General features: G+C 33.3%; 45 protein-coding genes (1 of these 45 running past the window's edge). 19 read left to right on the plus strand and 26 right to left on the minus strand.

Annotation, left to right across the window (positions count from 1 at the left end):
- The 3 genes from ABN217_RS04395 to ABN217_RS04405 form a co-directional block, all read left to right on the plus strand.
- Positions 1 to 283, plus strand: the end of a protein-coding gene (locus ABN217_RS04395; RefSeq protein WP_115349619.1) for a metal ABC transporter permease. It extends 629 nt beyond the left edge of the window; the window shows 283 of its 912 coding nt (coding positions 630–912); its start codon lies beyond the left edge, outside the window; it ends in the stop codon at positions 281 to 283.
- A complete protein-coding gene (locus ABN217_RS04400) occupies positions 280 to 1,137 on the plus strand; it encodes a metal ABC transporter permease (RefSeq protein ID WP_036937443.1) in 858 nt (285 codons plus the stop codon). Before ABN217_RS04395 ends, ABN217_RS04400 begins: the two co-directional genes overlap by 4 nt.
- A 154-nt stretch (positions 1,138 to 1,291) precedes the next feature.
- Complete coding sequence (locus tag ABN217_RS04405) at positions 1,292 to 2,164, plus strand: fructosamine kinase family protein (protein WP_196553181.1); 873 nt, start codon at positions 1,292 to 1,294, stop codon at positions 2,162 to 2,164.
- A gap of 137 nt (positions 2,165 to 2,301) precedes the next feature.
- Here ABN217_RS04405 and ABN217_RS04410 read toward each other — a convergent pair whose 3' ends face one another.
- Complete coding sequence (locus tag ABN217_RS04410) at positions 2,302 to 2,841, minus strand: YniB family protein (protein ID WP_115349618.1); 540 nt, start codon at positions 2,839 to 2,841, stop codon at positions 2,302 to 2,304.
- Positions 2,842 to 3,040: 199 nt separating this feature from the next.
- On the opposite strand from ABN217_RS04410, the gene hxpB reads away from it, so the two are divergent.
- The 4 genes from hxpB (at position 3,041) to ABN217_RS04430 (ending at position 7,219) form a co-directional block, all read left to right on the plus strand.
- Positions 3,041 to 3,709 (plus strand): hexitol phosphatase HxpB, encoded by a 669-nt coding sequence (gene hxpB, locus ABN217_RS04415; protein ID WP_072070393.1) that lies wholly within the window; start codon positions 3,041 to 3,043, stop codon positions 3,707 to 3,709.
- A gap of 308 nt (positions 3,710 to 4,017) precedes the next feature.
- Complete coding sequence (locus ABN217_RS04420) at positions 4,018 to 4,584, plus strand: metal-dependent hydrolase (protein ID WP_072070395.1); 567 nt, start codon at positions 4,018 to 4,020, stop codon at positions 4,582 to 4,584.
- A gap of 242 nt (positions 4,585 to 4,826) precedes the next feature.
- Positions 4,827 to 6,218 carry an L-cystine transporter gene (locus ABN217_RS04425; RefSeq protein ID WP_072070396.1) on the plus strand — a complete coding sequence of 464 codons (1,392 nt, stop codon included), beginning with the start codon at positions 4,827 to 4,829 and terminating at the stop codon, positions 6,216 to 6,218.
- A gap of 137 nt (positions 6,219 to 6,355) precedes the next feature.
- A complete protein-coding gene (locus ABN217_RS04430; RefSeq protein WP_349459098.1) occupies positions 6,356 to 7,219 on the plus strand; it encodes a hypothetical protein in 864 nt (287 codons plus the stop codon).
- A gap of 85 nt (positions 7,220 to 7,304) precedes the next feature.
- On the opposite strand, the gene htpX is transcribed toward ABN217_RS04430, so the two are convergent.
- From htpX to msrC, 5 genes are all read right to left on the minus strand, one after another.
- Positions 7,305 to 8,183, minus strand: a complete 879-nt coding sequence (htpX, locus tag ABN217_RS04435) for a protease HtpX (RefSeq protein WP_109408646.1) — start codon at positions 8,181 to 8,183, stop codon at positions 7,305 to 7,307.
- A 417-nt stretch (positions 8,184 to 8,600) separates the two neighbouring features.
- Positions 8,601 to 9,953 (minus strand): OprD family outer membrane porin, encoded by a 1,353-nt coding sequence (locus tag ABN217_RS04440; protein WP_164526195.1) that lies wholly within the window; start codon positions 9,951 to 9,953, stop codon positions 8,601 to 8,603.
- 887 nt (positions 9,954 to 10,840) lie between these two features.
- Positions 10,841 to 12,901 (minus strand): carboxy terminal-processing peptidase, encoded by a 2,061-nt coding sequence (gene prc / locus ABN217_RS04445; RefSeq protein WP_196553184.1) that lies wholly within the window; start codon positions 12,899 to 12,901, stop codon positions 10,841 to 10,843.
- 19 nt (positions 12,902 to 12,920) lie between these two features.
- Entirely contained in the window at positions 12,921 to 13,613 is a 693-nt protein-coding gene (gene proQ / locus ABN217_RS04450; protein WP_196553185.1) for an RNA chaperone ProQ, read from the minus strand.
- Positions 13,614 to 13,708: 95 nt separating this feature from the next.
- On the minus strand, positions 13,709 to 14,206 hold the full coding sequence (msrC, locus tag ABN217_RS04455; protein WP_349459099.1) for a free L-methionine (R)-S-oxide reductase MsrC: 498 nt from the start codon (positions 14,204 to 14,206) through the stop codon (positions 13,709 to 13,711).
- A 266-nt stretch (positions 14,207 to 14,472) separates the two neighbouring features.
- Here msrC and yebS point away from each other — a divergent pair, with 266 nt between their 5' ends.
- From yebS to ABN217_RS04470, 3 genes are all read left to right on the plus strand, one after another.
- Complete coding sequence (yebS, locus tag ABN217_RS04460; RefSeq protein ID WP_349459100.1) at positions 14,473 to 15,741, plus strand: membrane integrity lipid transport subunit YebS; 1,269 nt, start codon at positions 14,473 to 14,475, stop codon at positions 15,739 to 15,741.
- Complete coding sequence (locus ABN217_RS04465) at positions 15,683 to 18,001, plus strand: PqiB family protein (RefSeq protein WP_349459101.1); 2,319 nt, start codon at positions 15,683 to 15,685, stop codon at positions 17,999 to 18,001. Before yebS ends, ABN217_RS04465 begins: the two co-directional genes overlap by 59 nt.
- 210 nt (positions 18,002 to 18,211) lie before the next feature.
- Complete coding sequence (locus ABN217_RS04470) at positions 18,212 to 18,454, plus strand: DUF1480 family protein (protein WP_072070409.1); 243 nt, start codon at positions 18,212 to 18,214, stop codon at positions 18,452 to 18,454.
- Between the two features lie 300 nt (positions 18,455 to 18,754).
- Here the strand turns inward: ABN217_RS04470 and ABN217_RS04475 are convergent, their stop codons facing one another.
- The 4 genes from ABN217_RS04475 to ftnA form a co-directional block, all read right to left on the minus strand.
- Entirely contained in the window at positions 18,755 to 19,096 is a 342-nt protein-coding gene (locus ABN217_RS04475; RefSeq protein ID WP_196553188.1) for a YebY family protein, read from the minus strand.
- Positions 19,097 to 19,143: 47 nt separating this feature from the next.
- Positions 19,144 to 20,040, minus strand: a complete 897-nt coding sequence (gene copD, locus ABN217_RS04480) for a copper homeostasis membrane protein CopD (RefSeq protein ID WP_349440226.1) — start codon at positions 20,038 to 20,040, stop codon at positions 19,144 to 19,146.
- Positions 20,040 to 20,432, minus strand: coding sequence for a copper homeostasis periplasmic binding protein CopC (gene copC / locus ABN217_RS04485; RefSeq protein WP_109408636.1), 393 nt, complete (start codon positions 20,430 to 20,432; stop codon positions 20,040 to 20,042). The genes copD and copC overlap by 1 nt, the downstream gene beginning before the upstream one ends.
- Positions 20,433 to 20,861: 429 nt before the next feature.
- On the minus strand, positions 20,862 to 21,365 hold the full coding sequence (ftnA, locus tag ABN217_RS04490) for a non-heme ferritin (protein WP_072070414.1): 504 nt from the start codon (positions 21,363 to 21,365) through the stop codon (positions 20,862 to 20,864).
- Positions 21,366 to 22,048: 683 nt separating this feature from the next.
- On the opposite strand from ftnA, the gene ABN217_RS04495 reads away from it, so the two are divergent.
- From ABN217_RS04495 to ABN217_RS04515, 5 genes are all read left to right on the plus strand, one after another.
- Positions 22,049 to 22,483: a universal stress protein gene (locus tag ABN217_RS04495; RefSeq protein ID WP_072070415.1), complete on the plus strand. Its 435-nt coding sequence runs from the start codon at positions 22,049 to 22,051 to the stop codon at positions 22,481 to 22,483.
- Positions 22,484 to 22,800: 317 nt separating this feature from the next.
- A complete protein-coding gene (locus ABN217_RS04500) occupies positions 22,801 to 23,181 on the plus strand; it encodes a DUF2628 domain-containing protein (protein WP_196553190.1) in 381 nt (126 codons plus the stop codon).
- Between the two features lie 177 nt (positions 23,182 to 23,358).
- Positions 23,359 to 23,925 (plus strand): class IV adenylate cyclase, encoded by a 567-nt coding sequence (gene cyaB, locus ABN217_RS04505; RefSeq protein ID WP_196553191.1) that lies wholly within the window; start codon positions 23,359 to 23,361, stop codon positions 23,923 to 23,925.
- A 314-nt stretch (positions 23,926 to 24,239) separates the two neighbouring features.
- Positions 24,240 to 24,839, plus strand: coding sequence for an NADH:ubiquinone reductase (Na(+)-transporting) subunit E (nqrE, locus tag ABN217_RS04510; protein WP_196553192.1), 600 nt, complete (start codon positions 24,240 to 24,242; stop codon positions 24,837 to 24,839).
- Positions 24,840 to 25,533: 694 nt separating this feature from the next.
- A complete protein-coding gene (locus ABN217_RS04515) occupies positions 25,534 to 27,132 on the plus strand; it encodes a methyl-accepting chemotaxis protein (RefSeq protein ID WP_197269325.1) in 1,599 nt (532 codons plus the stop codon).
- A 66-nt stretch (positions 27,133 to 27,198) separates the two neighbouring features.
- On the opposite strand, the gene ABN217_RS04520 is transcribed toward ABN217_RS04515, so the two are convergent.
- Complete coding sequence (locus ABN217_RS04520) at positions 27,199 to 27,936, minus strand: phosphatase (protein WP_072070420.1); 738 nt, start codon at positions 27,934 to 27,936, stop codon at positions 27,199 to 27,201.
- A 301-nt stretch (positions 27,937 to 28,237) separates the two neighbouring features.
- Here ABN217_RS04520 and ABN217_RS04525 point away from each other — a divergent pair, with 301 nt between their 5' ends.
- Positions 28,238 to 28,672, plus strand: a complete 435-nt coding sequence (locus ABN217_RS04525; RefSeq protein ID WP_196553194.1) for a type II toxin-antitoxin system HicB family antitoxin — start codon at positions 28,238 to 28,240, stop codon at positions 28,670 to 28,672.
- Between the two features lie 86 nt (positions 28,673 to 28,758).
- Here ABN217_RS04525 and ABN217_RS04530 read toward each other — a convergent pair whose 3' ends face one another.
- The 4 genes from ABN217_RS04530 to ABN217_RS04545 form a co-directional block, all read right to left on the minus strand.
- Entirely contained in the window at positions 28,759 to 29,622 is an 864-nt protein-coding gene (locus ABN217_RS04530) for a lipase family alpha/beta hydrolase (protein WP_196553195.1), read from the minus strand.
- A 186-nt stretch (positions 29,623 to 29,808) separates the two neighbouring features.
- Positions 29,809 to 30,153 carry an antiterminator Q family protein gene (locus ABN217_RS04535; RefSeq protein ID WP_072070423.1) on the minus strand — a complete coding sequence of 115 codons (345 nt, stop codon included), beginning with the start codon at positions 30,151 to 30,153 and terminating at the stop codon, positions 29,809 to 29,811.
- Positions 30,154 to 30,429: 276 nt separating this feature from the next.
- Complete coding sequence (gene map, locus ABN217_RS04540; RefSeq protein WP_349459102.1) at positions 30,430 to 31,206, minus strand: type I methionyl aminopeptidase; 777 nt, start codon at positions 31,204 to 31,206, stop codon at positions 30,430 to 30,432.
- A 12-nt stretch (positions 31,207 to 31,218) separates the two neighbouring features.
- A complete protein-coding gene (locus ABN217_RS04545) occupies positions 31,219 to 31,416 on the minus strand; it encodes a ParD-like family protein (protein ID WP_072070424.1) in 198 nt (65 codons plus the stop codon).
- Between the two features lie 530 nt (positions 31,417 to 31,946).
- Here ABN217_RS04545 and ABN217_RS04550 point away from each other — a divergent pair.
- Positions 31,947 to 32,486 (plus strand): AAA family ATPase, encoded by a 540-nt coding sequence (locus ABN217_RS04550; protein WP_349459103.1) that lies wholly within the window; start codon positions 31,947 to 31,949, stop codon positions 32,484 to 32,486.
- A gap of 43 nt (positions 32,487 to 32,529) precedes the next feature.
- On the opposite strand, the gene ABN217_RS04555 is transcribed toward ABN217_RS04550, so the two are convergent.
- The 4 genes from ABN217_RS04555 to ABN217_RS04570 all read right to left on the minus strand — a co-directional run bounded on the left by ABN217_RS04555 (position 32,530) and on the right by ABN217_RS04570 (position 34,538).
- Positions 32,530 to 32,775 (minus strand): hypothetical protein, encoded by a 246-nt coding sequence (locus ABN217_RS04555; protein ID WP_072070426.1) that lies wholly within the window; start codon positions 32,773 to 32,775, stop codon positions 32,530 to 32,532.
- Between the two features lie 42 nt (positions 32,776 to 32,817).
- Entirely contained in the window at positions 32,818 to 33,075 is a 258-nt protein-coding gene (locus tag ABN217_RS04560) for a hypothetical protein (RefSeq protein WP_349459104.1), read from the minus strand.
- A 446-nt stretch (positions 33,076 to 33,521) separates the two neighbouring features.
- Positions 33,522 to 34,052 carry a dihydrofolate reductase family protein gene (locus ABN217_RS04565; protein WP_196553198.1) on the minus strand — a complete coding sequence of 177 codons (531 nt, stop codon included), beginning with the start codon at positions 34,050 to 34,052 and terminating at the stop codon, positions 33,522 to 33,524.
- Between the two features lie 204 nt (positions 34,053 to 34,256).
- A complete protein-coding gene (locus ABN217_RS04570) occupies positions 34,257 to 34,538 on the minus strand; it encodes a DUF5339 family protein (RefSeq protein ID WP_349459105.1) in 282 nt (93 codons plus the stop codon).
- A gap of 955 nt (positions 34,539 to 35,493) precedes the next feature.
- Between ABN217_RS04570 and yedE the strand changes: the two genes are divergently transcribed.
- Together yedE and ABN217_RS04580 are read left to right on the plus strand one after the other, a co-directional pair.
- Entirely contained in the window at positions 35,494 to 36,579 is a 1,086-nt protein-coding gene (yedE, locus tag ABN217_RS04575) for a YedE family putative selenium transporter (protein ID WP_196553199.1), read from the plus strand.
- Entirely contained in the window at positions 36,569 to 36,820 is a 252-nt protein-coding gene (locus ABN217_RS04580; RefSeq protein ID WP_196553200.1) for a putative Se/S carrier-like protein, read from the plus strand. Before yedE ends, ABN217_RS04580 begins: the two co-directional genes overlap by 11 nt.
- Before the next feature lie 183 nt (positions 36,821 to 37,003).
- On the opposite strand, the gene ABN217_RS04585 is transcribed toward ABN217_RS04580, so the two are convergent.
- The 7 genes from ABN217_RS04585 to ABN217_RS04610 form a co-directional block, all read right to left on the minus strand.
- Positions 37,004 to 37,225, minus strand: a complete 222-nt coding sequence (locus ABN217_RS04585; RefSeq protein ID WP_072070432.1) for an HP1242/YdcH family protein — start codon at positions 37,223 to 37,225, stop codon at positions 37,004 to 37,006.
- A gap of 253 nt (positions 37,226 to 37,478) precedes the next feature.
- Complete coding sequence (locus ABN217_RS04590) at positions 37,479 to 37,823, minus strand: immunity protein Imm33 domain-containing protein (protein WP_349459106.1); 345 nt, start codon at positions 37,821 to 37,823, stop codon at positions 37,479 to 37,481.
- A 574-nt stretch (positions 37,824 to 38,397) separates the two neighbouring features.
- A complete protein-coding gene (locus ABN217_RS04595) occupies positions 38,398 to 38,553 on the minus strand; it encodes a hypothetical protein (protein ID WP_164526189.1) in 156 nt (51 codons plus the stop codon).
- A gap of 149 nt (positions 38,554 to 38,702) precedes the next feature.
- The gene (locus ABN217_RS04600) at positions 38,703 to 39,161 is read right to left on the minus strand and encodes an anti-virulence regulator CigR family protein (protein WP_072070434.1); all 459 of its coding nucleotides are present in this window, start codon (positions 39,159 to 39,161) and stop codon (positions 38,703 to 38,705) included.
- Positions 39,162 to 39,339: 178 nt separating this feature from the next.
- Positions 39,340 to 39,414 carry a hypothetical protein gene (locus tag ABN217_RS20630; protein ID WP_196553484.1) on the minus strand — a complete coding sequence of 25 codons (75 nt, stop codon included), beginning with the start codon at positions 39,412 to 39,414 and terminating at the stop codon, positions 39,340 to 39,342.
- Positions 39,415 to 39,633: 219 nt separating this feature from the next.
- The gene (locus ABN217_RS04605; protein WP_072070435.1) at positions 39,634 to 39,969 is read right to left on the minus strand and encodes a c-type lysozyme inhibitor; all 336 of its coding nucleotides are present in this window, start codon (positions 39,967 to 39,969) and stop codon (positions 39,634 to 39,636) included.
- 650 nt (positions 39,970 to 40,619) lie between these two features.
- Positions 40,620 to 40,859, minus strand: a 240-nt coding sequence (locus tag ABN217_RS04610; protein ID WP_349459107.1) for an Hsp20 family protein, incomplete at its 5' end; no start/stop codon positions are given.

Consider the following 40,859-nt stretch of genomic DNA (forward strand, 5'->3'; position numbering starts at 1 on the left):
AGCTTATCTACTCACCGATCAATTTAAACGACTTGCTATTATTGCTATCTGCATTGGTACGATAACCAGTGCTGTAGGTGCCTATCTTAGCTATTTCTTTAATGGTGCAACGGGTGGCGTCATTGTCACAATGCAAACTGCACTTTTTTTATTGGCATTCTTATTTGCGCCTAAACACGGCATGTTAGCTGCACGTCGCCGTGCTCGCCAAAGCTCACAACAGTTAATCTCACAATCTCATCAGCACCAAGAAGTCCCAAAACAAGACGAGGTGAAACTATGAATGAGCTAATTGAATTTTTCATTGAACCATTTCAATATCCCTTTATGCAACGGGCTATTATTGCCGCTATCATTATCGGGATCGCCTGCGCTATTTTATCTTGTTATATGGTTTTAAAAGGCTGGTCTTTAATGGGAGATGCTATCTCTCACGCAGTGTTACCCGGTGTAGTACTTGCTTATGTCACTGCAATTCCATTAACGGTAGGCGCCTTTCTTTCTGGCTTGTTTTGTTCGTTTGCCACTGGCTATTTAAAAGAGCACAGTCGTATTAAAGAAGATACTGTGATGGGAATTGTATTCTCAGGTATGTTTGCCGTAGGCTTGGTGATTTTTGCTAGTGTCGATACAGACCAACATTTAATGCATATTCTATTTGGTAATATTTTGGGTATAACGCCAGATGTATTAACTCAAATTAGTATTATTTGTTTAATTACCATCACTATCATGCTAGTTAAGCAAAAAGACTTTATGCTTTATTGTTTCGATCCTAATCAAGCAAGGATCGTCGGTTTACCTGTTACCTTATTGCACTATGGCTTACTGTCTATTTTGGCATTAACTATCGTTGCTTCAATGCAGGCCGTCGGGATTATTTTAGTTGTCGCCATGCTTATTTCTCCGGGGATCACTGCGTATTTATTAACACGTAGTTTCTCTCGTATGATAATGCTAGCTATTATATTTTCTGTCGCATCCAGTGTGATTGGTACATTTATTAGTTTCCATATTGATGGTGCAACAGGTCCATGTATTGTGCTAACTCAAGCTATATTCTTTATTATTGCGTTATTCTGTAATCAGATTAAATTAGCAAAAATAAAGCGACAAACAAAACCCGCGAACGCCTGATAATCTCCTTTATCTTCGCAAAAACGGGATAATCATCCCGTTTTTTAGCTTTATACTTTATTGATTTAATTAAAGTGTTATTGTCATAAGATAAACATCGCTCGTTATTATTTTATTTGGGTCTACTAAGTAAACAACTTTGCGAGGTGTAAGTATGTGGCAGAATATAGGTCGTTTACTGGAATCAAACTTAGGATTTTCAGCAAAGATAAACGAAAAAACTCACCTTTCTAGTGGCGATATTCACCATACATGGAAAATTTATTATGGTGATACCCCCGTCTTTGTAAAATCCAACTTACGTGAGTTTCTGCCTAATTTTAAAAATGAAGCAGAACAACTTGAAATGTTGGCAAAAAGCCAAACAATTCGTACTCCTCGCGTTCTTGGCATTGGTAATAGTAAAGATGCCAGCTTCTTACTCCTCGAGTTCTTACCTGTGCAACCTTTTACACCTCACAGTGCTTATTGCTTTGGTCAACAATTAGCAAGACTACATCAATGGGAAGATCAACCTAGTTATGGTTTTGATTTTGATACTCAAATCGATACAACTCCCCAACTAAATGGCTGGGAAAAACGCTGGAACCACTTTTATTCTGAAAAACGTGTTGGCTTCCAACTGCAACTGGCGTCAGAAAAAGGGATGGTCTTTGGTGATATCGATGAGATCACCCAAATTATTCATCATCGTCTAGCTGATCATAACCCACAACCGTCTTTGCTTCATGGCAACTTATGGCCTAAAAACTGCGCTGCAATTGGTCAATCTGAAGGTACAGTTTTTGATCCTGCTTGTTATTGGGGAGATAGAGAATGTGATATAGCGATGCTGCCACTTTGTACTGCAGTACCCGCTAATATTTTTGATGGTTATCAGAGTGTCTGGCCGTTATCTGAAAAATTTTTATTACGTCAGCCCATTTATCAACTCTATTTTTTCCTCAACCGCTGTAATCTATTTGGTGGTGAAAAAGATTACCTAGAAGCCCGAAAAATTATTGATGATTTATTAGCCACCCCCTGAAAAAAGATAAAAAAAACAGTTTAAAACAAGTAATAAGCTAAAAATATAACCTCGCCAGCTCACCAGCTCACATTGTGCGAGGTTTATTTTCCCTTCAGTTAGATAAATGAACTATCCTCGTTCATTGTAAAGGGTTATTACCATCCTAAAAATTTCAGCAAGAAATACCCAATTGCCATAACAATAATGGGGGATAGATAAAGCACCATAATTTGAGTGAAAATAGTATGCCGTGGTAATTTGATATTCTGTTGTAACTCTTCGGCAGTGATACCACTCTTCATCGCTCGTTCAATAATAAGCTGATCTTGTATATTTTCTTTTAAATACTTAACTTGGCGATAAATTCGTAATCCCGATGCGCTAAACGCCAATCCAACAAACATAAAAAGAAAAATAACAAAAAAAGTGATATTTTCCTGACTCAATCCCATTTGTGTATTGGGGATAGGTGAATTTCGCCAGAAGAAGCCTAAAAAAGGTGTATTAAATTGTACCATTTCCGCTAACACACGAAAAAAATCATTGATCACGGCATTTACACCATCACCACTTGGACGTTGGATTGCAGCCAATCCTATCAACGACACTGTTGTAGAAATAAAGGCAGGAATAAAAATAAGCCAGCCAAGAACTCGCTTTGAAATGGCATATAATCCTGCATATTGATAACTCATCACATCCTCACTAGTAGAATTCGTCAATATTTATCTGTTTATCGTAGTCTAATTAACGGCTAATACGACAATATATTAATAGTAGCCATTCTCTCTATTTATTTTACTAAATAAATAAGAAACTGATTAAAAAGATTTTCTTTGTAACTCTTGCTACAATCGCCATTCGACAACATAGACCTTATTTATGGAGAGTAACATGTCTTTTAAATTCCCTATTGAAGCTGCTATTTTTGATATGGATGGTTTATTAATCGACTCTGAACCATTTTGGCAGCAAGCAGAACATGAGGTCTTTGCTGAATTAGGCGTCGATTTATCCCTTTCATCGGCAATGCCCGATATGGTTGGATTAAGAATAAACGAAGTCATTGATTTATGGTATAAAGCCTCACCATGGCAAGGCGTTTCAAAACAAGAAGCAAAACAAAAAATGGTTTCTCGTGTTGTCAAATTGGTTGAAGAAACCAAGCCACTATTACCTGGTGTCGAACATGCTCTAGATCTTTGTAAATCATCAGGATTGAAAATTGCATTAGCATCAGCTTCTCCTGATTTTATGCTTGAGCGTGTGCTTGAGTTGTTTAATATTCGTCATTATTTCTCAGCTGTCGTGTCTGCTGATGAATTACCGCACAGTAAGCCACATCCAGAAGTTTATCTAAATGCAGCTAAAGCACTTAATCTTGATCCTATCCACTGTGTTTCATTAGAGGATTCTCGTAATGGCATGATTGCCTGTAAAGGTGCAAGAATGCGCTCTATCGTTGTACCAGCAGCAACACAATTTAATGATAAGCAATGGGGTTTAGCTGATGTGAAAATTGCCTCTCTTAATGAGTTAACACAACTACATTTATTAGGTTAGTTTCCATCAATAAAAGGGGTATTTTGCTTTATTAGATATCCCTTTTGTTCTGCTTCTAACACTTAATTCATTAATGCTACTTTTTTTACTCTTAGCATTTTCTCACTCATTTGTCTTACTACCACCAGCCCCCATTCTATCTTTTAGGTTTTTATCCTAAATTCGATCGTTTTTAAATCAATCAAATAAAATATTTCTGTTATTGCTTAATATTTAAGACAATTTTTATCTTTTTTGTCTGTTAGTTATCATCAAAACCTTTTATACTTTATCACTGTATAAATGAACAGCAAACGAACAGACTTGGAATGACCGCAGAAGGACATTTACTTTTTTCTGTTGCAACACTTGTGTTAGCACAGAAACTTGAAATAACGCCAGCTCTTGCTCATGGTGATTGGTTTCACATGATCCCTGCTGTCTTATTAGGCTCACTTTTACCAGACTTAGATCATCCAGGCTCTATACTTGGACGATTGTTCCGTATTATTTCTCTGCCCTTATCAAAACTTTGTGGTCACCGAGGTTTCACTCATAGCCTACTCGCATTTTGTGGTTTAGCCATTTTATGGGAAACCCAAGTTTCACCACGCTGGGAAATTTCAGCAGATATTTTTCATGCACTTTTACTTGGTTATCTTAGCCATCTCATTGCCGATATGTTAACCCCAGCAGGAGTTCCTTTCCTATGGCCTTTAAAAATGCGCTTTGCGCTACCTATTTTAGGTAAAAAAAATAATAAAAAAGGGGAGCGTTTTATCTCCGTTCTTATTCTTGTAGGCGCACTTTTCTTACCTCCACACCTTACTGTTACATTGCCTTCGCAAGTCAATAATTGGTTACAGATGTACCACGACAAGCGCACTAATTTTTAACACCCTCTGACAAAACCCTACGTTTCTCTATTTATTTATAAATTCTTACATCTTTTTATGCCTATTTCCTTGTCTTTATAACCAAACGATTATATAAAAGAATAATTAATTATAAAAAGTTATTAACAATCCTGTTACCCTATAACGAGTTGATGCTGTTATATCCTTTCTTACTATCTAAGAACTCATATCGCATACAATCGTCGAAATTATATAAATAAAAATCTCGTTGGAGAGTTAAGATGAATTTTCCGTTAATCATTAACGTACTCGTCTTTGTTGTGTTATTACTCGTCTTGGCTAAATTAAGTCAACGTCAGTGGAGCCTTTCAAAGAAAGTTCTTGTTGGTTTAGTTTTTGGTGTTGCTTTTGGGTTAGCGCTACACGCATTCTATGACTCACACGATCCTATTATTAAAGAATCTATTCTTTGGTTTAATATCGTGGGTAATGGCTATGTTCAGCTATTACAGATGATCATTATGCCATTAGTATTTGCCTCTATTCTTAGTGCTGTTGCTCGTTTGCATCAAGCATCATCGTTAGGGAAAATCAGTGGGTTAACTATTGGTACTTTATTATTTACTACTGCCATTTCTGCATTAATTGGTATTGTGATCGCCAATTTATTTGGTTTAACCGCAGAAGGCTTAGTGCAAGGCGAACAAGAAGCACAACGCTTAATTGCACTTGAGCAAAATTACATGGGTAAAGTTTCTGACTTAACCATGCCTCAGCTTATTTTGTCATTTATTCCTAAAAATCCATTTGCTGACTTAACAGGTGCAAGCTCAACATCGATTATTAGCGTTGTTATCTTTGCTACATTCTTAGGTATGGCTGCGCTGAAATTACTCAAAGAAGATCAGCCTCGCGGCGAAAAAGTCTTAGTTGCGATTGATTGCTTACAATCATGGATCATGAAGCTAGTTCGTATTGTCATGATGTTAACCCCTTATGGTGTTATGGCGCTGATGACTAAAGTTGTAGCCAGCTCAAATATGCACGACATCATTCAATTAGGAAGCTTTGTTGTTGCCTCTTATGTTGCTATTGGCTTAATGTTTGTGGTTCATGGATTACTCGTTAGTTTTACAGGCTTAAACCCTGTTAAATTCTTCAAAAAAGCGGGTCCATTATTAGCATTTGCATTTACTAGCCGTTCAAGTGCAGCAAGTATCCCGTTAAATATTGAAACACAAATCAAACGTGTAGGTGTACCAGAATCTATCGCGAGTTTCTCATCATCTTTTGGTACAACGATTGGCCAAAATGGCTGTGCAGGTATCTACCCTGCAATGCTCGCTGTTATGGTTGCACCAACCGTGGGTATTAACCCCTTAGATCCAATGTGGATAGCCACTTTAGTTGCTATCGTAACCGTCAGCTCTGCGGGTGTTGCGGGTGTTGGTGGCGGTGCTACATTTGCAGCTCTTATCGTTCTGCCTGCAATGGGTTTACCTGTGACATTAGTTGCCCTATTAATCTCTGTAGAACCATTAATTGATATGGGACGTACCGCATTAAACGTCAGTGGCTCAATGACCGCTGGTACAATCACCAGCCAAATCATGGGGCAAACGGATAAAGCGGTCTTCAATCAAGATGAAGAAACAGAACTTACAGTAAAATAAACTTTATCTACCTCTATTGAGAGAGCCAGTTCATTTTGAACTGGCTTTTTTTTATATCTATATTAAGTTACATATCTTCTATCTATGCCATTCACCAATATCAATAAAAATACCTATAAATATAACAAGGTAAAATCGTGAAAAAAATTATGCGAGTTTTGCGAAAACTCTATAAGTATGAAAACAGCCAATATGATCCTGAACGCCAAGTTTCTCTTTATCATCTTGATGTTCTTTCCGAAAAGGAAAAAAACATATTATTAGCAGCCAATTGGCGACCGAATATTATTGAAAAATTTGCGGATCATTCAGATATTATTAATCAATTACATAGTTTAAAAAACAATCCGTTACTCACTCAAAAACGTTGTTTAGATGCATTTGTGGCTGGTGTTGGTGGTAGCTATCTTAGAGGACGCTCTGTTTTAGGCGCTTTCCATAAATTACAAAATTTGCCACTACATAATTATGACGAAAAACCTCAATATGCCTGTTGTTGGATTTGTAGTGATAGCAACCACCAAAAGCATATTAATGATAGTTATTTTCAATATTGCCTCTATTACGGTAATTCTTATACTGGCAATCCCTCTTATGCTTATCTGAATTTAAAGCACTTGCTAACAATTCCTCCCGTTAGTCCAACGCAGGCAGACAAAGAAACTTTTAAGCAATTACTTCATTTATTACGTAGCGCCCATGAAGATGAAACTCCGGGTAAGTTTGAAAAACGGTTAAATGAAGCTAAATTAATTTCTGGTGATAAATACACCAAGCGAGGTATCTTGCACTCACTTGCTTTAGTGGGTGTTATTCCCAACGCCTTTATTCCATTATCTTTAAATAGCTGGGCCAATTTCGGTGATATTACCATTGTAGAAAATCAGCTTAATAACACCAAAGGGCGTTCCGATATGGAAATGCCGTGGGCAGGATGGAACGGTAATCTCAAGATTGATGAAGAAAAAGCCATGGCTTATTTTGGGGAATACTTAGATTAAATATCAATATTTTCCATAAAAAACGCCCAATACTGATCATATTGAGCGTTTAAACATTGGCGTTAATTTATAGCCTTTAATATTTTTATTTTAGATACTCACCATTGCGTAGTGCTTCAATACGCTTGTCTAATGGTGGGTGAGATAAAAATAATTCACTAAATGACTTATTACGGCCATTAATGCAGAAAGCCATCATACTGCTCTCTTCTTGTGGCTCATAACTCGTTTTTAAACGTTGTAATGCTGCAATCATCTTCTCGCGACCAACAAGTTTTGCCGATCCCGCATCTGCATGGAATTCACGGTAACGAGAGAACCACATGGTAATAATGCTTGCCAAAATACCAAATACAATTTCCAGTACCATTGAAACCCCCATATAAACCCATGGGTTACCATTGCTATTTTCACTCTCTTCATCACTCGAAATAAAGTTAGCAACGAATTGTGCAATGATACGCGAAATAAAGATAACGAAGGTATTCACAACCCCCTGAAGCAAGGTCATGGTTATCATATCACCATTAGCAACGTGGCTAATTTCGTGAGCAATAACCGCTTCTGCCTCATCACGACTCATACTGGCTAACAATCCTGTACTTACAGCCACCAGCGAAGCATCACGACGAGCGCCTGTCGCGAAAGCATTAATATCAGGTGCATCATAAATAGCCACTTGTGGCATTTTAATACCGACTTGTTCAGATTGGCGTCTTACCGTATCTAATAACCAACGCTCTACTTCTGAAGTTGGGTTTTCGATAACTTGACCACCCACTGAACGTAATGCCATCCATTTTGACATTAACAGTGAAATAAATGCACCACCAAAACCAAACAAACCCGCCATGATCATCAAACCTTGAACACTGCGACCTTGTATACCGGTTAAAGATAAGATGATCCCAAAAACAAACATTACAGCTAAGTTTGTTAAAAGGAATAACGCAATTCTCATCATATTGATACTGTTCCTATTTTATCTAATTATCACATTGCAAAAACTATCTTATAAATAAGGCTTTTTTGAATTTTATCAAGTCTTTTAACGTATTTAATACTAAAAACAGTATAACTTTACATTTTGATAAAAAAATAGGATTTAATTACCTACTTATTGGGCATTATTTAAAACTGAAAAAAGATGGGTGATCTAAAATAGGCGGGACAACTTTTCGTATTATTTAGCTAAAGAGAAGGCTTTATAACCTTATACCTATCAATAATAAGCTCATCATAAAAAGTGAAATAGATTAGCATATAAATGGGACACTATTATCGTCGAGCTAACTATCGCTATGCTCTTTGTGCACGACTTGTAAATAATACAAATCGTGCACATGAAACAAGCAATAGCGTAATTAACGCTATAAACTAATTACATTTTAAAACGATATGTGGTTGTCATTGAGCCTGATAATGAATGTGCTCGTTGTGAATGACCATCATACAATTTTGGTGTGGTGTAATCGTTTTCTTGCTGGTGGTGCCAACCGATACCACCACTTAAAGAAACAGAAAGATTTTTTGTTGGTTTCCAATAGCTAAATAAACCAAACTGTCCTTGTTTTAATCTTTCACCTGAATAACTGAATTCACTATAGTTAGTGCGTGCACCAATTGACAGCTCTTTACTAATTCTGTATTCAGCTTCCAATGCCCCCATAACTTCACCATCACGTACATAGTCAATATCAGCGTAAGCTGGTGAGTTAAAGCGTCCACGAGTATTACCTATTGGGTTACGTGCAAATTGACCAACACCATTTGCTTTCTCAGCATCGGTATAAGTCACACCTGTACGCAATGTCCATGGTGACTCAGGAATGCGCCATTCCATCGTACCTGCAAAGTGCCATGCATCATTATCAAAGTTACGCTTACCTTTATTAGCATCACTTAATGTACGCTTACCTTCACTACCATAATCGTGATAATAAACAACACCACCAACAGTCACGTCTGAGGTTAGTTTATATTTTGCTTCTAAGCCTTGTTGACGGAACACATCATCCGCCTGACCATAGAAATAAAATACTTTTAACGGTTTAGAGTTATAGTTAATTCCACCAGTTAACACATGATCGATATTGTGTCTGACACCATTACCATCACTGAAATACATTCTGTCGATATTTGGGCTATCACGACGCATTACTTTACCATCAAGAAACAGTAAATCTAAGCTCCAATCACCCATTGCAGTGTTGGTAGCATAACCATTATAACTGTTTAATGATAAGCGCTGTGAGTTAGTAAAAATACCCGTATTTTTCAGCGTAAACCAACCTGCTTTACCGTTAATTAAAACAGGATCTAAATCAAATTTAACTTTTGCGAAACGTTGACCAATTTTGTTATAGCCTTTTGCATCACCATCATCATTATATAAAATTGCACGAGAGGCGAAGTCTTTACTTGCACCTAATTTGATACCACCATAATAAGAGACATCAAATCCGAGAATGCCACCTAAATAACCAGATCTGAAATCTGCTTGAAAGTTTTGTCCCCAAGCATTGGCAACTTGTTTTCTATAACGTTGCTCTTCTTTATCAAAACGGTTTTCAGTTTTTAAGTATTTCCACATATTAATAGTAGAAAGTTCTAACTCAGAATCTGAGATCAATGAGTTTTCTTTAATTGAGTCTTCCCAATTTCCAGCATTCGCAGCACTCACAGCCAAAAAACAAGGGGATAACATAAGCAACGCAATTCTTTTTACTTTCATTTTAATAAAACCTGGTTAATAAATATTTTTAATTAATTTATATTGACTTATATTCCATAAGCTCAACAAAGTACCATTTTTATATTTAGCTAAAAAGTTACCCTTGTTTAAATTATTGTTGCAGTAATTTTAAACACTAAGTCATTTTTTGGCATAAAAAATTCAATATGACTATTTCGCCACATTGGTATTTACTTATTTTCTCTTAATAGAAGTTTTTTAAACAAACTATAGTTTATTGGACGTTTAGATATTATCCCTTACGTAGAAAGCCTGAGTTTGAAAATATAATATTTAAATCACTAATTGCTACTCTAATAACGTATTCTCAATGTATCAACAATGATAATTCACTATTTAGACAATAATTTTTAGCTACTGTGATGGCGAGCCAAAGTGACACAAAAAGTTCATAAACTGTATGCTATAGTAATTTTATGTCAGTTTACGCGACCATTGTCACAACATGTTACATTTATTGCAATAAACAAATCATTAAATGTGAATTAAGTCACAATAAATAATCAAGCTATTCTTTTTATATCTCGTAATACTTATTTAAACTTTATTTTGAATTAAAAATTAAGTGACGTAAAAAAATTTAAATTTTTATGTATTATAAAATGCTAGTGACATTAATAATTACTAATGTTACTGGTAACTTAATAGAGGGGGTCATTAAAGTGTATTGAGAAACAACATTAAGATTATCGCTAGAAAATACATAATCTATTTTATTAAAAATGCTTTTAATAACTCACCAGATGCACATTGATTGATAATAGCAGTCCTTAAATCTTGGCTGTATTAAGATATAAAAAAGCCCCCAGTAATTGATTATCCAATTATTGGGGGCTGCAATAAATACCGACTTTAAAACGAATACTTTAATTTAATAGTTTTTTCGGCTTAAGTACTTTTGAAAGATCAACTGCGATTTTTGCAGTCTCATCTAAATAAGGATCTGGCCCTTCATAATCCTTAGGTAAATCATCAAGTGACTTTAACAAAGGCTTACCTTCTAATTTAAAACGCTCATTAATACGATTTAATTTAATAGTTTCTAGCTCTTTGTTTTCTTTCTCTCTTTCAGCAAAATTCAGGATAACAAATTTATCTTCACCTTTTGCTTTAGCATCATTGTAACGTTGAATATCATCAAAAATATATGAGAATTCTCTGTCGCTTGCTATACGTTTAGTGTGCTGCTCCGTTAATGGCGCTAATGCTGTTTTCAATTTATCTGAGTATTCAGATAACTGATAACTAGCTGGAGAAATACTATCCCAAGGTAATGCGTTATCTTCAAAGCTCTCGCCCATTTCAGCACTATCAAAACTTGGTAATAATAAATCAGGTGTTACCCCTTTAAGCTGAGTACTACCACCATTAATTCGATAGAATTTTTGGATAGTGTATTGTACTGAACCTAAACCTGGCCAATCAGGGCTAAGCATTTGATCGTAAACTCGCGTTAGAGGGCGATATTGCTGAACCGTTCCTTTACCAAATGTCTGTTCACCAACAATCAAAGCACGCCCATAATCTTGCATAGCAGCCGCAAAAATTTCAGAAGCTGAAGCACTAAAACGGTTTACAATAACAACTAATGGACCTTTGTAATAAACAACATCGTCCCTATCAAAATCTTGTCTTACACGACCATTATTATCTCTAACTTGTACCACAGGGCCACTTGGAATAAATAATCCTGACAGTGAAATGGCTTCAGTTAAAGCACCACCACCGTTACCACGTAAATCAATAACTAATGACGATACATTATCTTTTGCTACTTTTTGCAATTGAGTTTTAACATCATTAGTTAAACCAACATAGAAGCTTGGAATATCTAAAATAGCGACTTTATCGCCATTAATAACTTTTTCTGTCAATTTAACCGCTCGGTCTTCTAAACGGATCTGTTCTCTCACTATCGTGATTGTTCTTGGTTTAGCGCCTTTCTCATCAGAGATAACTTCCAACTTAACTTGACTACCTTTCGGGCCTTTAATCAAGGCAACAATATCATCAAGTCGCCAACCGACAACGTCTACCATCGGTTTATTTTGTTGGCCTACGGCGATAATTTTATCACCGACTTTCAACTCTTTACTTTTTGCAGCCGGTCCTCCGGTCACCATCGAGTTGATCATCGGATAATCATCATCCATTTGTAATACAGCACCAATGCCTTCTAATGAAAGGCTCATTTCAGAATCGAATGCTTCTGTATTTCTTGGTGATAAATAACTGGTATGAGGATCGATTTCGCGGGCAAATGCCGACATAATAATTTGAAAAACGTCTTCACTTTGGCTTTGTGTTTGACGACGCAAAGCGGCTTTATAGCGCTTAGTCAACGTTTCTTTAATTTCACTGTCTGTTTTTTCAGATAATTTCAGTGTTAACCAATCATATTTAACTTTTTCATCCCAAAGCTTATCTAATTCAGCTTGAGTTTGAGGCCATGGCGCTTTCGTTCTATCTAACTCAAACTTATCCTGACCGGTTAAATCTATTGGCTTATTGATACGATCTAACGCATATTTAAAACGTTCAAAACGTCTTTTTTGCGCTAAATTGAAGAGATCATAAAGGGGTTGAAGATCGCCTTTTTTCAGGTATTCACCCACTTTGGTTTTTTCTTTATCAAATTGGGCGATATCAGACGCAAGCAATACATTGTGGCTATAGTCTAATAAATTAAGATAGCGATTAAATATTTTTTCAGAAAAGCTCGCATCTAGAGAAAACTGGCGATAATGAGAGCGTTCAAAACGAGAGGTTACTCGCTCGCTTACAGTAGAGTGTTGTGGCTCTTGCTTTAATTCGGGTAACTGATCAATAGTTGCCATTGCTGGAGTGGCTGGTTTCTCAGCCATCACAACAGAAGTACCTGTTAATGTTAATCCGATTGCAAAAGCCACATTTAAAAGTTTGTTCATGCTCTGGTTGGCCTCCGTATCAGAACTTTAAATGTTCCGTGCGTACATTCATTGCCAAACCGTTAGGCAATTGTACACGTACACCCTCTTTTGCTATCTCTAGCACTGTCGCATTCATCACGCTACTACCGACGTTAACTTTCAGCGATTGACCAACAGTAAGAACTGATGTGTCTGTTACTGGAATTAACTTTTCAGTATTTTGGCGTGGTGCTTTACGAGGAGCTTGAGCCGCTTTTTGAGGACGAGGCTGCCGTTTTTCACCGTCTTTAGGTGGCTGACGACGCGTATTATTTGGCTTTTTCGCTGCCGGACGCTTACTGGTCTCCTTATCACCTTCAGCTTCGCGCTTTTTAGCACGTTGTTCAGCTCTTTGAGCTTGAACGCGCGCCTTGGCTTCTGCTAATTGTGTACGAGCATGTTCAATATGCTCAGCTTCCAGTTCGCCGCAGTCATTACCATCCAAATCGACACGTTTTGCCCCTTCTTTAACTCCATAAAGGTAGCGCCAACTTGAGGTATATAAGCGTAATGCAGAACGTAACTGTGTTTTGCTTAATTCAGCTTCATCTTTTAGAGCTTCAACAAGATCTTGAAAAATGCCAACTTTCAAAGGGCGAGCTTCGCCCTCAGCAATAAAACACTTAGGGAAACGTTCAGCTAAAAAAGCGATGATTTCTTTACTACTATTCAACTTAGGTTGATTTTCCATGAAATTTCCTGATTACAACGGTTTTGCCAACCAGCGCAGGCATGAACAAGCGACATTATAATAGTGTTGCCAACAATTTCTATGGCAAACGCCTGTTAACTTACACAAAATTCACAATATTTTGCTGTATGACAAGTTTCTAAATGCTCGCAGAGCACGTCACACAACGCTTTAAGCCCATTTTCATCTTTTTTATCAAAACGATTAAAAATAGGGCTATCAATATCGAGAACGCCGATAATTTGTCCATTTACCTCTAGAGGTAGAACAATTTCAGACTGACTTGCACTGTCACAAGCAATATGTCCACTAAATTGATGAACGTCATCCACTCTTAAAATTCTGTTTTCGGAGTATGCAGTTCCGCAAACTCCTTTTCCAAAACCTATCCTGACACAAGCAATTTTACCTTGGAATGGACCAAGAACTAATGAGTCACCATCATTAAGATAAAACCCAACCCAATTTATCGTATCTAACTTTTCGAAAAGAAGTGCGCTGGTATTAGCAAGTGATGCGATAAGATCATTTTCACCAGACAACAAGGCTGACAAATTATCAGTGAGTTCCTGATAAAAAAGCGAATTTGGCATCATTAAACCCTATTTACATAACTAAAATAGATAACATACTCGTAATTTAGCCTATTTTATCTTGAGGTTGAATACTCCATTTTCAAGAATTGGGTAAAAAAACGATAAAACTCTCTTAACATCTACAAAAAAATTCAGACTCTTATTATTGTAAAATGAAAGGCATAAATATAATAAAAATGATAACTTGTGAACCATTGAGTATAGGTACTTTTTTTTAGCTTAATCAAACGATAACTCTTAAGAAAGCTAACTTAGGCGAATTAATGAGCAACACTGAGAACAATATCGCAATTAACGAAATAAAATCAATACGCTGTCAAGAATGTGACCATCTTGTGGCACTCCCTCTTGCGCTTAAGCGTGGAGAAGATGCGTACTGTCCTCGTTGCCAAGCTAAGCTTGCCTCTTATCGAGATTGGTCACTTACTCGCTTACTCATTTTGTCGATTACAATGCTAATCTTGGCATCTATTGCATTTACCCAACCATTAATCAAAATTCATTTATTGGGCACAATGATAACAACCAATGTGCTTGATGGTATTCGCATGATGTCAGAGCAAGGCGCTCCTCTTACTGCAACTATGGTTCTCTTTTGTGCTGTCGCCGCCCCTCTCAGCCTTCCTATTGCTATTTTATATCTTCATTTAGGTTCGCGTTTACGTTTAAATTTGCGTCCAGTACTTTTAATGCTTGGCAAATTAAAAGAGTGGGTAATGTTAGATGTTTATTTGATTGGGCTGGGTGTTGCAACAATAAAATTAGATGATTACGCCACAGTTTATATTGGCAATGGATTAATTGCTTTTGTTTCTTTAATGCTACTAAGCTTATTGATGTTAATTAACATTAATATGGACCAACTTTGGCAACAATTTTATCCACAAAAAGAGATCCAGCGCAGTCCTGCAACATGTCATGCTTGCCATTATCATTTTAAAAAAATGCCTTTGACACATTGTCCACGTTGTAAATCTTGCTACACCCCAAGACAGCCAATGAGTTTGCAGAAAACATGGGCAGCATTAATTGCAGCAATTATTTTATTATTACCTGCAAATTTATTGCCTATTTCTATTTTTTATTTAAATGGTCAACGCACCGAAGATACCATTTTTTCTGGCGTCATTGCCTTGGTAAATTCAGGTAATACCCCTATTGCTATTATCGTTTTTATTGCCAGTATTTTCGTGCCTTTTTTCAAAGTTATTATTATGTTGGGTCTATTGTTGAGTATTCATTTTAATTCTAACATTCACCCTCTATTTCGTATGAAATTATACCGTTTTGTCTCTTGGATAGGACGATGGTCAATGCTTGATCTCTTTGTGATCGCACTGATGATGTCATTAATTAATCGAGATCAACTGATGACGTTTACAATGGGTCCAGCAGCTTTTTATTTTGGTACTGCGGTTATTCTTACTATCCTTGCCGTTGAATGGTTGGATAGTCGTTTACTATGGGATACTTATGCAACACGAAGAAAACGACGCTCAGGAAACACAAGCCCAAATACGCCGCAAGCGTAGAATTTCGACATTTTGGCTACTCCCTGTTATCGCCATTTTTATTGCAAGTTGGTTGCTATTCCAACATTGGCAAGATAAAGGCGTACAAATTACGATTGATTTTCAATCTGCTTCAGGGATTGTCTCTGGTAGAACACCAATCCGTTATCAAGGCGTTGACGTAGGGATCGTTAAAGATGTCACCCTAAGTGATGACTTACGCAGAGTTATTGTTACAGCTGATGTACGAAAAAGCCTTGCCACCGCATTACGGAAAAATACGCAATTTTGGCTTGTTACACCTAAAGCAAGCCTATCAGGTGTATCTGGGCTGGATGCCTTAGTGGGTGGTAACTACATCAGTATGCTACCCGGTGATGGTGAAAAGCAGTTTAAATTTATTGCTCAAGAAGTGCGTCCTCAAGCAAATATTGATAAAAATCAGCAATTAATTACCTTAACAGCGGATAAGCTGGGATCACTTAATGTTGATTCTCAAGTTTATTACCGCCAAGTTCCTGTAGGGAAAGTTTATAGCTACACAATTCGTCCTGACAACCAAGGTGTTTTTATTGAATTAAGTATTGATAAACAATACGCACACTTAATTCGTCAAGACAGTCATTTTTGGAATGTCTCAGGATTCCAAGGCAATTTTAATTTAAAAAGTGGCGTATCCATTAAAATGGAAAGCGTTTCTGCTTTTATTAATGGTGCGATAGCCTTTGACTCTCCAGAAAATAGTCAACCTGCACAAGAGAACCAACAGTTTGTTTTACAATCAGCTACCTCTGTTGAGGCGGGTAAAGCAATATATGGTGAAGATGGGCTAATTCTTTCTCTAACTAGTGAAGAAAGTTGGGGGGTCGATGCAGGACAGCCTATTCTCTTTAGAGGCATTACAATTGGCCAAGTTATACAACGTAATATAAGTGATGATGGTGTTATCTTCGATGCTATTATCGCCCCTGAATATAAACATTATATTTATGAGAACAGTAAGTTTGTTGCCAATAGCCGAATAAACGTCAATATGGGCTTGAATGGCATTGATATTCAAGGTGCTTCTCCTCAAGAATGGCTTGAGGGCGGTATTCATCTTATCCAAGGTAACAAAGGTACTCCTAAAGAACAGTACCGTCTGTATCGCAATGATTTTTTTGCTAAAGCAAGCATCAATGGTAATGAATTACCAGTGACATTAACGCTAAAAGCCTCCAGCCTTCCGGGCATTCAAAAAGGCTCTGTCGTGCTTTACCATCAATTTCAAGTTGGTGAAATCACTGATGTCAGGCCATTAATTAATGAGTTTGATATTGACGTTTATATTTCTAAACAATATCGCCACCTTCTTACTGAAAAAAGTGTTTTCTGGACTGAAGGTGCGGCAAAAGTTTCCGTCAATGGTTCAGGATTGACCGTTGAAGCGACACCATTAAATCGCGCCTTAAAAGGCGCTATTAGCTTCGATAACTTTGAAAATATCAACAATAACGCCTCACGTTACAAACTCTATTCGTCAGAAACTAGTGCTAGGGCTATTGGTGCTCAAATCACTTTAAAAACTTACGATGCTAGTAAGCTTTCTGAAGGCATGCCTATTCGTTATTTAGGCATTGATATTGGTCAGGTTGAATCACTGCTCCTCTCGCCAGATAGAAAAGCCGTGACGGTTTCAGCAGTACTCTACCCTGATTACGTAAAAACATTCGCAAGATCAGGTAGTCGCTTTGCGGTTGTCACACCAGAGCTAACTGCGTCAGGATTAGATAATCTAGACTCTCTGATTCAGCCATATATTAAAGCGGAACCTGGTAATGGTGGCGTTTATCGTCAATTTGAACTTCAAACATCTAACATTACAGACTCTCGCTATCTTGATGGATTAAATCTTGTTTTAAATGCCACAGAAGCCGGCTCAGTACAAATTGGTACGCCGATTTACTATCGAGGTCTTGAAGTTGGTGCTGTGACAGGGCTTGAGTTAGGGAACATGTCTGATAGAGTTTTAATTCACATTCGAATTAGTAAAAAATATCAATATCTTGTTAGAAATAATACCGAATTCTGGCTCTCTTCTGGATATAACTTCTCCTTTGGTTTAACGGGTGGCGTTATACGAAGCGGAACATTTAAACAATTTATACGTGGAGGTATTACATTTGCAACGCCACCTTCCACGCCACTACAGTCAAAAGCGAAACAGGAACAGAATTTCATTTTAAATGCAAAAGAGCCTAAAGATTGGGATGAATGGGGAACTGCGATACCAAAGCCATAAAATAAGATAATTCTCCCTTATTTACTTCCAGTTATTTAAAGCGGATCACAAAAAATGATCCGTTTTTTTTATTTATGAAATAAATTTTGGAAATAGATTCCATTTATACTATGCTTGATTTTGTTTGGTCGAAAAGCATTATTCATAATAAATGCCACCAATGAAACATAGCGGAACACAACAAAACATCGCCTAAACTGGAGTTATAATATGAAGAAAACAACGTTGAAAATTGCTTGCTATGAAATTGAAGATATTACTTTGAAACACTCTTCCGATAATCAATTAACTTACATTCATATTCCATGTGATTATGATACAGAGTTTTGCATGCAACTAGATGGATGGGATGAAAACACGAGCATTCCAGCTCAATTGAAAGATAAAAATATTCTGCTTTATCGTCATGCTTATGACAAAGAAAACCACCACTGGATCTTAAAAGTGGCATAAGAGATGCTAAAACAACATAAAAAAAGCCAGATAAATCATTTATCTGGCTTAGGGAAAAGGCTCATTGCGAGCCGTGCGCTAAAAAGTAATTACTGATTACTGCGTAAAAAAAATCTAGGACTAACTCAGACCTTTCTATTTCACAACCTACTGTTAAATATTAGCTAACAATATGTAAATATCCAGTAAACGACTCAATAACACACTCTTTTCTATTCAAAAAATAATCTCAAGTAAAATTTATTTATTAAATCAATAAAATAGAAATAAAATCCTCACCTCCAGTTATTAATCATTTGATTAATTACTTTCGCAAAGTGCTTTAAATGCACCTTGAATAGCTTCTACTGATTTTTTCTTTTCAGGAGAATTAGGGTCTGGAAGTAAAATAATATCAATTAGTTGTGCCTTAACTTTTCCACTTTCCATCTGTTTCATAGCAATTTCATTAAGTGGATACTGAACTAATGTTGCTGGATTGATCACAAACCAAGCGCCATCAGTACGACAATTAAGCATCACCTCTTCTCGTGTAAATGGCCAATCGTCACCAAATTGAAGCTTACTCACTGTGGAAATTGGAGCAGAAAATGCTTGAAAAGAGAAAAGCATTAACATTACCGCTAACACAAAACGTTTCATGTTTATATCTCACTTAATAAATTAGATTTTTACGATTATATAACAATCTATACAGGTGAGTTAATCGCAAAGATGGCAACAGTAAAAATAACCATAGTTCCAAGTAATAGTTCAAACCAGCTATTAATTAGCAACCACTGAAAATTATTTTTCTTACGAATATGAGGCACCAAAACATAACGATTAATTACAGCTAAACCTAGCATTAGCACAACTAAGCTGATTTTAAGCCATAACATGCTTTGATATTCTGATGATAAGTGTATTACAGGCCACCCTGGAATGAGCATAACAGCACTAATAATACCTGTGATGGTAACCAATAAAACAGCAACATGACCAAATAGTGAAAATCTCTTCATTGTGCCAATAATTGGCTTGATCATCCCTTCTGCAAGTTCATCTTTATTACGCAAAAATTGTAAACAAGCAACAAATGGCCATAAACCGCCAAACCAATACGCAGCACTAATAAGATGAATACTTTGATTAACTTTATAAAGAGTTGCTTCTGATCCTGTAAACATGGCGCCATGTCCGATAGACGCATGTAGGATCAACATAATTGACGCAATTATTAATAAAGAGAAATTACGAATATAACGTTGGTGTATAAATAATACAGCTAAAGCAAGAGTTGCTAATATCAACTGCCATTGCCAAATCTGTCCAAATGAAGTACCTAATACCGCTTTCCATATTTCAAATGACCAAGCATCCTCCCATCCATCACCCATAATGCCAGATTGCATAGCCATCCATAGATAAGTCGTAATAAAGACTGTAATAGTGCTGATGGCTAATGCAGGGCGTAAACGAACCTGAATAAGAGGTATAAACTTATCTTTTGCAAGAATGGCGGCCGAGAAGCTCAGTCCGAACATAAACATGACGGCCACAAAATGAAAGAAACGGCATAAAATATAAACGTCTTCAGGTGTCATTATTTTACACTAAATTGATAAGAACCTTTTGTCTTGTGTCCATCAACAGAAACCACATTCCAATCAACTAAATAATTACCTTCAGCCAGATCACTTTCTAAAGGTAATAATAATTTAGTGTTGTTAACAGGATCTAAACTCAGTTTTCCTACTGTGATTTCTTTACCTTCAGCATTTGTTACTTTAATTTTACTAAAAGCAAGTTCTATGCCTTCAGAAAAATCTAGCGTGATAACTTTAGGTGCTTGTGACTGTTCAATAGCCGCGCCTTCAGCAGGTAACTGTGATTTTAAATGTGCGTGAGCTAATGCTTGTTGATATGACATACCTAAGAATAAAACCGCAATGGCTGATAATTTACCCCAAGATGTCTTAAGTGTATTTAATGACATAATAACCTCTTAAATTACAGGTGATTTTTTTATTTATGGAAATATTTTATAGCAAATTTGCGTCAAGATCTCCGCTTCTTCATATTAGAAATAAAAGGTTGTGAACTAGCACTCAAAATATATGTTATTTAGAGCAGTTTCTGTTTCAAATATCACCCATTTTTACACTTCAAAAAAATATAATACCCACATTGACAGTCTAAACAGTTCAATACATAACCAAATTAAGTTAAACGTAAAATAAACATCCTGTATAAATAACATCCAAAAACACATTCAGGATAAAAAACAGTGTAAGTAAAGAAAGAGATAAAAGATAAAAATAGAAAAGGAGCTAATACAGAAGAATAAATAACGCCCTGCTATTCACTCATAGCAGGGCGTAATAATTCATTTATTAACTTAGGCTATCTGAAGCTTTATTAATAATTAGACATGTGCAGATGTTGATAATGTATTCAGATCTTTATCTAACAAGAATAAAGCTTTACCACTGTCACCAACCATTGCTAATTTATCTAAGATTGACTTAAATAATTTTTCTTCTTCATGCTGCTCTGCAACATACCATTGTAAGAAGTTAAAGGTTGAATAATCTTGAGTAGTCATCGCTACATGAGCTAATTTATTAATTTCAGCTGTAATATGTTTTTCATGCTCGTAAGTTTTATCGAACAATTCAGAGAGTGATGAAAATTCTGATGGAGGCGCTTCAATTGCACCAAGTAAAGGCATCGCACCTGTATCACTTAAATAATCAAATAAGCGATGCATATGCTCCATTTCTTCACGAGAATGTGCTTTTAAAAACTTAGCTGCACCATCAAATCCTTTATCGTCGCACCAAGCACTCATTTGTAAATAAAGATTTGCTGAATAAAACTCTAAATTTAGCTGTTCATTCAATTTATTAATCATATCTTGATGTAACATATTTTACGTCCTTTACTAGGAAAATTAACATTACGGATATTATGCACACTTAAAAATAAAAATATAGCTATTTAAATAGAGTTTATTTATTTTTTTAATTACTCAATACGTAACAAAAATAAAAACCAATCTCATTTACAATATGATTTTATTATTTCAACAAAAGTTAAATGCTAATTATTAGCATTAATGGTAAAAAAATAAAAAATCGTAACTCATTGTAATAAATAGTCATTATTTTAAATTGAATGATAATATTAATTTAATTATTTTAGCTTATAGAAGTGTTTAACTTTTATAAAATAAGAATAAAGTGGTAAAATTCAATTGTTATTTTCTATTTTCAATTCCTCACTCTATTTATACCTCTATTTAAATCCCCTCTTCTTTTATATATATTCATTTTAATTTGGATATAAAAAAAACTAATTATCACCTGTAAATTAATCTATTTTATTAACACTTATTTCTAGTTTTCTCCATTGCGCCCCATCCTCTTAAATTACTGCGATTTTTCATTTTTTGCATGTAAAAAAACACACAACTCTCAAAAAATAAAAATATTTCTAATTTTTATACAGTTTTTGGTTTTGGCTGATAAGATTAGTAGGTAACTCAAAGTTGTATGTGCAAAAATTTAGTATTAAAGCCCTAATCATAATAAAGGTTAATTAGGAGCCACTATGACAAAAACAGTGTTAGTACCCGTTGATTTTACAGAGCTTGGTTTATTGGACAAGGTTGTTTCTCATCTAAAAGCATTGTCTGTCGCTGACAAACTGAATATTCATTTTTTATCTGTGATCCCAAGTTATGAGTCTTTTGTTGGATTTGCATTTGCAGGCCAAGACAGGCTAGCAAGTGACAAACAACGTATTGAAATTGCGTTATCTACGCTAAAAGAAAACTTATCGCATGTTGATATTTCCAACAGTACCTCTCAATTTTATGTTTCCATTGGTAATCCTCGCGATAAAATTTTAGAAACAGCGAAAAAAATTCAAGCCGAATTAATTGTCATCGGTTCTCGTAACCCTGGCATGAAAACTTATCTCCTCGGTTCTACCGCATCATCTGTTGTTAGCTATGCTGAATCATCAGTATTAGTTGTCCGTTAATTACTTTATTCTCTTATAAGAAATCTGGTATAAGCCATAAACCAGATTTCTTATTCTTTATTCCGCAAAATTAACTCAAAATAATATTTTATTTTATTATTCTTATTTTTAAGAGTAATTATTAACAATATATCTTTAAACAATAAGATTATTATTAAAAAACAAGAAGAAAAAAGAGTGTATTAACAGTTACTATACAAACATATATATTAATAATTTATTAATACTTTTATATTGTTCATCATGTGAATTTATGTAAAGATACTTTTCCTACTATAAAAAACCAAGTGTAATCAATATCGGTAAAAGGAATTAACATGAATAAAGAGTATTCTGAAAAATGGCAAGAGCGTTTTTCATTTTTTGATAAATATGGCTCACCTAAAACCCCTGAATTTAAAGCTGCTTATAAAGAACTATCCTTTGGTAAACGCATTCTCATTGGAATGAATATCTGGGCCTTTTTCTTTGGTTTTATTTATTTTCTTATTTTAGGTTTGTGGCGTAAAGCATTAACATTATTTGCCATTAACATTGCTATTTTTACTATTATCGGTTTCTTACCTGTAAATAATGGTGTAATCAATGCCATTGGTATTGCCATTAATATTTTGTGGGCAATGACAGCTAACTATGCTTATTATTTAAAAGAAACTAAGAATGATCAAAGCTGGAACCCTTTTGAAGGTGTTCTATAATAATTTTTCTATAGTAATATCAAAGGGGTAATTTACCCCTTTAGTTTTTATATTCCTCTAATCCTTTTTACTACAACACTACAATACCTTCTATTTCCTTCATAAAAATTCATTTTCCTAATCAGAGAAATTCTAGTCAATGCTATAATACGTTAACTAGAAATCAGGGAAAAAATTATGTCGAATCATTTTCAAGGTAAATTTGAAGCAGAACTAAAATATCACCTTCAAAATCCAGAAAAATTTATTGCAGTGTTAGAAAAAGCAGGTGCAACCTTATTTACGCCTAATAACCAAGAAACAGATTGGTATATGGAACATTCCGATCTCAAATTCCCGACATCAAACATAAGTTTATGTATAAGAAAAATGTTACCTTCGGGTATAAACCTTCTTATCGTTAAAGGTCCTGATTTATCACAATGTGAAGCAGTACGGATAGAAGATGCAGAAAAAACAGTCTCCATGTTTACCACGCTAGGCTACCACTGTATTCTCAATTATACCAAATCAAGAGAAATCTATTTTTTAGACGATTTTCATATCACTATTGATAAATTAGACAATCTAGGGTCATTTGCGGAATTCGCTATTATGACTGACGATCAAAGTAAACTCCCTCTCTATACAAAACAATTACAAAATTTAGCGACAAAGTTTGGATTTACAGAAAAACATCTTGAAAAAAATAACTATAAAAAACTGATGTTGGATAGCTTAAAGAGACAACTTAATTCAATTTAAAGATATTCTTTCTATCACTTATTCAAACACCGACATTATAACCACATCCTAAATATCGGTGTTTTATCTTGCCTAAGATTATTTACCTCACGTAGTAAAAAAATAGAAAAAACCTTTCTTGATACAAATTTAAATTGAATGCCTTTTTTATGGAGATTTTCTTAAACTTTTTCTTTATTTTCTCTTTAATAACGTTCAGCTTTAGGCTAAAAATGCCATTCAGATCCAATTTAAAAGATATTTTTGTAATACCACTTATATTAATGTCATGTTTTTATTACAATTAATAAAAAAATACACTAATAGGAGGGATTATGCTTGAAAATTACCTTAACATCTTCATTAAGGCAACTTTTATTGAAAATATGGCATTAAGTTTTTTTTTAGGAATGTGTACTTTCCTTGCTGTTTCAAAAGAAGTAAAAACATCATTAAAACTAGGACTCACAGTTACAGCTTTACTTGTTATTGCCACTCCAATCAATAACTTAATTTATAATTTTATCTTAAAAAAAGATATTTTAGTGGAAGGTATCGATCTTAGTTTTCTAAGATATATTACTTTCATTGGTGTTTTAGCCGCATTAGTTCAAATATTAGAAATGTTTTTAGATAAGTTTATCCCTTCACTTTACCATTCATTAGGGATCTTTTTGCCTTTATTAACTATTCATTGCGCTATTTTTGGTGCCACCATTTTTATGGTTGAGCGTGATTATACATTTTCAGAATCAGTTATATACGGTGCAGGTTGTGGCGTAGGCTGGTTACTAGCAATCGTCTCCCTATCTGGCCTACGAGAAAAAATGAAGTATTCAGATATTCCTAAAGGGCTAAGAGGATTAGGTATCACCTTTATCACTGTAGGGTTAATGTCATTAGGTTTTATGTCATTTTCCGGCATTTCACTTTAAAAAAACATTGAATATCATTTAATTCAAATTTTCATACATCACAAATTTTATTGAAAAAATGACATAAACTATAAACGGAAAGCTTACATTTTCCGTTTATAGTATTTTTATCTATTTTCTTTCTAATCCCCAATTTCTTCTTACCTATTTTAATTCGCACAATCACATAAACACTTCTTATTTATGCTTATAATAATAGAAAAATTAATCTTATTTATTGCTCTTTACATCATAAGTGTTTTTTTATTTTACAAATAGAAGTATTTACATTATTAAAATCTTATTGTTTAAATCACAAACCATTAACTCACATTAAATCAATAATAAATCAACAGGTTATCAATAAGTTATTAAAGATAAAAATTTTTATACTATCTCTTTATTTTTTCAAATTTTAACTCTTAAATTAAATTTAATGAAAATCAATACGTTACATCTCTCAATCATTCATTTGAAAAATTTATTAATAAGAACAATAAATAACCATAAAGAATATTTATAAAATGCCGATACTCTTTTTTAGTATTTGAAAAAATCAAAAGGATATATGGCATTAAATCAAAGAGTGCTCTAAAAACATAACTTTACTCGTTTTTAGCCATTTTTTGTCTATACCAATTACAGGAAGTAAAAATAAAACTTAAAAATCAATAAATTGTACATTTATATTTTTATAAAAAGGAAATAACTATTCATGTTTAAGAACTTCAAACAACGTTATTTACCAAACGTCTCTTTTAGTATGTCGAATTTAAAAACAACCACCTTAGTTTGGCTTATAACGGGCTCCTTAATTTTACTTCTTGGTTTAGCCTCTGTTTTATTTCTTTCATCCGTAAATGATTACAAAAGAAACTTAAACACACTAAATAATATCTATAATGAACAATTACTACTAACTAACACCTGGGAAAATTTGCTACAAACTCGTAATACCTTAAACAGAGCAAGTTCCCGTCATTTATTAATTATTAATAAAATGGCCACTGCAAATACTGATATTTCATCTTTATTGCAACAAACTAAAGAAAAGCTTCAAAGTGTTGAAACCGCTTGGAGTCGTTTTAAAAATATTCCTCATAACATTAAGGATGATAGCTATATTCAACAATTAGAACAAAAATATACTGAACTTAATGCTGCATTAATTGAATTTTTAGCCTTCTTAGAACAAGGAAAAACATACGAATATTTAAATCAACCAACACAAACCTACCAAGATAATTTTGAGCAAGCATACATCAGCTATCATCAACAACTACAAAGTCATTACACTGCATCATTAAATGAAGGTGAGTTACTGTATGATAGAATCATTTATAGTTTAATTGTAATTACAATCCTTATTGTTATTTTTTCTTTTTTAGTCCAGATCGTATTACGAAAAAACTTTATTTCACCTTTAAATGCCATAATGAAGAATATTGAAGATATTAGTAATGGTGAGTTAGCAACTAATGTCTCGACAAAAGGCCTATTTGAAATAAACATCCTCACTAAAAATATTGAAAAAATGCGAGATCAAATAAAGCAGATAGTTAATAACATTAATAGCAGTTCAGGACTTATCAATTCAGAATTAAATGATATTTCTATTATGAACAATAATCTTGCTATTCGTGTTGAGCAACAATCAGCAGCTGTACTTGAAACATCCGCAGGGATAAGACAGTTAAGTGTGACCTCAAAACAGCATGCAGAAAATACCCAAGCATCATGTGAACTTGTGACTAAAACAGATTCAATGATCCATCAAAGCAATGAAATGTTAGCTAACGTAGTTGAAAATATGCATGAAGTCGTCTCTTTCTCTGAACAAATTAATGATATTACATCAACAATTGATAATATTGCCTTTCAAACTAATTTATTAGCGTTAAATGCTGCTGTGGAAGCCGCTAGAGTGGGTGAACATGGAAGAGGATTTGCTGTGGTTGCAAAAGAAGTCCGTGAATTATCCATTAGCTGTAATTTAGCATCAAAAGAGATAAAAGTACTTGTTGCAAATTCAAGTAAAAAAATAAACCAGTGTTTTCAATTAGCGGCTGACGCAAACGATAATATGGTGGATATTTCTAAACATACTGAAAACATCAATGAAATGATCCACGATATATCAATCTCAACCAATGAACAAAGTAACGGTATTGCTCAAATTGAAGATGCTATAAACCAATTAGATCAAACAACACAAGCTAATGCCACAATGACAAGGGAGCTAGTTAATTCACTAGACTCCCTACAAACACAATCAAACCGATTAAAACAAGAGTTAACTGTTTTTCATCAATAAAAAACGCTAACTAACTCAATAGAAAGCTATCTTAGGATAACTTTCTATTGTTCATATATTAAAGTATTAAAAATGACTAAATTCAGGGATCGCTTTCTTGCCATGTGATTTTAAAAAATCTAAAACTTTCCTTGGAGACGTATTTAATATGCGTTCTTCAGGAAAATCTATTTGAGTTAATACTTCTAATACTCGATCAAATTTTCCTAATGATGAAGCAATATGAGAATCAGATCCTAGTGCAATTAATCCACCTGCATCACGCACTGCTTTAGCTATATCTATGCAGTTTTTCTCACTTCCTACTCTAGAATGAATAAATGATGAATTATTCATTTCTAAAGCAACGTTACTAGCAGCGGCTACTTTGGCAACTTCGGTAATATCGATGGGGTATTTAGGATTTCCTGGATGGGTTATCATTTGAACAACACCACTTGTTATTGTCGCGATTAAAGCCTTTGTATTATCCACAATACCCATTGAGCTCATAACCGGATCGTGAAAACCAGCAAGCACGATATCTAATTTCTTACTCATTTTTTCACTGCAGTCCGTTTCGCCTTTTATATTTTTAATATTTGCTTCAATACCATAAAGTATCCCAACACCATCAATCATGCGGGGGATCACGGGTAAATTAGAAAAATGCCATTCATGAGGAGCATCATCCATATCAGGACCATGATCAGTAATTGCAAATAATTTAATTCCCTGCTTTTTAGCTTGCTGAAAATATTCACTCACCGTACTGTAAGCATGTGTACTGGCAATTGTATGAGCATGTAAATCAACGGGATACATAAATAATTCCTTCATAAAAAAGCGCTATGATCATCTATAAGATAGTTCTTCTTCAAATATAGGACCTACCTAAAATCGATGAGCTACAATAACAAAAATATGAAATAACTTATAAGATGCTATTTTTATTTTTTTCTTACATTAGTAAGAAATGAAGATAAACTTCGATAAATATGCTTTAATCTTCAACATGTTATTTAATATTAATTAGATAATTAATGTTTCACTTTAGTACTATACACAATAATTATGAAAACACATTGTATAATGCTTTTTCATTTTAACTTTACAAAGGCTAATTATGTTCAACTATCCTGCAGTCGCTCATTTTGATGAAGAAAGTGAAACCTACGAAATTACTTATCGTGATTTTGATAATATACATGCTGTTGCTTACACGGAAGATGATATTGAGCTAGAAGCCTCTGATATTTTGCATGTTGGTCTTGAAGAGTTTATTTCAAGTAAAATGCCTATTCCTGCGCCATCAAAAGCACAACCGGGTGATTTTATTGTTTACTTACCACTTATCAGCTGTTTGAAAATCGCGCTTCATAATGCAATGCTGGAAACTAAAACAAAAAAATCAGATCTTGCAAGAAAGATGAATTTAACTAGCGCACAAATAGAACGCCTATTTGAAATTAATCAAACATCAAAAATTGATAGCTTAGAACAAGCTCTTTATTTATTAGGCTATGGGATTTCTGTTAGCGTTTATAAAGACAAAAATTGATAATGCTAAAGATAAAAATGGCTCTAATAAAAATTAGAGCCATTAGTTTATATTATTTTACAATCCACAAATCTTGTTATTAGATATTATAACTTTTTGCTTGCTAAAAATTTGGCATGATTAGTATAAATCGCAATAATATCTTCACCTCGCCCCACTAATCCTGCAACTTGGTTAACCATATCAATGTGATCTTCAGCATAATCATCCTTAATTAATTTACCTAATCGCATACTCGTTCGACCAACTAAGCCATCATTTTGACGCTCAATGAAAAAAGCACTTAATACACGCATTGCTGCATGAGTCGGATCCAGTAAATTACCTTTTTCGCCCGCAATGAGTCCTTGAATATAACTGCCAAATGAGTAGTAATGTACGCCATTAACGACTTCTTTACCTTCACCACCACGAACTTCAGGTAGCCCTTGTGGATATTTTTTATTAAATTCAGTTACGTTTTCAGTCGTTAATGCTTCTAATGCAGCGATAGCATCTTGTGGGTTGCCACGATTACCAGAGAATGTAGAAATAATTGTACCAATGGCTTTCATAACAGCATCTGCGATATATTCAGGTACACTATCTTTACGCATAATACGTCGTACTAAGTCAGCAATTTCTGAACCGTGGTTTACACCATTAACAGAGGTCACGGAGGCGATATTTTTAGCATGTTTCGCCGCAACATAACGACAAGCTAATGGACCTTGGCTATGACCAATTAAATTGACTTTTTTTGCCTTCGTTTCTTTAAGAATTTTTTGCACAAATTCCCAAAGTTGCTCACCACGAACTTCGTTAGAATTAAATGCAGAAAGAGATGCTGTAAAGACTTGATGCCCTTCTTTTTCTAATGCATCCGCGATACCGTAAAAGTATGGGTAACCAACGATATCATCAAAGCCAGATAAACCATGAACTAAAATAATTGGATATGTAGTTGACATATTTTCCACTCCTTGGGGTTAAGTTAATTATTTGCTAAACATCCTATTAGCAATACTTACAACAATCGGTAAAATACAAATTTATAATATAGCATCATATTTTGACACTTTATTTGTTATAAGTGATTATTAGAATAATCTAAAATTTACGATCGTAAAGTCATATTTTTATCAATTTTATATTTTTTAATTATCACCCGAAAAAATCAACATACCCTCTATCAAACCTTCTGCTTTTTTTAACTTTTTACCAATATATGTATCCGAACATTTTTCATTTTTTGCAAGCTCAATAAAAGTTTTTCCAAAAACATAATAATTAATAAGTAACTGATAATTTTCTATATTATGCCTCATTAGTCTTTTCATTAAATCATTGATTATATTTGCTTTATAATGAGAGCATTGTTTTCGTTGCTTTATTTTTTCCGGTATAACTTCTTTTTTGTTTTTAGTTAAAAAGTAAACAGCAATATGATCATTAGCAACCCATGCTCCCCACTCTTCAAGTATTTTTGAAATATTCTTCATATTAACATCCTTATTTTTCCATATAGTGATAATCGCATCCCGCAATCATTTAAAACACCTATCTAATTATTAATAGGTATTATAAATATAATGGCAAAAATTTAATTTACAACTGTATTTAATAAAGATATGAGGTTAAATGCTAGAACTATTAGAGGATATGTAAAATCTAAATATAACTTGGCTATTTTAATTAAAAATCAGATTATCTTTAAGTTATAAAGAATTTTATTCTGTTTTTTTCTTAAAATAGCCAGCTATATTAAATATTAGCGATTATGGTAATGTTTCTTCAGGTCGTAAAGTCAGTACCTCGTACCCATTCGAAGTAACCAAAATTGTATGTTCTGACTGTGCCGATAATTTTTTATCTCTCGTTACCACAGTCCAACCATCTTTTTTAGTTTTTATTTTAGCCCCCCCCTGATTAATCATTGGTTCAATCGTAAAAGTCATACCTTCTTTCAATTCAATACCTTGCCCCTTAATACCATAATGTAAGACTTGTGGTGCTTCATGCATTTCTCTACCAATACCATGTCCGCAATATTCTCTTACAACACTATATCCATGGCTTTGTACAAAGCTTTGAATTGCATGACCAATATCACCTAATGTTGCTCCCGGTTTAACTTCCTTAATACCTTCCCACATTGCTTGATATGTTGTTTTAGCTAATTTGCGTGCAATAGGAGATGCCTCTGGCATAATATACATTTTACTAGAGTCGGCAATAAATCCATTCTTTTCTAATGTGATATCAACATTAATAATATCTTTGCTTTTTAGTCGTTCGTCTGATTTTGGTACGCCATGACAAACAACTTCATTAATTGATGTATTTAATACATACTCGTAACCATACTGGCCTTTACTTGCTGGTCTTGAGTGGAGTTCATTAATAATAAAGTCTTCCACTTTATCATTGATTTCTAACGTAGAAACACCTGGTACAATAAAGTCATCAAGCATTGTAAAAACTTGCGCTAATAAACGTCCAGATTCACGCATTAATTCAATTTCATCAGACGTTTTGATTGTTATTTTATCCATATTCCTTTCCTCTTATTCTGCTTGTTGCTTAATAGCTTCTTTTTCCAGCATTTCGTTAATAATCATTGGAAATGTTTTCTCTGGATTTAACTCTGCTTGGATACCAATTTTTATCCAAAATTCTGCCTGAGCATTAACAGAACGAGACATTACATTACTTGCCTTTCTCAAATACTCATGTAATTCATCAGAGATTTTTACAATACCCACACTAATCCTTATATACAAATCATAATGAAACATATACGTTCTATAATAGAATCAATTACTGGTGCTTTCAATTGCTATTTAGTTCTAACATAGGCATAAAGTGCTCAAATAAAGGAAAAAGAGTAAATAACACTCAAAATAAAAGGTCATATTTTTACTTTTTTATATTTCAATGAGTTTATTCAGAAGTACTTAGTAATTTTCATATGACAAAGAGAATAAACGTTATATTATTTTTTGCGTAACGCGAGTTAAGGAAATTTATATGAAACTATCATCGCTGTTGATTGGTTAGATGTTATTAGCGGTACAGTAGGCTTATATGAAAATCTGGGGGCTTGTTAAGATATGGAAAAATTTTATTTATTTAAGAGTTTAGAGCATATTAATTATAATTTTTCTTTTTTATGTTATTATTCTCTGACTTTATTTTTTATTACCACGCTTATCACTATTCACATTCCTTCTATCCTTCCAAAAAAAATATTATTTTCTATTCTATTAACAATAAAAAATTTTTAGGAGTTATTATGTCTAAAAAACCATATCGTATTATATTAACAGGTGGCCCAGGTTCAGGAAAAACCACATTAATTAATGCACTTAAAAATAAAGGTTATTCTTGTTCTTTAGAAGCAGGTAGAGCCATTATACAAGATCAAATACTTATTGAAGGTAATGGATTACCATGGATCGAGCCTGAAGCTTTCGCACAATTAATGCTAAGTTGGGAATTACGTTCATGGCATGAAGCAACCAACACTGAAGCACCTTATTTCTATGATAGAGGCCTTCCCGATATTGCAGGCTATCTATTATTGTGTGGATTGCCCATTCCCAAACATCTTAACAATGCAATAATGCTATTTCGCTATTCAAAAAATGTCTTTATTGCTCCACCTTGGCCTGAAATCTATACGCAGGATGAAGAAAGAAAACAAACAATAAAAGAAGCAAAGGAGACTTATTTAGCAATGCTAGAAGTTTATAAAAAATATAATTACAGTTTGATTGAGTTACCAAAATTAACAATAGAGAATAGAACTAATTTTATTATTAATAAGATTTAATATTAGCCAGTAAGATATTACTGGCTTAGATAATAATAAATTCTTAGTAAGAGGCCATAATTTTTAGATCTGGTTTCTCCCCTCGCATTATAGCTCGTTGTTGTTCATGAACTGCCTCATTAATGGCTTTTTGTTCCCCTGGCGTTCGTGTATTTTTACCGCAAACTAATGTTGAACACACCGGGCTACCTATTCTATGGCTCCCTGAAGTACCCGTACTAAAAGTCACATTATCAGTTGTACAACCTAATAATAGAAAAGATAACAATAAAGTGATTACTATGCGCATAATTTTCCATATAAAATTAAATTTTAAATTGATATTGCAGTATTAATAGGCATCAAAAGTATAATGTGGCTTTTGTATCCACTTAAATTCAACTGTTTGTTTTTTTTCATTCCAAATAGGTTCAGGAACGGGCATCGTAAAGCTTATTTTTTGAATAGGCTTCATTGTTGAATATTCATTATTTCTATATTGATTATTTACTGATGATTTTGACTCATTTAAACCCACTTTAAAAAGTTGTCCAAATTTACGATTATCTTCTTGTACCTCTAATTCAAACCGCGATTGTTTACCCAACATAAAAACCAAATTATTATTTATCGAGTTATTATCAGGTCGGTGACTATCTTTACTAGATCTATTAACTGGTTTGTTATTGCCAATTAATTTCTGACTCGTGCATCCCACACAAAAAATTAAAGATGATAAAAGCAATAAAAAAAAATGCATAAATTAAATTCAATAAGAAATAGGAATAACAATTATTTCATAAAATACATTTACTAACAAAATAATTTTCTCTTGCATCATAAAAAAAGAGAATATATCTTTATAAAAGATAATATTAAATAGCTAAAACTAGAAACCACCTCAGATAATGATAAAAAAGCCAACATAAGTAAAATAAATAGAAAATATACCAATTCATTCACTCTAAAAATGATTACTATAAGTATATAAGGTGCAATTATCAACATAAAAAAGGCATTAATAATAATGCCTTACATTCTAATTATAGGGTGTTTTTATTTTCTTTTATAATGAGATTTAACTAGAGAATCCCTATATATTTCAGTTTTATAATGAACAAACTCTATCTTATTATTATTTGGGATAAATAATGGAACCCCATGACCTAATAAAATAGGTATTTTTGTTATTATTAATTCATCAACAAAACCTTCATCAATAAATCCTTGGACAGTTTTACCACCATCAATATACACTCGTTTATAATTATTTTGGTTAAGTCGTTGTATTATTTCAGATACATTTCCTGACATGATCTCAACATTATCTGGTAATGACGTAGATAATCTTTTAAGGGTGTGGCTTAACACAAAAACAGGCTGCGTATAAGGCCAATCGATATCAAAGCTCATTATAGTTTCGAATGTCGTTCTTCCCATAACAATAGCATCAATTTCATTCAGAAAATCTGCAAAACCAAAATCTGAATTTTCAGGATTTTCAATATCGGTAAGCCAATCAATATTACCTTGTTTATCGGCAATATAACCATCTAAACTTGTGGCGATATAAACGACAATATTCATTTACTATACTCATTATTCCGAATAGGAACATCAAGTTAACATTTATTGAATAAGATTTAAAATGGAATATAAAAAGTGAAGTGATTAAATTTAAGGTATGTTTAATTATTTTAATTTGAAAACTTGTTAAAAATTAGCTATTAAAAATTATAAAAAAGCCTTACAAATGCTTAGATTTATAAGGCTGCTGAAAATCAATATCGTTTATTGACCTGCTGACATTTTCTTCATTTGTTCTAAAGAATCTAATGCTTGTTTACAAGTACTTTCTTGAACATCTTTAGGTAATGCTGCAAATTGTTCTTTCGCCTGAGCATACTGTGCTTTCATTGCTTCAGCTTGAGCTTTAGTTGCATCATTTTTCGCCATTAACTCAACATAAGAGTCTGTTTCTTTAAAATAATCTTCACATGCTTTAGATAAATCAGCAGAAACAGCAACAGAAGAGATTGATAATAAACTCAATGCTAAAATAAGCTTTTTCATAAATATCCTTTAAGTATTGTTAACAGTTAGAAAGTAATTTCTATTATTCTTCTTAAGTCGGTATTATCTCAAAAGATAATAAAATAGGGATAAGTATTATCTTAATTAAAAAATAAAATTTCATCTAATAATGATTGGAATAAAAAATGAAATCAAAATATGATAATTGAAAATTAGCTTATCATTTTCAGTATTAACTATATATATTAAATTATTCTTTTTAAATTAAAGGGTTATTTTTATAAATTAATAATTTAATTTTTTAATTATAATGTTCGTATAACGATAATGCTCGATAAAATAATACCTAAAAATCATTGATAAGATAGACTCGTACACTTGCAATAATTTTAATGGTGACCTTCTCCCTGAAAATAAAATTAAAAAACTAGGAATAGTACGTAAAAGATAAATAAATAGGCTTGCATTTCTTACCCTAGCTTGTAGCTAAAAACTAATTAATGATATCTGAATAATGAATAATGAATAATGAATAATGAATAATGAATAATGAATAATACACTTTCATACCGTATTATTACGGATTAGTAAATAGTAAATAGTGAAAATTTTTAAAAAATCGAACGTGTTTTGACTCAAAAACTCTCATCTTCTTATTATGTCTAAAATTCATGAGCAATTATGAAAAATATCATTATTTATGATAAACAAATATAATATAAAAACAAAAAACAAAAAACAAAAAAAAAATTAAACTAGAATTAATTATTTTAGTCTCAACTTAAAAGTCAAATGTCAGAATAATTATACACAACAAGTTATTTAATTTATTATTAACTTATTATCAATTAAATTAACAATTTGATTTTTTTCATAGAGTTTATTTATTTTTCCGTGATCTATATAAAAGGATCATGCTTCATTTTTATATATAGTTGCCCGTACTTAATAGGTTCTATTAGTCAGGGGATTACCCCGCCAACGGAGGCATTTAATGTCTATAAAATGGGTTTTAATCATATCTGGAATTGTTATTGGTGCTATCGCTTTACTTCTTGGTATTAACGGAAATCCCCCTAATATGGGTGTTTGTGTTGCTTGTTTTATTCGTGACAGTGCAGGCAGTATGGGATTACATAATACTGAAACAGTACAATATCTTCGCCCTGAAATATTCGGTTTCATTCTCGGTTCATTTGTAGCGGCTTTACTATTCAAAGAATTTCAATCAAAAGCTGGATCAGCGCCAATTATTCGTTTTACATTGGGCTTTTTAATGATGGTCGGTTGCTTAGTTTTCTTAGGTTGCCCATTAAGAATGGTACTTCGTATTGGTGCGGGAGATTTGAACGCAGTAATAGGATTAGTTGGATTAATAATCGGAATTGGTATCGGAAGCTTATTCGTAAAAAAAGGATTTTCCCTACCAAGAAATTATCGACAATCTCCTGCAGAAGGTTTTATTTTACCCGTTATATGCGTATTTTTATTTGCTTTATTCTTATGGAATAGTGATATTTTTAATTCCAGCGTGAAAGGTCCTGGCGCAAGTCATGCTCCAATATGGATGTCTATTATTGCGGGACTTATTATTGGTTTTATTATTCAACGAACTCGATTTTGTTTCATTGGAATGGCAAAACATGCCTTTTTATCACGTAATTATAATATGGCGTTTGGGGTGGCCGCATTAACACTTGTTGTTCTCTTAGGTAATCTTTACTTAGGAAAGTTTAATCTTGGATTTGAAAATCAACCAATTGCTCATAGTGATGGACTATGGAATTTTCTCTCTATGGTGCTTGTAGGGCTTTGTGGTGTATTTATCACGGGTTGTCCATTGCGCCAACTCGCCAATGCTGGGCAAGGCAATTCCGATGCTGCAATTAGTGTATTAGGTATGTTACTTGGTGCTGCTTTTGCTCATAATTTCTCTTACGCCTCAAGCCCCACTGGGGTTACAGATAATGGCAAATTCATTGTCATTATTGGCCTATTAGTTACATTTATTGTTGGTGTCATTTATACTTATGCCGCAAATAAAATAAACCACCATGAGACTAATAAAAATGACGCATAATTATTTATTCCTCTTTCATGAACAATATGCAGTCAAGAAACTTCACCATCAGCTCCAAAAGGATAATTTTTCCTCAAGAATAATTGATGCACCAAGAAAATTATCTTCTGAGTGTGAATTAGCCGTATCGGTTTATTTTTCTAATAATGAAACTTATAAGCATTATATTAATGATAACATTAGAGTTATTTATAAAATAAATTCAGATCGCTTTGATGTGCTTTGGCAAGATAAAATTTGAAGTAAAATATTATTTCAATAATACTTTTTATAGCCTCAATAATGAAAGGCTACATGAGTAGCCTTTCATTGATCAAATAAAACCTAGTGATTATACTTATTAGTATTATTCAAATATAAAAAAACCACCCAGATTTACAAAGGATGGTTTCAATATTTTAACTATTTATAAAATAATTATTTTCTATTCTTCTTCTGGTGGATTTTTGAGGATCTGATGAATTTCCTCTTTTAGTCTTAATTTTTGTTTTTTTAACTCTACAACTTCTTCACCATACCCTCTTCTATCCTTATGTTCCAATCTTACTATTTTATGGTCAAGTTCGTTATGTTGATCAAAAAGAGCGCGAAAATGAGGGTCTGTTTGGCGAAGCTTTGAAATTAAATCACGATATTCTGGAAACATAAATAGCTACCTTCCTTATTAATTGTGAATTAAGTACTCTTTTAAGTCTTACTCAAACTGATTAACCTGTCATTGTCTTTATGTTAAAAATAAGACTAACATCAATTAATATTTATAATTTAAAAATTACTAAATAATTTTCTATTAAACATTTTAATTATGATTATTATACGTAATACATTGAGTTATCTCGCTTTATAAATCCACTTGTTCTTGAACAAATAAAAAAGGATCAATATTTTGTTAACTTTTCCTATTCTGACCAAACATCTTCATAGCCATCTCTATCAATAATAAAGTTATATCCTTCAGGAAGATAAAGATATTTCATTACCTCCGGTAACACTGTATTTAAATGTTCTGTGTGCAATGCTTGGTAAAAATTATCTCTTTCACAATATTCACCACAATAAAAAAACCAACTTATCGTACTATCTTTAGATCTTTTTATGCGTGTGCCATAGATAGGCGTTAAATTTAAGGTATCTAAAGCAATAGCTACCATCTCTTCCGGATTTTCAGGTAAGACACCATATTTTATGCATACCCTTTTTTGTTGTTCAATAACATGTAATATCTTATTTTTATTTATCATCATATTCCAAAGCTAAAAATGAGCTCAGTTAAAGCACTTTTCCCGTACAAGATTATAACGAATTTGCCACAATGCACCAAACGCCATAAAAATGAACATTAGTCTATTCAAACAACTAGATACAAAAAATAAATGAATTCAAATAAAAAAAGAATAAAAAAACACCAATTCACCTTAAAACTAGACAAAAAGCAGTGTTAACGCATTTTTTGTTGTGAAAAAAGCACTTATTGTTAACTCATAAAATATAAATTCTCTATATTTGTAGTGATCTCTAATAGTTATTTATACCCATCTATTTGAGTCACTAAGCCCAATGCCGCCACATTGGGCTTTTTTATGAAGGATCAGTTGATATTATTTCTCATTACAATAAATTCAAACCTCTTCAGGTTTGTTCAAATGTTGAACTGTAAAATCAATCGGTTTAATCACAAAATGTTTTAATTTTATATGATTTAATCAGTTTCCAGTAAAGTATTACCTAATACTCTGATTTTTTTATATTTATATTATTATAATTCTTAAGATAAAATAATTATTGCCGACCCAATTCCTTTTTTGCCGGCATCAATAACTATTTATTAGATAGAAGCTCCTGCTCTTGTAATTTAGAAAGCGCTAACTCTTTCATCCAATCTGCAAGTAATGGTGCTGTTTTTATTGAATCCAATAATGCACGCTCTTTTTTTGTTAAACGAATAACAATAACCTCTGTTTTCATTGTAGACATAATAATTCCCCCATTTATAAAAGAGAAAATATTGGCACAAAACAGTAACAGAAAGGTCTGACTTACACGGTTTTACAAAATCATCATTTAAAGATGTTTTGATAAATTAAAATCCCGCAAGATACGAAATATATTTAGCTTACTGTATTTTAATCAAAAACATTATTAATAATTGAAGTGACTATCGCTGTACTTAATGCGATCAATACCAAATCATTTCCAACAATGCGCCATTCGTAACCAGGATAGTAAGGTAATTGGCTAAGCATTTTTTCAGGAACCATTTTCTTCGCGATACCTGGAGGCAATGGCTTTCCTCTTACTAAATTTTTAGCAATACCAGGAGGTAGCGATGAATATCCAGTAAATCCACCATTCAATGCAATTGCTCTAGCCTCATTATAAGATAAAGAAATTGAGAAAGAGGTTTCATTATCAAAGTGATTATTTTGTAATTTATTATGCCATTTGTTTGGCTTCTCTCCTTGATGCCCTTTATTTTGACCTCTTCCATGCCCATTATCTGGATCAGCATAAGAAGAAACAGATATCATAGACAAACCTATAATCACCAACAATAAATTACTTATTCTAGAAAAAATCCCCATGTCTATAGTCTCAGCAATTAATTTTTCACAGAGTATCCTTCGAGCTACACAACTACCATAAGTAATACTCCTAGAAAAAATAACTGGCAGGTACCATTGTGCTAACTTAGTTACAAATACATAACTAAGTCTTTTTTGTTTCAAATACTCTTACTTCACATAATCCTGTAATCATGCTCTAACTCTGCAATTCGTTCTCGGAGTAACCAATAGTTTTGGATAGCGGTATCAGTAGGTCGGACTGTGGTTGCAGAAGCCACGCAGGTGGAGGAAGTGGTTATGATTTTGTGATACTCGTCTTTGATATACACCCGCTCAGGACAACACTCATAAATATCATGCAAGCAGGTAATTTCATTCTTAGCATTAACTAACTCCTACCTGTATTGAATATCCAATTGGCTTATACGAAAAAAGGTCACCGAAGTGACCTCTATAAGAGCGCTAAATTATTTTCAATAACAGGTGTCAATTAGCCAGCTTTGCAACCACTCAATACTGGTTTATCTTTTCCTTCAACTAAATCGGCATTATCACCTTTAGTATAAAGCTTATAGGTGTAATTTTTATTCATTGCCTCATAGTTTGCTCCAGAAGCCATTTTCATAATCTTCATTGGTATCATTTCATCCATTTGATTAATGATTGCATAGCTATCTTTTGCTGTATTTATATAAATAACTTCCATTATTTGATTGTTTTCACATGCATAAGATACTTTCGTTATCTCATCGCCATCATCCGCCATAACAAAACTCGCAGATAAAAGGCTAACAGTAAATACAATACTTTTTAATAATAGCTTCATATAATCTCCTAATACTATTTGATACACACTTCTAATACATCACTAACCAATTTCTTATGATTAATCGAACCCTATATTGGCTTCCATGAGATTTATCCAATTGTAAAAAACCATCATTAGTTTATTGAGCAATAAGGAGATTGTTTTAAGCTTTCCTTAATTTATTTTTAGTTCATTCATTTGTGTAAATAAAACTCTTGGCAAATACTCTTCAAATGACGTATTAGAAACAATCACAAGACCATACATAGATATCCATGTATTCGTTTGTTGTAAGTGCCCTTGAATAAACTGTTTTGCTTTCTCTCACAAATAAACATAACTCTCTTGTGCCCAGCAATAGACCACCGACATCATTAATCTTTTGTGTAGCGATTCGATATTGCTTTTTACCTACGGGAGATATCGTATAAATTAATTGTGTTAATTGTTAAATTTAGCCATCAACCGTATGGATATTCGCCGTTAAAATGACTAAGGTATTTTTTCACTGTCTGTTTCTGTGTGGGAGTTCAAATCAGACGGTAGTCTCTAATATGTTCTACCTACGAACTAGTCAACTTTAGCCTTATAATTTAAATACTCTCACAAAAACAATTAAGGCTACACATTATGCGTAGCCTTAATCTTATTCACATTATCTAACTCAATTAGCTTTTATCTTTATTTTCTATCGCTATTGTTTGCCGTTTTTCTTCTTCGGGTAATTCATACTCAATAGCAATGGTCAGAAGTCCACTTGATAAATCGGCTTTGTCTATTTTAACATTTTTACCGAGGTCAAATTGCAACGTAAATTGCCCTTGAGATATACCTCGGTGGATCCATTTATCATTGTCTTCTTCTGATTTTTCTTCTTTTTTCCCTTCAATCAATAAACGACTTCCTTT

It is taken from the genome of Proteus sp. fly-1067, from assembly GCF_040139345.1.
GTDB classification, from domain to species: Bacteria; Pseudomonadota; Gammaproteobacteria; order Enterobacterales; family Enterobacteriaceae; genus Proteus; species Proteus vulgaris_B.

Coding starts and splice junctions, on each gene's coding strand:
- ABN217_RS04565 (WP_196553198.1), bottom strand. CDS start 34,052: ATGAATATTGTCGTTTATATCGCCACAAGTTTAGATGGTTATATTGCC.
- ABN217_RS04425 (WP_072070396.1), top strand. CDS start 4,827: ATGAATTTTCCGTTAATCATTAACGTACTCGTCTTTGTTGTGTTATTA.
- ABN217_RS04570 (WP_349459105.1), bottom strand. CDS start 34,538: ATGAAAAAGCTTATTTTAGCATTGAGTTTATTATCAATCTCTTCTGTT.
- ABN217_RS04530 (WP_196553195.1), bottom strand. CDS start 29,622: ATGTCAACTACATATCCAATTATTTTAGTTCATGGTTTATCTGGCTTT.
- ABN217_RS04465 (WP_349459101.1), top strand. CDS start 15,683: ATGCAACACGAAGAAAACGACGCTCAGGAAACACAAGCCCAAATACGC.
- ABN217_RS04555 (WP_072070426.1), bottom strand. CDS start 32,775: ATGCGCATAGTAATCACTTTATTGTTATCTTTTCTATTATTAGGTTGT.
- ABN217_RS04590 (WP_349459106.1), bottom strand. CDS start 37,823: ATGATGATAAATAAAAATAAGATATTACATGTTATTGAACAACAAAAA.
- ABN217_RS04585 (WP_072070432.1), bottom strand. CDS start 37,225: ATGTTTCCAGAATATCGTGATTTAATTTCAAAGCTTCGCCAAACAGAC.
- ABN217_RS04400 (WP_036937443.1), top strand. CDS start 280: ATGAATGAGCTAATTGAATTTTTCATTGAACCATTTCAATATCCCTTT.
- ABN217_RS04475 (WP_196553188.1), bottom strand. CDS start 19,096: ATGAAACGTTTTGTGTTAGCGGTAATGTTAATGCTTTTCTCTTTTCAA.
- msrC (WP_349459099.1), bottom strand. CDS start 14,206: ATGCCAAATTCGCTTTTTTATCAGGAACTCACTGATAATTTGTCAGCC.
- ABN217_RS04520 (WP_072070420.1), bottom strand. CDS start 27,936: ATGTATCCCGTTGATTTACATGCTCATACAATTGCCAGTACACATGCT.
- ABN217_RS04495 (WP_072070415.1), top strand. CDS start 22,049: ATGACAAAAACAGTGTTAGTACCCGTTGATTTTACAGAGCTTGGTTTA.
- copD (WP_349440226.1), bottom strand. CDS start 20,040: ATGACACCTGAAGACGTTTATATTTTATGCCGTTTCTTTCATTTTGTG.
- hxpB (WP_072070393.1), top strand. CDS start 3,041: ATGTCTTTTAAATTCCCTATTGAAGCTGCTATTTTTGATATGGATGGT.
- ABN217_RS04410 (WP_115349618.1), bottom strand. CDS start 2,841: ATGAGTTATCAATATGCAGGATTATATGCCATTTCAAAGCGAGTTCTT.
- ABN217_RS04600 (WP_072070434.1), bottom strand. CDS start 39,161: ATGGGGATTTTTTCTAGAATAAGTAATTTATTGTTGGTGATTATAGGT.
- ftnA (WP_072070414.1), bottom strand. CDS start 21,365: ATGTTACATCAAGATATGATTAATAAATTGAATGAACAGCTAAATTTA.
- ABN217_RS04515 (WP_197269325.1), top strand. CDS start 25,534: ATGTTTAAGAACTTCAAACAACGTTATTTACCAAACGTCTCTTTTAGT.
- ABN217_RS04440 (WP_164526195.1), bottom strand. CDS start 9,953: ATGAAAGTAAAAAGAATTGCGTTGCTTATGTTATCCCCTTGTTTTTTG.
- cyaB (WP_196553191.1), top strand. CDS start 23,359: ATGTCGAATCATTTTCAAGGTAAATTTGAAGCAGAACTAAAATATCAC.
- ABN217_RS04535 (WP_072070423.1), bottom strand. CDS start 30,153: ATGAAGAATATTTCAAAAATACTTGAAGAGTGGGGAGCATGGGTTGCT.
- ABN217_RS04560 (WP_349459104.1), bottom strand. CDS start 33,075: ATGTTGGGTAAACAATCGCGGTTTGAATTAGAGGTACAAGAAGATAAT.
- copC (WP_109408636.1), bottom strand. CDS start 20,432: ATGTCATTAAATACACTTAAGACATCTTGGGGTAAATTATCAGCCATT.
- ABN217_RS04605 (WP_072070435.1), bottom strand. CDS start 39,969: ATGAAGCTATTATTAAAAAGTATTGTATTTACTGTTAGCCTTTTATCT.
- ABN217_RS04420 (WP_072070395.1), top strand. CDS start 4,018: ATGACCGCAGAAGGACATTTACTTTTTTCTGTTGCAACACTTGTGTTA.
- proQ (WP_196553185.1), bottom strand. CDS start 13,613: ATGGAAAATCAACCTAAGTTGAATAGTAGTAAAGAAATCATCGCTTTT.
- prc (WP_196553184.1), bottom strand. CDS start 12,901: ATGAACAAACTTTTAAATGTGGCTTTTGCAATCGGATTAACATTAACA.
- ABN217_RS04500 (WP_196553190.1), top strand. CDS start 22,801: ATGAATAAAGAGTATTCTGAAAAATGGCAAGAGCGTTTTTCATTTTTT.
- ABN217_RS04525 (WP_196553194.1), top strand. CDS start 28,238: ATGTTCAACTATCCTGCAGTCGCTCATTTTGATGAAGAAAGTGAAACC.
- ABN217_RS04580 (WP_196553200.1), top strand. CDS start 36,569: ATGACGCATAATTATTTATTCCTCTTTCATGAACAATATGCAGTCAAG.
- ABN217_RS04595 (WP_164526189.1), bottom strand. CDS start 38,553: ATGTCTACAATGAAAACAGAGGTTATTGTTATTCGTTTAACAAAAAAA.
- htpX (WP_109408646.1), bottom strand. CDS start 8,183: ATGATGAGAATTGCGTTATTCCTTTTAACAAACTTAGCTGTAATGTTT.
- nqrE (WP_196553192.1), top strand. CDS start 24,240: ATGCTTGAAAATTACCTTAACATCTTCATTAAGGCAACTTTTATTGAA.
- map (WP_349459102.1), bottom strand. CDS start 31,206: ATGGATAAAATAACAATCAAAACGTCTGATGAAATTGAATTAATGCGT.
- ABN217_RS04550 (WP_349459103.1), top strand. CDS start 31,947: ATGTCTAAAAAACCATATCGTATTATATTAACAGGTGGCCCAGGTTCA.
- ABN217_RS04470 (WP_072070409.1), top strand. CDS start 18,212: ATGAAGAAAACAACGTTGAAAATTGCTTGCTATGAAATTGAAGATATT.
- yedE (WP_196553199.1), top strand. CDS start 35,494: ATGTCTATAAAATGGGTTTTAATCATATCTGGAATTGTTATTGGTGCT.
- ABN217_RS04405 (WP_196553181.1), top strand. CDS start 1,292: ATGTGGCAGAATATAGGTCGTTTACTGGAATCAAACTTAGGATTTTCA.
- yebS (WP_349459100.1), top strand. CDS start 14,473: ATGAGCAACACTGAGAACAATATCGCAATTAACGAAATAAAATCAATA.